The organism is Leptolyngbya sp. Heron Island J (assembly GCF_000482245.1).
Classification (GTDB): Bacteria; Cyanobacteriota; Cyanobacteriia; order Phormidesmidales; family Phormidesmidaceae; genus Leptothoe.
Window position 1 is genome coordinate 115343 of sequence record NZ_AWNH01000008.1, and the last position, 57671, is coordinate 173013.

At 47.0% G+C, this 57671-nt stretch carries 42 protein-coding genes (1 of these 42 cut by a window edge); 25 read left to right on the forward strand and 17 right to left on the reverse strand.

Annotation, left to right across the window (positions count from 1 at the left end):
• From N836_RS41570 to N836_RS0136825, 6 genes are all read left to right on the forward strand, one after another.
• A protein-coding gene (locus N836_RS41570) for a CIS tube protein (protein ID WP_023070432.1) crosses the window boundary here: on the forward strand, nt 1-123 show its end. Its footprint begins 402 nt before the window's first position; the window shows 123 of its 525 coding nt (coding positions 403-525); its start codon lies off the left edge, out of view; its stop codon occupies nt 121-123.
• Nucleotides 124-180: 57 nt separating this feature from the next.
• Entirely contained in the window at nt 181-1884 is a 1704-nt protein-coding gene (locus N836_RS41575) for a VgrG-related protein (RefSeq protein WP_023070433.1), read from the forward strand.
• 58 nt (nt 1885-1942) lie between these two features.
• Entirely contained in the window at nt 1943-2398 is a 456-nt protein-coding gene (locus N836_RS76885) for a PAAR domain-containing protein (protein WP_023070434.1), read from the forward strand.
• A 14-nt stretch (nt 2399-2412) separates the two neighbouring features.
• A complete protein-coding gene (locus tag N836_RS41585) occupies nt 2413-2838 on the forward strand; it encodes a GPW/gp25 family protein (protein WP_023070435.1) in 426 nt (141 codons plus the stop codon).
• A gap of 19 nt (nt 2839-2857) precedes the next feature.
• Nucleotides 2858-5218 carry a putative baseplate assembly protein gene (locus tag N836_RS41590; protein ID WP_023070436.1) on the forward strand — a complete coding sequence of 787 codons (2361 nt, stop codon included), beginning with the start codon at nt 2858-2860 and terminating at the stop codon, nt 5216-5218.
• A 186-nt stretch (nt 5219-5404) separates the two neighbouring features.
• Complete coding sequence (locus N836_RS0136825; RefSeq protein ID WP_023070437.1) at nt 5405-6583, forward strand: phage tail protein; 1179 nt, start codon at nt 5405-5407, stop codon at nt 6581-6583.
• Here the strand turns inward: N836_RS0136825 and N836_RS78015 are convergent.
• From N836_RS78015 to N836_RS41600, 3 genes are read right to left on the reverse strand one after another with little or no spacing between them, the layout of a single operon-like run.
• Nucleotides 6547-6696: a DUF6760 family protein gene (locus tag N836_RS78015; protein ID WP_327058679.1), complete on the reverse strand. Its 150-nt coding sequence runs from the start codon at nt 6694-6696 to the stop codon at nt 6547-6549. The two genes, N836_RS0136825 and N836_RS78015, sit on opposite strands and share 37 nt — an antisense overlap.
• Nucleotides 6697-6710: 14 nt before the next feature.
• Entirely contained in the window at nt 6711-7085 is a 375-nt protein-coding gene (locus tag N836_RS41595) for a hypothetical protein (protein ID WP_023070438.1), read from the reverse strand.
• On the reverse strand, nt 7082-9187 hold the full coding sequence (locus N836_RS41600; protein ID WP_161634918.1) for a tetratricopeptide repeat protein: 2106 nt from the start codon (nt 9185-9187) through the stop codon (nt 7082-7084). The genes N836_RS41595 and N836_RS41600 overlap by 4 nt, the downstream gene beginning before the upstream one ends.
• Nucleotides 9188-9199: 12 nt before the next feature.
• On the opposite strand from N836_RS41600, the gene N836_RS41605 reads away from it, so the two are divergent.
• The 5 genes from N836_RS41605 (at nt 9200) to N836_RS41620 (ending at nt 16427) form a co-directional block, all read left to right on the forward strand.
• Nucleotides 9200-10525 carry a DUF4255 domain-containing protein gene (locus tag N836_RS41605; protein ID WP_023070441.1) on the forward strand — a complete coding sequence of 442 codons (1326 nt, stop codon included), beginning with the start codon at nt 9200-9202 and terminating at the stop codon, nt 10523-10525.
• On the forward strand, nt 10522-12501 hold the full coding sequence (locus N836_RS41610; RefSeq protein WP_023070442.1) for an ATP-binding protein: 1980 nt from the start codon (nt 10522-10524) through the stop codon (nt 12499-12501). Before N836_RS41605 ends, N836_RS41610 begins: the two co-directional genes overlap by 4 nt.
• Before the next feature lie 225 nt (nt 12502-12726).
• Nucleotides 12727-14472, forward strand: coding sequence for an eCIS core domain-containing protein (locus tag N836_RS72730; protein WP_023070443.1), 1746 nt, complete (start codon nt 12727-12729; stop codon nt 14470-14472).
• 234 nt (nt 14473-14706) lie between these two features.
• A complete protein-coding gene (locus tag N836_RS41615; protein ID WP_023070445.1) occupies nt 14707-15270 on the forward strand; it encodes a Uma2 family endonuclease in 564 nt (187 codons plus the stop codon).
• Nucleotides 15271-15371: 101 nt separating this feature from the next.
• Complete coding sequence (locus tag N836_RS41620; protein WP_023070446.1) at nt 15372-16427, forward strand: hypothetical protein; 1056 nt, start codon at nt 15372-15374, stop codon at nt 16425-16427.
• A 193-nt stretch (nt 16428-16620) separates the two neighbouring features.
• Here N836_RS41620 and N836_RS0136835 read toward each other — a convergent pair whose 3' ends face one another.
• Together N836_RS0136835 and N836_RS41625 are read right to left on the reverse strand one after the other, a co-directional pair.
• Entirely contained in the window at nt 16621-17151 is a 531-nt protein-coding gene (locus tag N836_RS0136835; RefSeq protein WP_023070447.1) for a type IV pilin protein, read from the reverse strand.
• A 146-nt stretch (nt 17152-17297) separates the two neighbouring features.
• Entirely contained in the window at nt 17298-17885 is a 588-nt protein-coding gene (locus tag N836_RS41625) for a sigma-70 family RNA polymerase sigma factor (protein WP_152532025.1), read from the reverse strand.
• 667 nt (nt 17886-18552) lie between these two features.
• Here N836_RS41625 and N836_RS41630 point away from each other — a divergent pair.
• Nucleotides 18553-19788: an AAA-like domain-containing protein gene (locus tag N836_RS41630; RefSeq protein ID WP_023070449.1), complete on the forward strand. Its 1236-nt coding sequence runs from the start codon at nt 18553-18555 to the stop codon at nt 19786-19788.
• Nucleotides 19785-21929 carry an AAA-like domain-containing protein gene (locus N836_RS72735; protein ID WP_023070450.1) on the forward strand — a complete coding sequence of 715 codons (2145 nt, stop codon included), beginning with the start codon at nt 19785-19787 and terminating at the stop codon, nt 21927-21929. The genes N836_RS41630 and N836_RS72735 overlap by 4 nt, the downstream gene beginning before the upstream one ends.
• 108 nt (nt 21930-22037) lie before the next feature.
• Here N836_RS72735 and N836_RS41635 read toward each other — a convergent pair whose 3' ends face one another.
• The 7 genes from N836_RS41635 to N836_RS41660 all read right to left on the reverse strand — a co-directional run bounded on the left by N836_RS41635 (nt 22038) and on the right by N836_RS41660 (nt 31799).
• A complete protein-coding gene (locus N836_RS41635; RefSeq protein WP_023070451.1) occupies nt 22038-24890 on the reverse strand; it encodes a COG1470 family protein in 2853 nt (950 codons plus the stop codon).
• Between the two features lie 33 nt (nt 24891-24923).
• On the reverse strand, nt 24924-27218 hold the full coding sequence (locus N836_RS41640) for a WD40 repeat domain-containing protein (RefSeq protein WP_023070452.1): 2295 nt from the start codon (nt 27216-27218) through the stop codon (nt 24924-24926).
• A 6-nt stretch (nt 27219-27224) separates the two neighbouring features.
• Nucleotides 27225-28376: a hypothetical protein gene (locus tag N836_RS72740; RefSeq protein WP_152532026.1), complete on the reverse strand. Its 1152-nt coding sequence runs from the start codon at nt 28374-28376 to the stop codon at nt 27225-27227.
• Nucleotides 28377-28380: 4 nt separating this feature from the next.
• Nucleotides 28381-29709, reverse strand: a complete 1329-nt coding sequence (locus N836_RS41645) for a pentapeptide repeat-containing protein (RefSeq protein WP_036052102.1) — start codon at nt 29707-29709, stop codon at nt 28381-28383.
• 219 nt (nt 29710-29928) lie between these two features.
• Nucleotides 29929-30528 carry a GrpB family protein gene (locus N836_RS41650; RefSeq protein WP_023070455.1) on the reverse strand — a complete coding sequence of 200 codons (600 nt, stop codon included), beginning with the start codon at nt 30526-30528 and terminating at the stop codon, nt 29929-29931.
• Nucleotides 30529-30549: 21 nt separating this feature from the next.
• Nucleotides 30550-31161 (reverse strand): glutathione S-transferase family protein, encoded by a 612-nt coding sequence (locus N836_RS41655; protein WP_023070456.1) that lies wholly within the window; start codon nt 31159-31161, stop codon nt 30550-30552.
• 53 nt (nt 31162-31214) lie between these two features.
• Nucleotides 31215-31799 carry a DJ-1/PfpI family protein gene (locus N836_RS41660; RefSeq protein ID WP_023070457.1) on the reverse strand — a complete coding sequence of 195 codons (585 nt, stop codon included), beginning with the start codon at nt 31797-31799 and terminating at the stop codon, nt 31215-31217.
• 165 nt (nt 31800-31964) lie between these two features.
• Here N836_RS41660 and N836_RS41665 point away from each other — a divergent pair, with 165 nt between their 5' ends.
• Together N836_RS41665 and nrtS are read left to right on the forward strand one after the other, a co-directional pair.
• Nucleotides 31965-32870, forward strand: coding sequence for a LysR family transcriptional regulator (locus N836_RS41665; RefSeq protein ID WP_023070458.1), 906 nt, complete (start codon nt 31965-31967; stop codon nt 32868-32870).
• Between the two features lie 116 nt (nt 32871-32986).
• Entirely contained in the window at nt 32987-33214 is a 228-nt protein-coding gene (gene nrtS / locus N836_RS41670) for a nitrate/nitrite transporter NrtS (protein ID WP_023070459.1), read from the forward strand.
• A 70-nt stretch (nt 33215-33284) separates the two neighbouring features.
• Here the strand turns inward: nrtS and mfd are convergent, their stop codons facing one another.
• Nucleotides 33285-36788 carry a transcription-repair coupling factor gene (mfd, locus tag N836_RS41675; protein WP_023070460.1) on the reverse strand — a complete coding sequence of 1168 codons (3504 nt, stop codon included), beginning with the start codon at nt 36786-36788 and terminating at the stop codon, nt 33285-33287.
• A gap of 205 nt (nt 36789-36993) precedes the next feature.
• A complete protein-coding gene (locus tag N836_RS41680; RefSeq protein ID WP_023070461.1) occupies nt 36994-38580 on the reverse strand; it encodes a glucose-6-phosphate isomerase in 1587 nt (528 codons plus the stop codon).
• Nucleotides 38581-38900: 320 nt separating this feature from the next.
• Here N836_RS41680 and ccsB point away from each other — a divergent pair, with 320 nt between their 5' ends.
• Nucleotides 38901-39881 (forward strand): c-type cytochrome biogenesis protein CcsB, encoded by a 981-nt coding sequence (gene ccsB, locus N836_RS41685; RefSeq protein WP_023070462.1) that lies wholly within the window; start codon nt 38901-38903, stop codon nt 39879-39881.
• A gap of 61 nt (nt 39882-39942) precedes the next feature.
• On the opposite strand, the gene N836_RS41690 is transcribed toward ccsB, so the two are convergent.
• Nucleotides 39943-40605, reverse strand: coding sequence for an SDR family oxidoreductase (locus N836_RS41690; RefSeq protein ID WP_023070463.1), 663 nt, complete (start codon nt 40603-40605; stop codon nt 39943-39945).
• A gap of 388 nt (nt 40606-40993) precedes the next feature.
• Between N836_RS41690 and N836_RS41695 the strand changes: the two genes are divergently transcribed.
• Nucleotides 40994-41758, forward strand: coding sequence for a DUF1997 domain-containing protein (locus N836_RS41695; RefSeq protein ID WP_023070464.1), 765 nt, complete (start codon nt 40994-40996; stop codon nt 41756-41758).
• Here N836_RS41695 and N836_RS41700 read toward each other — a convergent pair.
• Entirely contained in the window at nt 41755-42573 is an 819-nt protein-coding gene (locus N836_RS41700; RefSeq protein WP_023070465.1) for a DUF362 domain-containing protein, read from the reverse strand. The genes N836_RS41695 and N836_RS41700 overlap by 4 nt on opposite strands.
• Between N836_RS41700 and folP the strand changes: the two genes are divergently transcribed.
• Both folP and N836_RS0136855 read left to right on the forward strand, forming a co-directional pair.
• Entirely contained in the window at nt 42572-43687 is a 1116-nt protein-coding gene (gene folP / locus N836_RS41705) for a dihydropteroate synthase (protein ID WP_023070466.1), read from the forward strand. The genes N836_RS41700 and folP overlap by 2 nt on opposite strands.
• A 308-nt stretch (nt 43688-43995) precedes the next feature.
• On the forward strand, nt 43996-45900 hold the full coding sequence (locus N836_RS0136855; protein ID WP_023070467.1) for a ShlB/FhaC/HecB family hemolysin secretion/activation protein: 1905 nt from the start codon (nt 43996-43998) through the stop codon (nt 45898-45900).
• Here N836_RS0136855 and N836_RS41710 read toward each other — a convergent pair.
• On the reverse strand, nt 45897-47621 hold the full coding sequence (locus N836_RS41710) for an EAL domain-containing response regulator (protein ID WP_023070468.1): 1725 nt from the start codon (nt 47619-47621) through the stop codon (nt 45897-45899). The genes N836_RS0136855 and N836_RS41710 overlap by 4 nt on opposite strands.
• 648 nt (nt 47622-48269) lie before the next feature.
• Here N836_RS41710 and N836_RS41720 point away from each other — a divergent pair.
• From N836_RS41720 to N836_RS41740, 6 genes are all read left to right on the forward strand, one after another.
• On the forward strand, nt 48270-49460 hold the full coding sequence (locus tag N836_RS41720; RefSeq protein ID WP_023070470.1) for a glycosyltransferase family 4 protein: 1191 nt from the start codon (nt 48270-48272) through the stop codon (nt 49458-49460).
• A 328-nt stretch (nt 49461-49788) separates the two neighbouring features.
• The gene (locus N836_RS0136860) at nt 49789-50982 is read left to right on the forward strand and encodes an SLBB domain-containing protein (protein ID WP_023070471.1); all 1194 of its coding nucleotides are present in this window, start codon (nt 49789-49791) and stop codon (nt 50980-50982) included.
• An 82-nt stretch (nt 50983-51064) separates the two neighbouring features.
• Nucleotides 51065-52555 carry a GumC family protein gene (locus tag N836_RS41725; protein WP_023070472.1) on the forward strand — a complete coding sequence of 497 codons (1491 nt, stop codon included), beginning with the start codon at nt 51065-51067 and terminating at the stop codon, nt 52553-52555.
• 234 nt (nt 52556-52789) lie between these two features.
• Nucleotides 52790-54265 (forward strand): O-antigen ligase family protein, encoded by a 1476-nt coding sequence (locus N836_RS41730; protein ID WP_023070473.1) that lies wholly within the window; start codon nt 52790-52792, stop codon nt 54263-54265.
• Between the two features lie 42 nt (nt 54266-54307).
• Entirely contained in the window at nt 54308-55618 is a 1311-nt protein-coding gene (locus N836_RS41735) for an oligosaccharide flippase family protein (RefSeq protein ID WP_023070474.1), read from the forward strand.
• Between the two features lie 130 nt (nt 55619-55748).
• Complete coding sequence (locus tag N836_RS41740; protein WP_152532027.1) at nt 55749-57233, forward strand: hypothetical protein; 1485 nt, start codon at nt 55749-55751, stop codon at nt 57231-57233.
• Nucleotides 57234-57671 lie beyond the last annotated feature (438 nt).

The following is a 57671-nucleotide window of genomic DNA, read 5'->3' on the forward strand; positions in this document are numbered from 1 at the left end:
GGCACCCCTGTGCGGGCTGTGATTGAAAGCCTGGGATTAAAAGAGACCGAAAAACCCTCAGATAGTAAATCAGCCACGAATAGACAACCTGATCCTGGAGATACTCGCCAAAGCCGCTCATGATTGTTTTGCCCCTATTGTCAATGACGTAGTGTCAATCACCCAGCTTTTCCATACTTTATGCCAGTTAGTAATCGCTCTCTACCCAGTATTAAAATTGACAATGAGGATGTCGCCAAGGACATCCTTGAAAATATTCTGCAGGTGATTATTGAAGAGAGCCTCCATCGCCCCAGTCTGCTGACCCTGGTCATCCGTAATGATTACCAGCCCGGCGTTTCTAACGATGATCCCTGGGAGCGACAAAAACCATTTCAGATTGGCAAAACAATTCAAATTGGGTTTAGTCCTAGCATCCCCAACGCTGAAGCTAAAAAAGAATCATCAGAAGAGATTCCCTACCTCTTCCATGGAGAAATTACCGGGTTAGAGACCCAATTTACCGAACAAACCCAGGCTCCGATTATTATCCGCGCCTATGACCATTCCCATCGGCTTCATCGCGGTTATCATAATCGATCCTTTCAGAATATGACCGACAGCGACGTCGTTGAAAAAATTGCCGATGAGGTAGGTATTAAAATCGACCAGCTTGACAACAGCGGTGAACCCCACGACTATATCTTCCAGGAAAATCAAACCAATATGGCCTTTTTACGCCAACGGGCTGCTCGCATTGGGTTTGAGCTGTTTATGTATGATGGCAAACTCAATTTTCGCCAACCCAAGTCTGAAGAAACCCTGGAACTGACCTGGTTAGATGATGTGCGCAGTTTCCATGTTCAACTCACTAGTGCAGAGCAGGTCAAGTCTGTAGAGGTACGCGGCTGGGATTACACCACCAAGGAACCAATTGTTGCCACTGCCGATCAAGAAAATCTGCTTACCCAGATTGAGAGTGAAGAAGAGTCTGGCACTAAAGCTAGCCAGGCCTTTGACAAACTGCAAGATCCTAAAAGAATTGTGGTCGACCAGCCTGTCTTTAAACGCAAAGAAGCTGATGCGATCGCACAGGCCCTATGCGACGAAATTAGCGGACAATTCGTCATGGGTGACGCCATGGCCGCAGGCAACCCAGAGATTCGTCCCGGTCGTATGGTCAAACTGCAAGCGCTAGGCCCCTATACCGGTGAATATTATATTACTGAGACCCGGCACGTTTACATCAATCGCGTTTACGACACCGAATTTAGCGTGCGCGGCTTACGGGGAGGAGACTTTGCCGAGCGGCTCACATCGGCACCTCCCTTAAAGCCAGGACAGACTCTCCTGGTAGGCATTGTCACTGATAACGAAGACCCTGACGAGCTGGGTCGGGTCAAAGTCAAGTTCCCCACCCTGACCGAAGACCACAACAGCAACTGGGCACGAGTTGTGAGCATGGGCGCAGGCAACAGTCGCGGTTTTGACTGTCTTCCTGAGATTGACGATGAGGTTTTAGTCGCCTTTGAACATGGGGACATTCATCGACCCTATGTATTAGGCGGTGTCTGGAATGGCGCAGACGCACCGCCCAATACCGTTAGCAAAAATGTACAGGATGGCAAAGTCCGTCTAAGAACAATCCAAACCCGCACGGGGCACAAAATTCAGTTTGTCGAAGAAGATCAGGATACAAAAGCAGGGGTGTATGTGGAAACCAAAGCGGGACACAAACTACAGATGAATGACAGCGAACAGTTTATGGAATTAATTACCAAGGGGGGACACCGACTATGTTTAAGTGACAAGGATAAAAGTATTGTTATGGATTCCAAAGGAACAATTGAAATTAAAGCGGCTGGGAATATTTCTGTCAACGGCGCAACGATTATGTTGAATTAAACGATCAGCAACATTTAATTAAATTCTGATTGATTATTTACTAGAGGAGCCTTGAAACATGCCAGGTCTACCTGCAGCTAGATTGGGTGATGCGACAGCCCATGGCGATCCCCTAAAACCTGGACCCTGCAGCTCTAACGTTTTTATCGGTGGCCAAAAAGCCTGGCGTGCCCTGAGTCCAGCCATGGTAAAGGCACTGTTAGATCAAGCTGAAAAAGCCGCAAAAAGCACCGCTGCAGCAGGTGCAGCTACAACAGAGGCAGAAAGGGCCAAGCATATGGATGATTTAGCAGATGCGGCAGAAGCAATGGCTAAGATTATGGCATCTACAGATCAACATGCCTGCACCGTTATAAAACTCCTTATTCCAGACGGCAATGGAGTTGTCACTAAAGGTAGCTCCAGCGTTCTTATCAATGGGCTACCTGCTTGTCGTGTAAATGATCCGATTCAAGAAATAACCAGTATTAATAGCATCGTCGCCGGAGACCCTACTGTCTTAATTGGAGGCTAACAGGAGATATAACAATGGCGCTCACCAACGACTTCTCACCTCCTCATATTGGCGCGGGTCTTGCCTGTCCCATTCATACCAATGCCCAGGGCAGCTTTCAGCTGAGCCAGGGCACCCGCAACCTGGAAGAAGCCATTAGCATCATCCTCAGAACACGGTTAGGCGAGCGCGTATACCGCCCCAATTTTGGGTCTCGGCTATCAGAACTGGCCTTTGAACCCATGAACACCGAAACCCTCTCGCTGATTCGCCTGTATGTGCGAGAAGCCATCGAACTCTGGGAACCCCGCATTGACCTGATCGACATCCTGACAGAGCCCGACCCCAGCACTGGCCAAGTCAATATCACCATTTTGTATCAACCCAAAGGCAGTTACGATACCCGCAGCATGGTCTATCCCTTCTACCTGATGCCTCCCGAATCCCTCACCAACCTCTAGCCCTCCCGCCTCTATCCCCATGTCCCCCGAGTCCCTCACTACCACCGACTACCTGCCCGATCTCCCCAAGGCTAACTTGGATGATCGCACCTTTGACGAACTGGTAGAAGAATGTTTGCTCCGCATTCCTCGCTACTGCCCTGAGTGGACAAACTACAATGCGGGCGATCCGGGTGTCACCCTGATAGAGCTATTTGCCTGGCTGGTGCACCAAATGCTCTACCGCTTTAACCAGGTGCCCACCCGTCACTATGTTGCCTTTTTAGAATTGTTAGGGATTCGTCTGCAGCCGCCAGTACCTGCCCGCACCAAGGTAACCTTTTATCTAACCAAGGCCCAAGCGACGACAAAAGTCATACCAGCGGGTACCGAAATCGCTACAGTGAGGACCGAAAATCAGCCTGCGATTGTATTTACTACGGACCAGCCTCTGGTGATTGGTACACCCCGGATCAAACATTTGCTGTTAGGCCTAGAACCCTTGTCATGCCCTACTGATGGAGAACTCGATAATGTCCTCCGCAGCAATCAAGATTCAGCTAATCTGGAAGTCTCATTACAGTTATTTAAGGCTTGTGATGTTGGTAACTGCGCGTACTTTGTCCTAGATGTCGATATACCTGACCAGAGTGAGACTAATATCAGTAATCCTGGTGTTGCTGACTCCGAAACTACTGGCTCAGAGACTGTTAACCAAATCGCAGGGAATGTGCTCGCCTTTAACTTTAATGGCCCAGCTGCTGTTACCACCGGTATCGACCCCAACAATCCTCCCCTGAGCTGGCAATATTGGGATGGTAGCGATTGGCAGGATGGTATTCTACGGGAACAAACCGATGACAAAACCAAGGGCTTTAGCTTTGATAAGCTGAGCCAGGGGGGACCAAACCCTGAGGAAGAGGGAGCCGATGTCATCCTACACTTGCCCCGGCAATGGGCCGAAACTACCTTTGGCAACTACACAGGTCACTGGATTCGATGTGTCTATACTGCCCCAAGAAGTACTCTTAATCAGAGCAACATTCAGCAGTTTAACTACCAGCGTTCACCCGAAATTACTGGAGTAGCCGTTCGCGCTATTGGTGGTGTCACCCTGGCCAGTGAATGTGTCAAACTTAAAACAGAGCTTTTGGGAGTGAGTACCGGCAAGCCAGGACAGGTATTTGAACTTAGCAAACGTCCGGTTTTACAACGTCAGCCCGCAACAGAATATATCGAAGTTCACCCCCTTAATGCCCCCTCGGAATCGTGGCAAGAAGTTAAACATTTTGGTGCATCCGGAGCCGATGATCCCCACTACCTGATTGATAATGCCAGCGGGACGGTGCAATTTGGCCCCTTGATCCGGGAGCCCAACCAGCTACAGAAAAAGATTTACGAACGAGCCGCCATTCAATCCTGGGGGCGGCCTAGCCGTATCCGTCAGTCAGTGACATCGCTGGCTGAATCAGACTATATGCCAGCGGTTTTAGAACCTATAGATCGCTTAAACGAACGTCAGTATGGCAAAGTTCCTCCCATTGGTGCAGAGATTTATATGACCACCTATCGTGTGGGCGGCGGCAGCGGTGGCAATGTCTGTGCCGGGGCCTTAAGGGTTTTAAAGTCCTCTATCCCCTATGTCAAACAGGTGGTCAACTATGAACCAGCCGAGGGTGGTCGTGATGCTGAATCCCTGAACCAGGCCATGATTCGGGTTCCTGAAATTCTCCGCACCCGAGAAACAGCCATTAGCCCCGAAGATTTTGAACGCACCGCCCAACAGTTTGACTTAGGCCGCGCTGTTTACTTTGCCCACTGTGTCCGGGCTCCTCATCTCACCACCCCCGGTGTGATCCGTTTGTTAATTATTCCCCAGATCAAAATAGAATCATTTGACCAGGGGCTTCATCCCGACCAGCTGCAGCTCCACGATACCTTCAAACAGTCTCTTCAAGACCATCTCAATTTACATCGAGCGTTGGGCATTCGAGCCACCGTTGAGCCGCCTAACTATGTGGGTATTCAGGTATCCGCCGAGATCTATCTGCAGCCCCAATATCAGCAGTCAGCAGATTTGGGATATCTCCAACAAACCTTTATTAAGCAGCTGTATGAGTTTCTTAACCCGATTACCGGCGGCTTTGATAAACAGGGTTGGCCGTTAGGACGGGCGGTGCAGGCCTCTGATGTGATTGCCCTTTTACAAGATTATCCTGAAGTCCGCTCCGTCGGTCAGGTACAGCTATTTTGCTGGCGACGCTACCATCATCAAGACACTGTCGGCTGGATGCGAATTCCTACTGCTATGGTTACTGTGCCCCTGGGAGAATTGGAAATGGCTACCTCATGGCAGGATGATACCAATCCGGGGCACGCCATTACGTTTATGTCGTTGTGATTGGTGGTATGTGCCGAGGTGGGACTTCGGCGTGAGGCTTCGACGGTGAGGCTTCGACGGTGAGCGCAGCCGAACCCACAAGGCGCAGCCCCGAAAGGTTTTTCTATCAGTCTTCTCACTCTCAGTTTCTCCTACCCCTTCACCTCTACTAACAGTCTCTCCCTACACTGCTTTACAAACTAGCCGATGGTTTCCTTGCCGCAGCCCAATGTTGACCTCACCGTAGCGACGCCTTCCCCAATTGATTGGAAGAGTGGCTTAAATGGGGCTGCGGCACCCGCGCCAGGGGAAGTGTTGCTTATACCCGGTAAACTAACAGAAGTCACGGCCAGGGTTAAAAATAATAGTCAACAGGCGCTATGGGTGAGTGTGGGGGTCCAGGGTGATTTCCCAGAGAGTTGGTTTACGCCTGAGCTACCCCCTGGGCAGCCGCGAAATGAAGAGCCTCGACATGGGATCTGGCGTGAGAATGTTGAACTTTCTAGGCAGCAGTCACTCAGGTTTGGCACCGATTATTTTGCACTACAACCCCGAGAAACGGTTTCTATCAACCTGGGGTTTACGCTACCGAGTCGTTTTTTTGAAGATCCTGAGGCGTTGCGAACTGAGCAGTCGGCTATGCGATCGCACCCCACCTTAAGCTACGGCAGTGAAATCTTTCTCCACCAGACCGATGATCCCGAGCAGAGTTCAGCCGTCCAGCTGATCGCCTACAAAACCCTGCAGCTCTACCCCCGTCCTGAGCGCATCTATCAAAAATTTCTGCCCGAATTTTACCAAGAGTCAGACTTTCTCGGACGTTTTCTCAACATTACCGAACAATCCTTTGAACCCGTCTACGAGACTACCGAAACCTTTTGGGCCTATTTAGACCCGCTACTCACCCCTAAAGCGCTAGTCCCCTTTTTAGCCCACTGGGTCGCCTGGCCCATGAACCCCAGCTTAACCCTGAGCCAGCAGCGACGGCTGATCCGCCATGCCGTAGAGATTTACCAATGGCGAGGCACCGCCCGTGGTCTCAAGCTGTGTCTGCATTTGTGTACAGGGCTAGAGCAGCAACAAATCGAAGTGCTTGAACCCGATGAACGCGAGTTTGCCATCGGCGAGATCACCCTGGGTGACCAACCCAGCCTGGGCGGCGGCAAAGCCTATCATTTTGTCGTCATACTCAACCCTGACAGTCAGGAACAGTTAGCCAGCCTGGACGAAACCGCTATTCGTACCCTGATTGAACAAGAAAAACCCGCCTTCTGCACCTACACCCTGGAGATTTCACCCCTAATCACCCCAGCCGATCCAACCGCCACCTCAACATCTCCCACCCCCCATCACCCCATCACCCCATCACCCCCATCCCGCCGATGAATCCCCATAGCCGACTGACACCACCGCCGCCGACTCACATGGTTAAGCGCCAAAATACTCTCCAAGGACCAATGAAAGTGATACGCAATACAGGCTACCTCCTCTCGCAGCATTTCTGAGGGGTAGCTCAGAGCTTTCCCGACGGGGTTAGCTCCACATTAAAACGATGCTGACACTGGGGACACTGGGCCGTCAGCTCCGGTGTAGCCCCCTGGTGCACCTGTTCATAAAACAGCTTTAAATATTGAAAATCCGGTCTAAACAGATTTTCCAATAGTTCCGGTGTAATCGTCTCTAGGTCACCCAGTTGTTCAATCACCTGGGATAGCATCACGAAGGTACTGTAGCTTGGATCAGATTGTACGATCGGGTGCTGCCCACAAACAATTTCATCCTTGGCCGTCGCCAGACGCATTCGTCCCTGTCGATGGAGATTGCCCTGATTGTCAATCAGTCCCTTGGGCAGAACAAATTTAAAGCTGACAGGAAACAAACTGGTCATGGCAGGATGGGGAGAGAAGCAGGTAGAGGAGAAGAAGGGGGAGGAGTTGGGGCAGGCGGAAAAAGCTGAGTACACTGGCTAACATCGACGGTGGAGGCACTGACAAATGGTGCCCCTTCGGTGCTAAGCGTAGCCATTAGATTCCTGTGACGTTCAGCTACCAGAGTGTTGTCTGGGGCAGCATTCAGTAATAGCTCATAGTACTGTAGAGCCGTTTGGGAACAGCCTGCACGGTCTAATACCTCTCCCTGTCTAATGGCGATGTCAATATTGTCGGGGGTTACCATGGCAGCACGCTGTAAAGCTTCCCAGGCAATGGGCAGCTGATATCCCCTCAGCGCATCGTCCCCCAGTTTGTACCATGCCGAAGCTAAGTCCGGTTGTTCAGGGTCCAGCTCATTAGCCTGGGTAAGCGCATCTAGAGCATAGCCATAGTTACCTACGGCGCTCTGGATTAGACCTGAGTTATACCAGATCTCATAGGACTCGGGTGCAAACTGAGTGGCGCGTTCTGCATAGTCGCCAGCTTGCCAGAAGCGGCCGCGATCGCCAGTGGCATGGAGTGCGATCGCAAAGTTAGACCACAGCCTGGCCAAAAAATCATCACTGACTAGCTGTCCCCCCACCAGCTGCGGTTGCCAGTCCGCCAACACCGCTTCCGCCCGCTGGTAGGCCTCAACAGCGGCTGTATGGGCACCCAGATCCAACAAAATTGAACCCTGATTAAACGCCGTAAACACCCGTCGCCTGTGAAATAAAATTGGCGACTCCTGATAGGAGCGATCAAAGGTTTCTGTTGCTAACGTTTCTAAAATATCTTTCTCTTTGCTGTACGCCGTAGTAATCGCCACGGTGGCCTCATGCAGTTGTTCCAAATGCCAGAGACTCACCGCTCGATTGTTCCAGCCCCCTGGATAGTCTGGCAGTAGCGCTACCGCTCGGTCAGCAGACGCCAGCGCCCCTTCATAATCCCCTGCCCCCACCTGAGCCGCACTGCGCTGGCTCCAGGCATAGCCCGGCCCCAATCGATCCCATTTGCCATTACCGGCTAAGGCCGCATCACAGGCCGCTAGGGCCGTTTCAAAGTCTTCTAGCTGATTGAGCACACCACACTGATGGGCCAGGGCCAGGGAATAATCTTCTACCAGGGTAATGGCTTGTTCGTAGGAGGTCAGCGCCTGGGCATAGCGCCCCAGTTGTTCTAACGCTAATCCCTGTTGAAACCAGAGAGTTTCAGTATCAGGCTGTTGGGCCAGAGCCTGCTCATAGGCAACAACAGATTCTCCTAGGGTACAGCCCCGATAGCTATTGCCCGCGCCGCCACTATACCCCAGCTCAGCCGCCACAGCACACTGGCCCGCCCGCGCCATCACATTCTCTGGATCGACCCTAAGGGCACGGCCATAGGACCCCAGTGCTGTTTCTAACCGCCCCATGGTTTGCAGTGCCAGACCATGATAGTACCAGGCCAGAGCTGGAGAATCAGTGCCCCAGCTACCATTGATCGCTAAGGCTTGTTCACAGGTGGCGATCGCATCGTCCAAGCGGGATAGCTGCACATAGGACGCACACTGATAGGCCAGTGCCACCGACTCACGTGGAGCCACCTCCAACACTCGATTGTAAGAGCCAATGGCATCCACATATTGCCCCAGCTCAAATAGAGCCCGACTGCGGGCCGACCACAGTTCTAAATTATCTCGCTTACGTTTAAGACCAATGGCGGTCTCACAAGCTTCCAGGGTTTTCTCATAGTCCGTATCCTGACTTAACAGCAAACACTGCTCAGCCCAAAAGTCAAAATCTTCTAACTCAAACTCGGCATCCTGTGCCCAAACGGGCGTTCCCAAAACTGTTAACACCCACAGCGGAGTTAGCCAACGGAACCAACGGCTACCCATAGGAGATTTGTACCAATTATTCTCACCAATCCTAAAGTAATTGTCTATGATTAGCCACAAATCTAAAGCTATGTATGGATTTTCTCGACAGCTGCGAAAGTGGGTCGGTTTCACCGTTGTAACTAGAGTTGGGTCAGGGGCATGCCTTGTGGGTGCCCTGACAATGGCGATCGCAAAGGGAGACAAGGCGGATGGAGACAAGGGAGGGTGCCTATGAGTAATCATCTTGCGATCGCAACGGTGACAGCCGTACTCAACAAGCTATTGCAAGAAGGCATTTCTCAGGATGTGCCCGGTGCTCAAATTACCACCCAGCGACCCGATGCACCCGGTGGCAATGTTGCTGGTGCCCGGATCAATGCATTTCTTTACCATGCTACCCCCAACACCGCCTGGCGCAATGCCGATATTAGAACCCGACGTCCCAAAGGAGACTTAGTTAAACACGGTCAGGCCAGCCTGGACCTCCACTATATTCTCACCTTCTATGGTAATGAACAGCGGTTGGAGCCTCAGCGACTAATGGGCAGCTCCATCCAAACCCTGGTGGATAGTCCCTTAATTACCCAAGAGATGATTCGTGAAACAGTCTCTAGCTCAACTATCCAGGAACTAGAAGGCTCCACTCTGGCAGAACAGGTGCAGCTGGTAAAGTTTTTCCCCAGCGACATTACCACTGAAGAACTATCGCGGGTATGGTCCGTCTTTTTTCAAATTCCCTATTCTTTATCCTTTGCCTATCAGGCAACCGCCGTCGTCATTCAAGGTCGAAAGCCAGGCAAATCGCCGTTACCCGTACGCAGTCGCCGTTTCTTTACCTCTCCTGTGCGGCCTGTGTTGACTAAGGTGAGCACCCCTGGCAGTCTCAATACCCCCATCACCTTAGACAGTCATTTGTTTTTGCAAGGACGACAGCTGCAAAGTGGACAAACCAGTAATCAAGACAATATTAAAGTGCAAGTGCAGCTGGGACAGGCGCGACTCACCCCTCAACACGTGAGCAAACAACAAGTAGAAATCACGCTACCTACCCTGTCATCAGCTGAAAAAACGCAGCTACGAGCTGGTGCCCAGGGTATTCGCGTTGCCCATGTGGAAACCGTTAGCGACAATGGTAACCACAGCCAAGACTTTTCAATTTTGTCGAACCTGGTACCAATCATTCTGTGCCCCACAATTCTCTCGGCAGTCGAAAATGAACCCCCATTTGCCTTAGATTTGACGGAAATTGATGATGGCGTTTATGACGGACAGCTAAGTTTAAGGGTTGATATTACCGTAGCTGCCCATCAGAGTACCTATCTGTTATTAAACGATCAAGAGCGCGACACTCAAGTGTATGTGGGCAAGGGAGAACGTCGAACAACCGATACCAACTGCCTCACCTTTCCCTTAAAAGAAATACGCACAGGCACCTATCTAGTCAGAGTCCAAATTGACGGGGCAGAAAGCCCTCTAGAGGTAGATTCACCTGAGTCTGAAAATCCTATGGTACAGCGCTATATTGGCCCAACGGTAACAATTGGGGCAGCCATATGAGTAGCGCTAGAAGTCAATGGCTAAACGAAAATCAACAGTATCTGAGTGCGGCTATCACCATAGTAAAAGCTCGCCTGGTCGAGCGGTTGCGACAGGCCTCCATGGAGCTGTCTATGTTGTCTCATATCCCGTCTGTAGATGTCGCTCTACAACAGTTTGAGACTTTAGAGATACCTCAACACCCACCTGCTTTTGAGCAATTATGTAATCTCTGTCAGCTATCGTCTTTTGAGCAAGGGGTCTTGCTACTCTGCGCGGGCATGGAGCTAGACGCCACTTTTGCCCCTATTTTTGCGGCACTCCATGGAGATGCTCAACGCAATTATCCCACCTTTAGTCTGGCCCTGGGAAATCTGCCAGAGCCCAGCTGGAGCGCATTATCGACAGATGCACCCCTGCGTCACTGGCAGCTTGTGGAGGTAGGTCCAGGTCGCGCGTTGACCTTAAGCCCATTACGGATTGATGAGCGGGTAATACACTTTCTCACGGGTAGTAATCCTTTAGATGAGCAACTGGTAGGAATCGTCAAACCGCTGGCTGATGCAGGTGAACTGGTGATATCTCATCAGCGACTGGCTGACAGGCTGGTGCAGACTTGGAGAAGAACTCATCCTGTATTACAGCTGTGGGGCGGAGAGGGGTGCGATCGCGCCGCCATTGCCCAAACCGCCGCCACCCAACTGGGGCTAACGTTGCATCGTCTAATTGCCGAGAGCTTACCCACAGCAGCCCTCGACCTCAATCGATTAGCCCGTCGCTGGCAGCGAGAAGCCATCTTTAGCCAAAGCGGACTGCTACTGGAGTGGACAGGTAATCCTGAGCAGACGAACACCATCAGCTGTTTTATCGAAGACGTGTCGGGGCTGATGATCCTCTCTAGCCCCACCAGACAACAACTCACTCAGCCCACGGTCACCTTTGAAGTAGACCTACCCACCCCAGCTGAGCAACAGCATCTGTGGCAAGTAAATCTGGGCACTGCAGCTGTAGAACTCAATGGTCACCTGCAGCAGATCACCAGCCAATTTAATCTCAATGCTCCCATGATTGCGTCCGCCTATGGAGAGGCGCTGGGCCAGATCGATAACCAGGCAGATAATCAAACCAGCCTTCTGCCCCATCATCTCTGGCAAGCCTGTCGCAATCAGGCTCGCCCTCGCTTGGAGTCTTTGGCCCAGCGCATCCATGCCAGGGCCACCTGGGAGGATTTAGTATTACCTGAGGCTCAAATCGTTAAGTTACGAGAGCTAGAATCTCATCTGCGCCAGCGGGTTAAGGTGTACCAAACGTGGGGATTTGCCGGGCAAAATGGACGGGGCTTAGGGATGACAGCCTTGTTTGCTGGGTCCAGTGGGACAGGTAAAACCCTGGCAGCTGAGGTGCTGGCAAATATGCTGGATCTAGATCTCTACAAGATTGATCTGAGTGCGGTGATTAGTAAATACATTGGCGAGACCGAAAAGAATCTCAGCCGGGTCTTTGATGCCGCTGAGACAGGCGGCGCAATTTTACTATTTGACGAAGCTGATGCCCTGTTTGGTAAACGCAACGAGGTAAAAGACAGCCATGATCGCTATGCCAATATTGAGGTGAGTTATCTCCTGCAGCGGATGGAATCTTATCGGGGGCTGGCAATTCTCACTACGAATTTACCGGATGCTATCGATCGGGCGTTTATGCGACGGATTCGGTTTATGGCGCAGTTTCCCTTTCCAGACTGGTCTGAACGCACCGCCATTTGGCAGCGGATGTTTCCGGTTCAGACACCGACAGATGGCCTAGACTTTAGAAAGTTGGCTCGTCTGAATGTGGCAGGGGGCAATATTCGTAATATTGCACTGAATGCAGCATTTTTAGCGGCTGATGATGATGAGCCTGTGCAGATGCACCATTTGTTGCAGGCGGCTCAGCGGGAGTATGGAAAGCTTGAACGGTCGATTACGGATGCAGAGGTGAAGGGATGGGTGAGAAGTTAGTTTGGCCTGTTTTAGAGACTGTAATACCAGTGGTTCCCCTTGGCAAGGGGAACCGTCAGGGAGGGGTTTCGGTGTTTAGCGCTAGCAGTCGAGACCTCTCCGCCTACGGCACCTCCCTTTGGTAAGGGGAGGACGTTATCCACCTAGTTTTTCATTGATTAATTACCCAATTTATTTTGATTTTCAAGTTGTTTTGAATCGATTTTTCTAGTCGGAGTTTATCCCATGGCTTTTACTCCTAGTACTGCAAAGTCTAAATCAGCTCCTGTGAGCAACGCCAATGTACAAAAGCAAACGCTTCGAGGTTTTGGTGATCAGGCTCTTGATGAGGCTCAAGAGCCTGATGTACAAACGCAGTTAGACCATGCGATGCAGTTTGGCCATGGGGTGTCGCAGCCAATTCAACAACAGGCGGAACCAAGTTTAGAAGAAGACGAGGAGACATTGCAGCGGCAGGCTGAACCTGGTTTAGAAGAAGAGGAAGAAGAATTACCGGTGCAGGCAAAGCTTACAATTGGCCATCCGGGGGATAAGTATGAACAAGAAGCCGACCAGATGGCTGCCAAAGTGATGGCTATGCCTGACTCAGCTGTACAGCGGGAGGCAATGCCAGAAGAGGAAAAGGAAAATCTCCAGATGAAGCCTACCCTACAACGGCAGGCAGTGTCAGAAGAAGATGAAGAGACGCTACAGGCAAAGCCTCAGGTGCAGGCAAAGGGGGGCACTCCGGCGGCACCTGAAAATTTTGAGGGGCAGTTGGCCAGTCATAGAGGTGGTGGACAACCGCTATCAGATCAGACACGGGCGTTTATGGAGCCACGTTTTGGGGCGGATTTTAGTGATGTGAGGGTGCATGAGACCGCGGATTTGGCCAATGTGATTCAGGCGCAAGCGTTTACTCATGGGCAGGATGTTTATTTTAATTCGGGAAAGTATAATCCGGGGTCGAGTGGGGGAAAGGAGTTGTTGGCGCATGAGTTGACTCATGTGGTGCAGCAGCAAGCGATAAGAGCTTCGTATGTACAGAGGCAAGCGAAGCATCAATCAAGTCCATATGTTGTGATCGATTGCGAATCTTGGCATGTACGTAAAGAGCCTAATCGATACAGCTCTAATAAACCAATTCAAACCTTAAAGCGTGGACAAAGAAAAAAGTTGACTCCTGACTGGGGGACCCATGAGCATAGAGCAAAATGGTTTAAAGTCTTACACTTAGGTAAAGAAGCTTACATTTACAAGAAGCCATGGATAAAAGTTGTAAATGCTGAAGATAGTAAAGGTCCTTGCGAAGATAGAGTATGTAAACGGAAAAATGGTTGGTATGGTCATCCACTTCAACTCTTGTATGAAACTCCTGAACAAAAGTCAGAGCAGGGTATTAGTGTATTTGGAGCTACTCCAGAAGAGCTAAGTTCTATCAGTGATACGCTATCCTTGTTGCCTTCTTCTAATTACAGTTCTATTCCTAGAATAGTAGTTACAGAAGCTCTGAACGGTGGGAAAAAGACTGGAGGTGGGACGATAACAAAGAGTGACGCAGAAAGGCTTATGAGGAAAAAAGGCACTTTTCGTCAATTAAGTGAAGAAACAGGATGGAAGCAACTACCTAGGATTGAGCTAACACGAGATAGCTTTAGAAAAGCCCAGAAGAGAGCGAATAATCGTGATAAATTAGACTTAAAAGTTGGAAGAACTCCTGTTCCTGGAAAAATTTGGGATACGCTACTTCATGAGACTGGTCATGCTGTGGAAAAAGTATACGATATTAAAAAGCACATCAGGATTGATAATTTTCCGAACACATGCTATGGGGGCACGAATAAGTCTTCAAGATGTGGCAAGGAAAGAGAACGTTTTGCCGATGCGTACATGAAGTACTTTACTAAAAAGCACAGCCTGAAAAGTCCTGAAAAAGAAACGATTGAAGAAGTCTTAAAGGATGTTGAGGAGCAATATGGTTCTTCTCGATGAAAATGCAATTGCTATCTTGTTAGACTAACGCACCGCCTTCACAGCTTTTGGGAAACCCCATAAAACTGAAATCACACTTGCCAAAAATCCGAGCAGACAGCTCTCCGATCAGGGACAGCACTACCAACAGAACAATGTTTAACATACGTGGTGATGTTAGGCATTGCCCACCAATGCTTGTGATTCTAGCTTAGCCCTATAATAAAGCCATAGCCATGCGTCCAGGTAAACCCAATGGTACAAGCACCTTCCAAACCAATAACATTGGAAGAGTTTCTGCAGTTACCAGAAACCAAACCCGCCAGTGAATACATTAATGGCAACATCATTCAAAAGCCCATACCCAAGGGACGCCACAGCCGCTTGCAAAGAAAACTATGCACCACCATCAATCAAGTCGCAGAAGACAATAAAATTGCCTACGCCTTTCCAGAATTAAGATGCACATTTGGTGACCGGTCCATCATTCCTGACATAGCCATCTTTCAATGGGAGCGTATCCCCTTTACAGCAGACGGTGATGTGCCAGACAACTTCGACCTGGCACCCGATTGGACGATTGAAATTCTATCCCCTGACCAACGTCCCAATAAAGTATTGGGAAATATTCTTCATTGTCTAGAGCACGGCAGTCATCTAGGCTGGTTTGTTGATCCAGATGACTTAAGCATTCTAATATTTCGCCCCCAGCAACAACCTTTTCTGGGTCAGGACAATCAAGAACTTCCTGTCTTTCCCAATCTAGATCTCAGCCTTACTATCCAACAAGTATTCGGCTGGCTAAACATGAACAGATAACACTTACGTTGCGATCGTGAAGCTGTTACTCTTTGACACGGAATCACTTCTGATCTTGACAATAACATTACAACAGGTGTGCTGACTCTGTTTTGATTACGATGTTCAACAACATTTTCCAAGCAACACTTACCTGCTCATCCATAATCACCTATCTGGCCAGTCTCGTTCTTCTGTTTAACACCTCTCCACTCACAGAACAGATAGAAGTTTTATTCTTTGGTCATAGCCCTAACGAGCAACCTCTGGCATTATTCATCAGTATTATCGCCCTACTAATTCTGCCAGATTTTTTAGCCATCGTCTCCTATGGCAGCAGCAGAAAAAATAACCCTGAAATGGACCAACAACCTTCTGCTGGTTTTCGTATACTCGTTGATATTATTCTTATTATCCTAATTGTATGGTTCTCATACACCGATCTCTTTACTGTAGTTCAAGGCCAGCAAAGCTATTTATCCAACCCTCAATCAACTAATATTCAACTCTGTATGGGGGCAGCTTTGTTCGTAGCCTTTGCTTCCCTGGCAATATTTCAGCCACTTAAATTCTTAAGACATATCCGCTCTGAAGAAGAAACCCACGAATACTTCAAATCTTTGCTGGACAAACCACCTTACATCAATTTTCATGTTCATGCCTATCACTACGAATGGCGAACTCGCTGGGTAACAGAAACCTACACAGACTCACAAGGAAGAACAGCAACAAGAACTCGCCCTGAAACCTATCGAGAACAAGTAACAACGCTTCGACTGTCAATACCTTACGCAATTCCCTCCTGGCAAGATGCTACCGACCTGCAAACACTGCTGGAACCCCAGGAATTTCCCATTGTAAAAATCAAGATTTCCACTGTTATCAAGCCAGTAGATGCGAGTGCCCAACAGCATTACCATCAAGCATGGTCCGATTTTCGTGATAAATATAAAACCACCGACACGCTAGTTGATTTCTCAACTAGTAAAGGCATTAGTGGCATGGGGCCTACGCTTTTATTGTCTTTTCTCAATCTTGAAGAACGATCTATTTTTCTAAATGCTGCCTTTTGCTCCCTGATCTGCCTAACCTCCTTTACATGGGGTTACAGCCTCTGGCTTGACCAAATGTCCTCTATTAGCGAGAAAACAGTATGCAAAGAATACTCTTTGTCTTAAAAAATAAGATAGTAGCTCAGTCAAGTTATCTCAGCTCAGTCTAACCAAACACCATAGGTTCAGTTGTCTAGGTTAATCGGACATACTTCCATCTGATTGCATCCAGAAGACTGTCTATTCTTACAGACAAACTAAAGGTTGGACTGAGATCGGCATAAATTACCCTATCCTTATCCTTCAAATCAGCCCAAACTTAAGCAGTGCAATACTGTTCGTAATCTTCCACAACCCTTGAGACAAAACGCATAATTTCGAATATAGAATCTTCAAAGCTGATATCCATAGAAAAGAAACTACACTCTGCTAATTGGTTACCTTCCAGATATACAACTGAAGCATAGGAATCTATCTCTTTTCTTTTTGACATTGCTATATGGACCATTCCATCGAGATTTCCATCAGTCTGGGCTAAATAAATATAGTTTTCAGTCTCAGTCTCATAAAAGTCGAGTTCTTGTAAATCATCTGAGAAACTGTTGTTCTCCAGATAGAACATGTACTGACTCTTTTTGAGAAAGTTAACTGCAATTTGAGCTTCAGTTTCTCTTGCATTATTTACTTGTTTCATAAAGACTGGCAATGATATGGCTGATAAGATTCCTACAATCACAATCGCAATAAGAGTTTCAAGTATGGTAAAACCGTATGTATTTTTAGACTTAAGCTTTCCAGACCGCATAGATTTCTTGAAGCTATAGAAAGCCTTTCCAGTAAAGATGAGCATGGCTACAACAACTATGTCTTAGTTTTAGTAATCCTCTGTATCCAGGGAATTATGACTTTTGGCTTTTGCCAAATCGCTGTTAAGGCAGAAGCTATCCAACAATAATCTGATTGTGTTATGCTTGTTTAAAGATAGTCCTAGTCAGCCTAACTGTCTAAATATCCATGAACCCTTCCCCAGTCTCGTAAAAAAGGGTTACAGTAGCGGCTATACCATTGTGCTATGTAAGTTTTATCAGCACCTAATTCAGCAGCTATATCGGTCCAAGACTGTTCTCTGGGAGGTAATCGACGTAATAGCAGAACTTGAGCATTGATTTTTGGATACTTTGCACACACCCGATTGCGGAGAATTTGATCGGGGTCTTCGTTAACCCAATTCAACAGGTGGGTAAGCATATCAAGGGCAAATTGAGAATCTGGTGGAGCTATTAAATTATCAATTGGGTCAAGAGTTTGGCCAGTATCGAACTGGATCGCAAAGGCATATCTATTTAGCTGGCGGCGACTTCTATCACGATAGCGTCGAAGGATTTTTTTCAGACGATTATCTAACCAAGTGGTGACTCTACACACATCAGGCTTATAACCGTTTTCAGGATCGTCAAGCTTTAGGAAGCAGTACTCCCACATTTCTTGTAGTGCATCAGCGTAGTAAGGACTGGATTCCCTCCAAAGCTTCTTGGATTGCATCACCAGTCGAAAAATCTCACTGAAGACTGACTGTCGTTCCACGCTTCCAACAGGAAAACTACAAGCCTCTGTAACCAGACAGCGTAATCTTATATCCAGTTGATGGTCAAAATCCTTAGTTGTCAAACGTTGTTTAGAAACCGATATATTAACCACATCAAACACCCAAGCGAACCAGTAGCTTACTAAACTGATACCTCTTACATTGTTACGTCTGTAGGTAAATACTCATGCAGTAAAAAGACTGTTTGGTAAAGAAGATGAAACAGAAGTTAACTTTGTTTACCTAGTGGATTGTCAAACTTAAAAATTGGGATCGATGGTTTCTGAAACTTTTGAAGTATAAAACTTCCAGAATTTATGCATCCCAAAATTTAGTCTTGACGAGCCACTGGTTACATACGATTTGCCTTTTCAAAGTAAATCTATGTAACTAGTAGCAATGTGACTTTAGATTTCAGGCAGTCGTAGTACATATAATTGATGAAATTGCATTACAAAACTTGAGTAAGTCAATTCAAAAATTACTGTCCAAAGCATAGCAGCAACACTACAGTTGCGATAGTCAAGTACTGATCACCTTTATGATCACTTACGTGATCAGTAATACCTGAGGAGCGAGAAATGCATTTCTAGATCTGGTTTTCAGAAATAGTATGTCAACTGCACTAAAAACTCCTTACCCCTCTACCTCTACTACATTATCTATATGGGAATCCAAGCATCTGAAGATGGCCTGCTAATCGTCGATCAGGCTAGACGAGCCAAGGGATGGACTAAGTCTGATAGAGTCTGGTGTGATGCTGCCTATGTTGCTCAACCAACCCTTAGACGGTTCTGGAAAAGGGAGAAAATTCAAGCAGAAAACTTTAAAGCAATCTGCCGTGCTGTTGGTTGTGATTGGCAAGATATTACAGAGCGTAATCTTGATAGGCAAGGTATCTGCTATGTGAAACGACCTCCCATTGAAACCCAATGTCATGCAGAAATTAGAACTGATGGCTCACTGATTCGAATTAAGGCATCTGCTGGAATGGGTAAGACAGCTCTAATTTCAGAAATTAGTGATGCTGCCAGCAGGTTAGACTACCAGGTACTGCGGTTGAATATGCTGCGAATTGATGATGTAGTGCTCGATCAGCCCGATAAAGTTCTCAAGTGGTTTTGTCGTAATATATATCGCCAACTTAACTTATGCACCTGCAAACGAGTAGAAGAGTTTTGGGATGATGAAGATGGCAGTAATGATAACTGTACAGCCTATCTTGAGGAACAAGTTCTCTCTCATGTACATACCCCAGTTGTGTTGCTGATTGATAATTTAGATCGCATCTTTCCTTTTCACCAGACAGCAGTCAACTTGTTAAGTCTTCTACGTTCTTGGTATGAAGAGGCAAGATGCTCACCATTGTGGAGAAAGTTGCGTATTGTTTTAGCACACTCTACTGATCTATATCTTAATCTTAGCGTAGTCAGCTCTCCTTTTAATGTTGGAAAGCCTATCAGTCTACCTGAGTTCAACCAAGAACAAGTTCAAAATATGTTAGCTTGGCATGAAGTTCTATGGACTGAAGCAGAAGTACAGGAATTAATGAATATCATCGGTGGTCATCCTGAACTTATCTCCAATGCAATTCATTATGCCAAGATTCGTCCAGAACTAACTTTTCAAATGTTTGTAGAGATTATTGCAACGCCGAATGGCCCCTATCGAAATCATCTGCAAGACTTAACGTCAAAGTTACAAAACCAGGAGAATATACTGGCAAGAATGAAGTCATTATTAGCGTCAAGTAGCTTTGTTCCAATTCCTTCTAATGATGCATTTTACCTTGATAGCTTAGGACTCATCATCTTACGTCAAAATTCCGCTAGGATAAGGAATATGCTGTATCGCCAATATTTTCAACAACAGATCAGCGCAGAAACTAGTATGTCGGTATGACTTTTAGTTACCGTTATCAGGGTGGCTCTTTAACTAGAGATGATCCTACTTATGTTGAGCGTCAAGCAGATTCTGTTTTACATAGAGAGCTGCTGGCTGGTAACTTTTGCTATGTTCTGACATCTAGACAAATGGGTAAATCTAGTCTACGGATCAGGACACAAGCTAAACTCCAAAACGATAATGTTAAATGCATCAGTATAGATTTATCATCCATTGGCAATCAATCTGAAGATAGATGGTTTCGGGGGATTACCTATCGCTTGCTCAAAAAAATTGACCTACCTAAAGATTTGTCTTGGAAAGAATGGTGGGCTGAGCATGATTTTTTAGCTCCATCACAGCTTCTTAGAGAGCTTATAGATGAAATTTTGCTTGCCTCAGAAGAACAAAATATTATTCTTTTTTTCGACGAGATTGACGCTGTTTTGGGTTTAAGCTTTAATACGGATAATTTTTTTGCAATAATACGCTCTTTCTATAATAGTCGCGTTGATAATCCTAAGTATCAACGGTTGACATTCTGTTTACTTGGAGTCAGTTCTCCTAATGAACTTATTAAGGATCAATACTGTACACCTTTTAATATCGGTGTAGCAATTACTCTCAATGGATTTCGTCTCGAAGAAGCAAAGACATCTTTACTGAAAGGGCTAGAGAATAACGTTGAAGATGCAGAACAAACGTTAGCTGAAATTATCCACTGGACGGGTGGACAACCCTATTTAACACAAAAAATTTGTCACATAGTGGTGAATCATATTCACGACAACAGTGCATCAGAAAGTTATACTGTAGAAAACTTAATTAGAACATTTATTATTCAAGATTGGGAAGCTAATGATAATCCGCCTCATCTTAGGCCAATTATCTCAAAGCTTATTGGTCAAAATGAAAAAACAATTAGACTACTCAACCTATACAGAGACATCCTTCTTCATAGAAAAGTAAAGCCTAAACATAATTCCTGTGCAGCTGAGTTGATCCTTTCAGGATTAATTATCCAAGCACAAGATTCTCTCCAAATTAATAATCTCATTTATCAAGAAGTTTTTAACTTAGAGTGGGCAGAAAAAACACTTGAAGATGTTTGGCAGTCATTGCAAGCATCAGGCAAAGCCGATTCTATTTCTGTAGTGTCACCACAGTTTAGGGGGGTGGCCTATGTATTACTTGCCTGTATTGTTATATTTATTGTGAGTTTTCTATCTCTTTGGAGTTCATATTATTGGTTTACAAGCGAGCCTTGGTTGCAGGCTTTTGATTGGAAAGGATATGGGGCAAATATTGAGCTGGTTCGTAGTGCTTTTTTCGCGATAGGGTCTTTTTACTTTATTGGACTTATTTGGAGGAAAGAAGCTGTTGAACTTGCACGGGGAACTCAAGCTATTGTAAAACGCTGGCGACGTACTTTCTTTAGTGTAGGAATTACTGTTTTTAGTTTATCCCTTTATTATCATCTGTGGTTAGGTCCTTTAACGTTAAGTACAAAAAATTATAGTGTTACCAACCAGGTTTTTAGACAGTGCTTTCTTCCTTATTTATTGTATTTACCTTATACGCTCGTCAATTATAATATTTTAGCTCTTTCATGGGTGGCTGTGAGTTCCTATGGTGCGATTAAAGATCTAAACAAAAATCTAATCAGAACTTACCAGTTTAGTGAAAAGCTTATTTATCTGGAGGAAATACAAGAGAACCAGCAATATGAAAATTCTGATTTTGTTGTTAAAACTGTCGAAAAAGAGTTTGCTAAATTCTCTACTAATTTGATTACCCTTATCAGTCGTTACACAGTATTGCTCTTAGCCCTTTGTATCATGGCTATCTTTGAGACTTTGTGGGGAGCAAATACCTTAGCGGATAGTGCACAACATTTCATGATACTGACCTACACCCTTAGCACTTTGGCCTTAATGCTCATTTTTTGGGTTTTCTACCATTATCATGTGACTTTTCGGAGAGCGTCTATTTTTCTATTTAATCATAATTATAACTATAACGCTTTTGAAGTCAAAAATAGTTTCGCAAGCCTAATAAAACGAATTTTAATATCGCACCTAAACCTATATTCTTTTGCTTTTCTAAGTGTTGTATTTGGTCTGATTTGTTTGGTTAGATATCTGGTTAACTTTCTTTAAAGATCTCATAAAGACTGATTGAAAATCCTTATTCATTCTTCTGTCTGTATTCATTCTTCCGTCTCTATGCTTCCGTTCTTTTCTGTAAGGGGTGTAAAACATTACTGCTTAGTTGGCTCGGGGCGGTGTTCTGATGGGGGCAATTTCTGCTGGGACGGGTAGGACGGTCGTTGGCGGTGGTGGCAGTGGTGGTAGCCCTTCTGCAGAGTCTGGGGCATTGGTGCGTGATGAGGGTCTTGACGATTGAATGGGGATAGGTTGTGCACCGCTTTCAAACGCTACTTTTTCGATAATGACAGACTGGGTGATTTCTTCTTCCAGTTCGTTCACACCACGTAGTGTAATCGTTTCTGTACCGGGAGCCGCACTCAGGGTGTAGGTCATCTTGTCTACATTATCTAAAACTTCACCTGGTGCTGGCAAAAGTTCAACCTGTTCTGCATATTTCACATCCCAGCTCAATGTAATGTCAATCTGACCTCGGGCCGGGTTTAATACATACACGTGCCGGGGCATCTGATCCACGCTCTCTCCGTTAACGGCAAAATCAACAATAGCGGGTTCAGGCGGTTTCACACTGATGGTTGGTGTGGTTTGTAGGATAGGTGAGGCTTCATTGCCATCCATGGTTACGACTGTCAGATAAAATACATATTCTCCAACGTCACTTGCCTGGGTCGGAACGTTGTTGCACTGTAATACCTGTGCCCCGGTTTCGGGGTTGGCGGGCAAAAACGAACAATACTCCTCAAGTGCTAGTATCTCGGGTAAGGCTGAAGGATTCTCTTTATCATGGAGAAAAGGATAGATGATGGCTTTAGTATTCTCAGCACCGTCGGGGGATAAACTTGTTAATCGGAGTTCTCGGATATCCGCTGGATTGTTAATCTGCCAGCCTAATTTAACGGGTATTAGCTGTGGATCAAGGTCTGCTTGAGGATTCTCTGATGAGTCAGTATTAAGGTCATTACTCAACTCTTCGGTCGCTAAATTTTGAAAACGGTTGTTCGCTGGTGTCGATCGGGTATCATCAGGGTCTGACAAATCCGACAGCATCGTTAGTAGGCTGACTGTCCGGTATTCTGACTGCGTAGCCTGAAACTCTAAAATTGCTGGGGGATCTGCAGCGGCTACCGTAACGTTTTCTAGAATCGCTTTGTCCGCTAGCTGCTGTGTTCTGGGTGCTCCCAACCCAAGAATACGTTTGAGAGAGGCAAATCTACCCTCAGAGGCGCTAGTAGCCTGATTGGTGGTTTCACCGCCTGGACCGGCAAACACCTGCAGCTTAAACTCATGGCTACCTTCTTTTGGTCGGCGTTGGGCAGCGGTTGCATTGTCTGAGGCTCCCAGTTCTTCAGTGAGAAAATCAGCGGGTACAATTGTTCGGCACTTTAGATATTGTGGGTTAGCGGGCAGGTTTCTGGCTCGTCGATACACCCTGAGTAAAACTTGGAGAGGAGATGGGTTGTCGATTCTGGTTTCCAGACTACAGTTTCCGCTTTCAATTAAGGGTGGATATAAGAAGTCATCTACACTTGTTTCGTCAAACTGTTCGGGTAAAAAGTTTTCGTCGATATCGACAAAAATGCGAGATAGCTGGAAAACTTCTGCACCATCTTGGGTCAGGATAATCTGCTTGATCTTTTTAGGATTGGTAATCTCCCAACTAAAGCCAATGGGTTCAGGTTTGCCTTCTTGATAAGATTCTTGAGTTGTGGTGAAATTGGCAATTTTGGGTGCCAGACTGGGTCGCCAAACAAACATATGCCAGGCTAGTGCTAACAACCCTAACACTGCAGTGGTGGCAGTCGATAAAACCAGCAACCAAAAAAGCCAGCGACGGCGTGCTTTGAGGTTAACAGAACCTACGGGTAGGGGCTGAGGTAAGGCTGGGGCGTACTCAGGGCTGCTGCTGGCGTTTTCTACCAGGATGTCGAATTCAACGGTGCGATCGCGCAATCGCCATATTTTCTGCCACCAGTGTCGCGGGTTTACATACAATTGCAGATTGGTTTCTTCTCCAGGCACAAGCTGGAGATCAGCTGGCTGCAACCGATAGTGCAAAAGCCGATCCGCATCCCATCCTTGAAAGACCAGCTGTCTTTCAAGGTTGCCTTGATTGTGTACGGCAACTTCAAAATATCGATTGCCCAAAGGAATCGACAATGTTTTAGGTATCAATTCAATGGTAAGATGCTCATCTGCTTCTAACGTAAAGTAGACAATCTTGAGCAAGATAATTTCAGGTCGGGCTCTGGAAGTGAGCCGCAGGGTTGGATAGTAACTACCGGCTGGAGAATAGTGAGGTGGATGGATAGTCATGGTGATTTGACCACTTTCCCGTGGATTTAGCTGTAGTCCATCGGTAAATGTAACCACCCCTGGCACCGTTGCATCGCTCTCAGGATATTGAATGGTAAACCAGTCGAAGGGCAGATTATCACAATGTAAAAAGAACCGATCGGTACGTCTGGAGGGATTCTCAACGGTCAGGCTTAAGTCTAAAGTCGTGCCTGACTTGAGTACATGGGGATGTTCTGAATCGGTTACTGGGGTGACGGTCAGGAGAGGTTCGCTACGTAACCGAGCTTCTTGATCCGAAGGAAGAATATGTAGCTGTTGATTACGCCGGACGTCTTCGCCTGGATATTGGGAAGATCGCATGCAGATGTCATACCCGTAAAATCCAGCTTCAGCCTGCAGGGGAACCGTAATGGTGAGGGTGACATCCAGGCTTTGATGGGGATCTAATGTGAGATCGGATTCTGATTTGTCAAAGGTGACCCACTGGACAATGCCAGCGGAGTGTTGATCGGCTGGCTCCACCCATAGCTCTAAATAGGCGGCTCGATCACCACGATTATGTAGCGTGACAATGCGATGAATCGGATTTTCACCGGGTTTAGTGCCTTGATTATCCCCTTGGATATCTAAAAACAGATGTTGTAATGTCGATACCATGGCTAGCGTATGGGCAGAGGGTACAGAATCGGTCTACTGACAGCGATTGGGAGATAACGCTTTGCGATATAGCTGCACCCGATGATTGGCGGTGTCGGCAGCAACGAGCACAATGTCATTTCTATTGGGACGTTCACCATCGTTGGTGGTCAGATGAATATCCACGGTATTTAGGGAGCGTTTAGGAATATGGGCGAGATTAAAAGGTCTGAGTTGGTTGTTGTTATCGATCTGCCAGAGATCAATATGGCCGTTGTCGCCTGTACCGGCAACATAGCAGCCATTGGCGGTGATCGCTACATCTCGAACAGCCTGCCCGTTGGTGTTTTGAGGCCACTGCTGGAGCTTAGCTATCTCACAGTCAGCTAATAAGAGCTGGTGGGAGTTTTCCTCAGTTTTGTCCGCTAATGGGGAACGTTGGGTGGCTGCTCTAGCACATTGAATCAAGCTGTTAACATCCCAAAGGGTAATAAAGCCAACACTATCAGCGGTGACCATACGAGTGCCGCCGTCGGCTACATCTAGCCCTGTCAGATAGCTGTTGCTGCTGATGACTGGTGGGATGGCGGGGGCATTTTCATGGTTGCCTTCAGGCCAGGTATAACGAATATCATAGGCACGTTCCTGTTGCCAGTCCCAAAGCACTAGGCGATTGAATTGGGCTGCGATCGCAACCCAACTTTCCCCCGGTACAGGTTCAATCACATCCAACGCTGAAACCACTGTGGCCCCTAAGTACAGAGGTTTACCTCGTTTCTCCTGACGTTGCATATCCCATTGATATACTTGCCCACTGCCGTGGCCACTAAACAAATATCGAGAATTTTGAGTAAAGGCCAGGTCAAAGACCTTATCTAATCCGGTGATGCCATCGAGAAATGAAGGCTTATACTCGGGTGGGTCCACGTTCCACAGCTGAATGTCGCCATTTTCTAACCCCACGGCAATCTGTTTATTATTCGCCGGTAGTGGCTCAATCACCCGAATAGCCGATCGAAAACGATGGTCCTGGGTCTCAATTTTGGTGCGAAACTTGAGGCGACGCACATTGGGCAGCCAGGCTCCATGGGACACCTGCCAACGTCGCAGAGTTTGATCGCGGGAACCACTGGCTACAGTATCGCCATTGGACATCAGGGCGATGCTATTCACCGGCTCTGTATGTAAGGGGCGGGGTGACAACAACCACAGCCAGCCCAGACCTAAACACCCAAGTAACAGCAATAGTAGCTGAACCCACCAGGGGATAACCGGACGTAACTTCAGCGTCAACAACTGGCTGGCGGGTTGTACATTCACATTGGCCAGTGGCTCAGCCGAATCCCTATAGGTCAGCTGGGGCCATACTTCAACCAGCTGGGTTTGCCTCCAGCCGATTAGAGGGCGACGGGCAGTGATGGCAAAATCATGGTCAACCGCTGCTGCCGCCGCCACGGTCACTGGGCTGGAAGCCACACTAGCGTCCGTCTGTTTAGGCTGTAGCACAATGGTTTGGGAAACATTGCTACGATTCTGAATCTGAAAGAGATAGTGAGCGATTTGCTGTCGTTGCAGCGACCAGCGAGACGTCGTTGCCGGTAACACTTGTTCAGCCTCATCAACCGTCACTGCGGTATAGCCAAAGGGCAAAATCTCTAATTTGTTGCCAATGCTGGCACTGTTGCCCTCATCATCAGTAGCCTCAATGGTAAATGGGCGTACCTGTTGTAGATTGATGGGAATGGCCGCTGGCGCACACCAAAATTCTGTTTCTGCTGAGCTACCCGCTTCGATCCAAAGGGACTGCTCAAAGGTTTCGGGTAGCCAATCTAGCTCCAGCCCCTGTAGCCGCACCGTCACATTGCGCGGGGTGGGGTTGAGATTATAGACCAGAACTGGAATCCGCAGGCGGCTACCTGGCGTTACCTGAAGATCCTGGAGTGGCACATAAACTCTCAGGGTTTTGGACGGACGTAGAATCTGAATATAGAGCGGCTGACTGACGTCCACATTAGAGAGTTCTGCCGAGAAAACGGTGAGCTTGGCTGGAATGGTTGTGCCATAGGCTGGAATCGGTGGTTTTGTTAGCCTGATATAAAAGGTGGTGCGATCGCCTGGGGGCTTTTTGGCTCCCACATTGGGTTCAACCTTATACCACTCACCCGTATCATTGGGATTTTGGCCTTCAACATGCAAGGCCACCTGAAAACTGGCAAATACCTGGCTAAGATTGGTCACTGTCACAGCCACATCAGGGACCGTACTGACAATCTCATCCCCGTCATCGCTAGGAGTAAACACGATGTGATGGGTAGAGGCCTCAACTTTAATGGGAGTGGTCACAATCATGATTACCTACCGTAAAAGCTTACGAATGTGGCTGTTGTACCAGATGTAATATAAAAGATTAATGCCGAATTCATGCCAGGTTCGAATCGCCTGGCGAGACTGTTCTTGACCTTGCCAATGCTCAAACAGGGATGGGGAAACAATCACGATGCGATCATCCACCCATAAGCCATTGTCTTTCGAAAGTTTAGGCAGTTGACCAAACAAAAAAGGATGTCGGGTAATCAAATGGGGAGACACTACCCGGCGCAGTTCCAGATGACGCTGCAGCCGTTTAATGCTTTCCTGGAGAACGCGATCAACTCCTTCAGCAACAATTAGCAGTCCCCCTGGATAGTCCTTTAAAGACTGGAAGAGTCTTGTGTGTCCAGGTGTATCAGACCGTTGCCATTCGATGAGAGAAGTGCCGCTTATACACAGGGCATCTAGAGCTGCATCGGCCTGGGTAACTGTTTGTAGCTGGCCGTGTAGGCCAGGGTAGAGTACCTGCATTCCCTGGAATAAGCCCATTAGGCCCCTCTGATAGCGTGGTTGGTTAGGGAATAGGCCCAGGGTAAATGAGCGTTGCGATCGCAGTTGAGCAAACCGACGCTGGGTCAAATCTAACTGACCCAGCTCAGGCGTTAATCCCTGGGTTGGCATCGCTAAAATATCTTGATCAGCCGAAATTCGAATGCGACACAGTTCAATATCTTTCGGTCTCAGGTGATTGATGCGTTGATCAAAGCGAAACTGTTCTTGCAGGCGATCGGTGGAATTGGGGAGCTCTAGCTGTTTAGGATCAACATGGTTAACAACAATATAGAGCGTCTGAATACCCCTGTCGGTTAACGGTGGAATGGTAATAGGATAGGTGCGATCGCGCTCTTCAGAAATCACAATGGGATTCCCTTCACCGTCAATGGCAAACCCTGGCTGGACTTCAATCCAGCTTTTAGTCTGAAACTGCGGCGCGGTTCCAGGGGGGGGAGCTATTAACTTTACCCCTAACCCATAGACAATTCCTGGCTGCCAGAGTGCCTGATAGTGAACATTTTGCCGTTGTTGATGATAATGATGGGCCAGCTGCCAACGCTCAGCATTGATTCGCAAATTATCTTGCACATTGAGCTGGGTCAGCGGCGTCAGCGCAGGCAGTGGAAAAACATCTGACGACATAGGCTCACTCATTTACTTGAAAACAATCCCTGGGCTGAGCGGCTCTAAACTCAGCCAAATTGACCGGTCGATCGCCGGGACGCTCCGCTCCCGCTAAGTTGGTATAGGCGATGGTGATATCTTCTAAGGTGGCCAGATGCAAGGTGGCATTTTCTAGATTGGCCTGGGTCCAGTCTGCATGGTTAAACTCACCATAGTTTAAGTTTGCGCCTGCCAACGAGGCCCTACGAAAATTGCCATGGTGCAACACCGCTGACTGTAAGTTGGCTCCAGTCAAATTGGCTTGCTCAAAGTTCGCCCCCGTAGTTTCATCCGTATTAGCATCGGCAAAACAGACTCGGCTCAGGTTGGCCCCCTCCAGGTTGGCTCGCTCAAAGTTGGCATTGGCCAGGGAGACAACCTGACTGAAATCTACCCGGCTTAGGTCGCTGCGGCTAAAATTAACATGGGCTCCCCCTGGACCGGCAAAGGTGGTCTGTCGTAAATCAATCCGAGCCAGAACCGCTTCGTCTAACATTGCCCCGGACAGATCGGCCTGGATTAACTGCGCCTGCCTCAAGTTAGCTCCCACCAGACTGGCATTGGTCAAATCCGCTGTGTTTAAGTTTGTCTGTTCTAGATTTGCCCCAGTTAAATCGGTGGCTGCCAGGGTAGCAAAGCTCAAATCTGCCCGCCTGAGTTCAGCTTCTGTCAGTATTGCTCCCGATAGATCGGCGGCTACCAAGCGACTCTCTTCAAGATTGGCCCCCGCTAACTGAGTTCCCGCCAGTTTCGCGTTGCTAAAGTCGCTGCGGCTCAAGTCAAAGTCCGAGAAGGTTAATCCACTGAGATTGCTGTGGCTCAAGTTGGCCCCAGACAGTCCGGTTGCGATCGCTACGGCATCTTCAGCCCCACTAACATTGGCCAACGCCAACAGGCCTGGATCACGCTGAACATCCTCAGGGGCATTAACCAACCGCCAGGCCAGCTGCCACTGGGGGTCTAAATCAGCCGCCGCAATATCATTGCCAAAATTGGTCTCGGCCAGGTTAGCCCCTGCTAAATCAGCCCCCTCTAAAACCGCTCCCCGTAGATCGGCCCCGCGCAAATCAGCATTGAGTAAATTCGCGTCAACTAAATTGGCCCCGCGCAGGTTGGCCCGACGCAGATCTGCGCCTTCCAGGTTGGCTCCTTGTAAATTGGCTCCCTGTAAATAAGCCCTTTGTAAGCTGGCCTGACGGAGATTACAGCCTCGACAGATACGGGTCTCCCGCAGCTGTCTGACCGCTGATGATTCTTGGGCCAGGGCCACTGGACTTGTTAGTGCGATCGCACTAAACAGCCAGATGCCCATCAGATCAGTGACCCAAAAATAAGGCCGCAGTCTATAAAATTGAGAGGTTTCACAAAATATACTCACCAATACATTGACGCGATAGGGATGTCTATCCTTCTACAACGTCAAAATCGTCTGAGTTTCGCAGTAGATTTACGCAACGATACTAAAGGAATAAAGATTTATGAGGTTCTACTTTTGGACCTACAGGCGTTCCATGAAACGCCTGTAGGTTAATTAATGTTTGCCATCGGCCCGACCCATAATCTCTTGCACCACAGCCGACTTGGCATCTGCATAATTCTGGATATATTTCCAAGTCTGTTGAGAGAGTTCGCGTTTTGTTGTCTCGTAAAGCGTTTTGTCGTCAGGGTGGTGGCGCAACCAATCACGAAAAGCGAGCCTCCGCCCAATCTCTTTGCAGCCAGCGCTAAACACATGCAAATTGACTTTTGGTTCGGGCAGCTTGAAGACACGATGCTCATACCAGTCAGGTTCTCGAATGGTGAGTTTGTAGCCCAATGTTTCCAACTGTGGGACATAGGCCGATTCATCGGCTGATGCTGCCACTGCCAGGACCATATCAATAATGGGTTTTGCCGCTAGCCCCGGCACCGAGGTTGACCCCACATGTTCCAGTAAACCGGCGCTATCTCCTAAAACACCCCGGATTTCCTGGGCTAATTGCATAAATATCACCGGCCAGTCCGGATCATACTCTGCTAGATAAACCGTACTGTTTAACAGTTCTGGGGTACCTATGGTGACAGCCAGAATATCTGCCTCAGTCGCAGGGGTCACCGATGTTTTGATGGGTTTGGCGGTTGGTTCTTTCATCACTCACCAATGCTGAGAGTACTACGCATTTTCCCGCGCCATTTTGATATAGCCAGGAATGGTTTCAAAGTCTCTAAACCATCGCTGAATATGAGTATATGCCGACAAATCAAAACCACCTTCATCCGCTACATGGGTATAGGCATACAAACTAATATCTGCGATGGTTGCCTGGGTGCCCAAAAAGAATTGATTGTCCGCCAGATGTTTATCCATGACGCCTAAGGCTTGATACCCCCCTGCCTGCTTGCCGTGATATTCTGCCAATCGCTCTTTAGGCAGACCTAAATACTTGTTAATGTATCTGGCCGTCGCAATGTAAGGCTCATGGCTGTACTGTTCAAAAAACTGCCACTGCAGCACCTTGGCCCGTTGATACTTGTCCTGTGGTAGGAAGGTAGTTCCGTCTGCGAAGTAGTTTAAAATGGCGTTCGATTCCCACAGATATTGGTCGTCACCCAGGGCAACAACTGGGATTCTGGCATTGGGATTCATCTGCTGAAAGTCCTCTGTGTGGGTTTCATTAGCCAGAATATCCACATGTACCCACCTGTGGGGAATATCTAAAAACTGCACCAGCAATTTGACTTTATAACAGTTTCCTGACAGCATATCGCCAAAAACCGTATACATTTTGGTTTTCTCTCTAATTCAACAACATTAGTATCGAGGCAATAAACCTGTCATTATGATGCACCTGTCCAGTCAAACTCCATTTGTTTGGCTGTTTGTTCAGCCAGGGCTTGCCCCCCCAATCTACTCACCAAATACAGACTCATATCGATCCCAGCAGAAATACCACCGGACGTTATCACCCGGCCAGCATCCACCCAACGAATATTTTCTCTCACATTTAGATTAGGATACTGCTGACGGAGATCGGCAATATCTTCCCAATGAGTGGTCACCGATTCGGTGGTGATCACCTGAGCCGCTGCTAGTAAAAAGGCTCCCGTACAAACAGAAGCCATCAGTTTAGCTGTGTTAGCCTGCTCTGTAATCCAGTTAACAACTGGGGGCTTGAGCATTTCTGCAATATGAACACCGCCGACGATAATAGGCACATCAATCAACGGATGATTGTGAAATCCATAATCAGGAATGACTTTATAGCCTCCCCGAGCAGTAACAGTTTCGCCGGTTTGGCTAACTAAAAAAGGGGTAAAGGGTGTGCCGTCAGTGCAAATTCTAGCAGCGGTGCTAAACACTTCAAACGGTCCTGAAAAGTCGAGAACTTCTGCTTGATCGTAGATGTAGATCCCAATATTCATGCAAAAATCCCTAAAATCTACCGTTTATTCCCCTGCAATGGGTATTGTCACCCGCAGTCGATGTGAGCACCAAAGCATAGCATGCATAAAATGGATGCATGCTATCGATACCTCGAATTGAGAAAGGTGAGATAGATTTAGAGGAAATGCTTCCAGGTCTACGGCATGAACCTTTCCAGACTCAAGCTCTCCCAGTTACGTGCGTTGGTAGCCATTGCCGATTGTGGCAATTTTAGTGAGGCGGCATTACAACTTGGGGTGAATCAGTCCACGGTTAGCCACGCGATCGCAACCCTGGAAGAGCAGCTAGGTGTGGTCTTGCTTAACCGCGGTCGCTATGGGGCCAAACTCACCCCTGTCGGTGAACAGATTACCGATAAGGCTAACCAGGTACTGAAGCTGCTAGACGACATGGCCCAGAATGCCCAGCAGGCTAGAGGGCTACAGGGAGGAACGGTAAGGATCGCCGCCTTTAGAAGTGTGGCTACCCATCTGCTGCCAGCTGCGATCGCCCGTCTACACCATCGCTATCCTGAGATTCAGGTGACCATTACCGAGGACAACGATATTGACCACCTGAAACAACGCTTGACTCAAGGAGACGTCGATATTTGCGTGGCCGAAGTGCTGAAAGGCAAAGAATTCGAATCATTCCTAATTTTTGAAGATGAATATGTGGCCCTGCTCCCGTCTCAGCTAGGGCTGCGAGATGCTCAACTAACCTACAGTGAGCTGCAGGCGCATCCACTGATTAGTCCCAGTCACGGTACTTGTTTCTCTCGGTTAGATGATTATCTCAAACACCATCAAATTGCTCTAAAAATAGCCTATTACATCCGCCATGATTCATCGATGGTAAGTATGGTCAGACAGGGGTTGGGCATCGCCCTGATGCCAGAGTTGGCAGCCGCACCGATTCCAGAGGGGGTCCAGATCTGTCGATTGCCCTTTACCCTCACGCGCCCCATTGGTGCGGCTCTGCTCAAAGAGGGACTCCATACGCCAGCAGTCTATGCATTTTTAGAGGCCCTACGAGAAACAGGGGACTTTTCAATCCCCCAAGCTGTTTAGAGTGTCGCGATCGACTCCTATCTTTGCCATAAAAACTGTTTGATTCGATACATCTCATGATATTTCATATTAATTTGATATGCTTAACATCAATAGGCTTATTATTCGCTGCTGTTATGAAAGACTATTTGTCCTCGCTGATTGACCGTGAGCTGGCCCCCGGTGCCGCTAAAGTCTCCATTGTCGTTGGCACCCTCCTTTTTTCTCTTAACCATGGCCCTGCCCTGGTCAACAACAAAATGACTCCCACCCGCTGGCTGGCTGGATTGCTAACCTATGCGGTGCCCTACTCTGTCAATATCCATGGACAGTATGCCTACCGAAAGCGGCAGTCAGCTTCTTAATAACCGGAACAGGTGCAGCCAAGGGGAGACGCATCTGAAAGCTCCCAGAGTTGAAGCATTGGGATCAACATTACGAAACTCCACTGCCAGCCAAGGCGGGCTCATTCAACGCTCCCCTCATATAGCCCAACCACTCGATCAAATTCTCCAGCTGTTTGTCTGGCTTCATTACCCCCAGCCCCCGTACCGTCACCTTACCTGAGGCATACACAAACCGCGACTTCAGGTGTCCGGGCACCTTATCATGCAGCAGTTTCCAGGCCGGTGCTTCCATCGGTGTTTCCATGACGACATGTTGCTTACCCTCTGGTTTGATCTTCGCAAAGCCCAAAGGTTTGGCAATTTGCTTGAGTTCTAGCATTTTCACCAGCTGTTCTACTGCGGCTGGAATCGGCCCAAATCGGTCGTTTAGGTCTGTCACAATCTGCATCAGCTCTCTTTTAGTATCTGCAGCCACCAACGAACGATAAATGCTCATCTTTTGATCGGTGTCGCTAATATAGTTGTTGGGAATAAAGGCGGTGAGTTTCAGGTCAATTTGAGTCTCATCCACCTGGGGAATCTCCTGGCCACGAATCTCGGCAATGGCTTCCTGGAGCATATCCATATAGAGGTCAAAGCCAATCACCTCCATCTGACCCGACTGTTGCACCCCCAGCAGATTACCAATACCGCGAATTTCCATATCGCGCATGGCTAGCTGATAGCCGGAGCCCAGTTGGGTGAATTCTTGAATGGCTCGCAGCCGCTTCCGGGCCTTATCCGAGAGTTTGTCCTGACGAGGATAAAATAACCAGGCGTGGGCTTGAATCCCGGAACGTCCAACCCGACCCCGTAACTGATAGAGCTGGGAAAGTCCGAATTTCTGGGAGTCTTCAATCAAAATGGTGTTAACCCGTGGAATGTCTAGCCCTGATTCGATAATGGTGGTACACACCATCAGGTCGGCTTCGCCACTGCTAAAGGCTAACATCGTGGCTTCTAATTCTCCTTCGGGCATCTGACCGTGAGCCACTGCTAGCCGAATCGATGGAATCATTTCACGAATGCGGGCTGCAATCTCTTCAATACCTTCCACCCGGGGGACAACGTAAAAAACCTGCCCGCCTCGGTCTAGCTCCTGACGAATCGCTGCTCGGACTTTTTCCGGGTCGTAGGGGGCCAGGTGGGTCATAATCGGACGCCGGGCTGGGGGCGGTGTCGTAATCAGGCTCATCTCTCGTACACCCGAGAGAGACATATACAATGTGCGCGGGATCGGTGTGGCACTCAGGGTCAGCACATCCACCTGGGTTTTCATGGCTTTGATTTTCTCTTTTTGGTTGACCCCAAATCGCTGTTCTTCATCGACCACTAGCAGTCCCAGGTCGTTAAATTTGACGGCTTTGCCCAGCAATTGGTGAGTACCCACAACAACATCTAACTCGCCAGTTGTTAGGCGTTGAACAATCTCTTTGCGTTCAGTCGCCGTGCGAAAACGATTTAACAATCCTACCTGAATCGGGTAAGGGGCAAATCTCTCTTTAATCGTGTGGTAGTGTTGCTGGGTGAGAATTGTGGTTGGAGCCAGCATCGCCACCTGTTTGCCAGCAATGATGGCCTTAAAGATGGAGCGAATGGCCACCTCGGTTTTACCAAAGCCCACATCGCCACACACCAGGCGGTCCATCGGTCGGGGGCTTTCCATGTCCCGTTTGACATCCTGGGTAGCCTTAAGCTGGTCTGGGGTGGGCTGATAGGGGAAGGAATCTTCTAGTTCTTGCTGCCAGGGCATATCTACGGGATAGGCGAAGCCTTCTAGCTGCGATCGCTGTGCATACAGCTTGAGTAAATCCACCGCCACTTTTTGGATCGCTTTTTTGGCGCGGGTTTTGGTTTTTTCCCAAGCCTTGCCGGTCATTTTGTTCAGTGCAGGCCGTTTCTCCGCCGAGGCTCGGAACCGTGACAGAGATCCCATCTGGTCTGCCGCGACCCGCAATAGGCCGTCGGCATATTTGATCACCAAATATTCCCGAGTTTCGGCATCAAGGGTGAGGCTTTCTAGCTTGAGAAACTGACCAATCCCATGGTTACGGTGGACCACATAGTCATTGGGACGCAGCTTGTTCGGGTCAACTTTTTTAGAGGCGGCGCGACGGCGTTTGCGCACGTAGCTGGGGGTGGCCAGGGTGTGCTGACCAAAAAACTCACGGTCGGTGACAATGCCAATGCGAAATGTTGGCAGAATAAAGCCTTCAAGTTCTGCTAGCCCCGAGTATTTGACACCAACGGGCACATATTGGCCATGGAGTTTTGCGATCGCCGGATAGTCTTTGGGATTGGGAATAAACTGGGCCGGGCAGTCGTGTTCCTGCAGCAGGGCCACTGACCGGGTAGGCTGGGCTGAAACTAGCCAGATTTGATGCTTGCGATCGCACTCTCCCCTCACTGTCTCCGCTAGCTTGCCAAACTGGTGAGGAATCGCTGGGACCGGACGACTAGCCAAATTCAGCCCCTCACCATCCTCAGCAATTTCCGACAGCAGCACCTGGGAAAATAACGATAGCTCTTCTAGCGCCTCATCAAATGGCCGGTGTAGCTGCGGCACCTCTGACCCCGGTAGTTGAATCTCATCACTATTCCCCAAGGTCTGATTGACTTCATGCCAGTAATCATCCACCTGCTCATACCAGCGACCGCTGTGGGCGCGACACTGATCCGGTTCATCAATCGCAATCAGCGTATCCTCCGCCAGGTAATCCAGCAGCGACGCTGGCTGGTCAAAGGCAATGCCTAAAAAGCGGCGCAGCCCCTCCACCCGCTGGCCATTTTCATAGGCTTCTTGAACATCTGGGGGCATCAAATCCATTAGCACCCCATGCTCATCTAACTTCGCCGCAATCAGCGGACTAAAGTCCGTCGTTGTTAGTAACAGGGTAGAAACCTTATCTAGGGAGCGCTGGTTGGCCGGGTCAAATTCCCGCAGTCGTTCTAGCTCATCCCCAAACAGCTCCAACCGCACCGGCAGCTCTGCCGAGACCGGAAATACATCAATAATGTCCCCTCGCTGACTCCACTGACCCTCAGTTTCCACCGTTGGCACCTTTTCGTAGCCCAGGGTGGCCAGTGTGCGAGACAGCTCCTTCAGGTTGAGTTCCATCCCCTGCTCCAGCTGCAGACAGTAGGGCTTAAATGCTTCCACTGGGGGCAAGTGGGGCTGTAATGCCCGCTCCGTTGCCACAATCACGCTTGGTTTATCTGAGTCCTTTAACAAATCCGCCAGCACCTGCAGCTGTCCCCAGGTCATCTCCGATTCCTGGTCAAACGGATCGTAAGGGGAGGCTTCAGAGGTAGGGTATAGCGACACCCTAGGCCAACCCATGGCTTCTAGCTGCGCCGTCCAACGACCGGCTTCTTCCAGCGTTGCCGTTATCACCAGCATGGGTTGCTCCTGGGCCAGTGCCGATGCCACTAACCCCTTAGGCAAACGAGGCAACCCATTGAGCACGAGCCGCTGCTGTTTATCTAGCTTAGTGAGCAGTTCTTGGGCTAACGCAGTCTTACTAAGGGCACGAACAACGGACGAAAAAGCCATGAAAGCAGTTGAAATGGGTTACAGCATCTATAGATTGTAGAGCCTGATTTGTGGAACATACCCCCTGATATGACCTCCGCAGTTGTAGGTAAGGACAGAAGTACAAAAAAAGAGGCTTGAAAGGGTGCCCTTTCAAGCCTCTAAATTCTTCTAATCCATTTTGCACCTGCCATGGCTGACACCCTGCAGCCCGAGACCACAGGTTTTATCGAGCCATCACTTTCATCGTGGCAGGATTACCGGCATTGCCATCAATGGCTACCAGCCGACCGTTGGCATCCAGGTGCCGCACGATTTTATAGATATCTTCCGCAGCATCGGGGCGACCCACTTTGGCAGCCACTTCCGCCAGACTCAACGACCCCCCAGTTTTACTCAGCACATCCACCACCATATTCTGCAGATTGAGAACGCTGGCAGCCGCTTTTTTACCCGCTTCTACCCCAGGCTGATGATAGGCGTTAATGTTCACCACAGCGGCATACAGGCTGACTGCCCGCTCATATAAAGCAATCAGGGCACCTACTATCGTCGGAGTGACTTCAGGAATGGTAATGGTGATGGACTGTCGGTTGTTTTCAAACAAAGCCTTGCGCGTCCCTTGCAAAAAGCCTGAGAGATAATCCCCAGCGGTCACACCTGGGTCTATCTCCGTAGAGGTGCCCTCGCGATCTTTGAGGACTTCAATCAGTGTTACAAAGAAATTATTGACGCCTTCTCGTAGCTGCTGTACGTAGGCATGCTGGTCTGTGGAGCCTTTGTTGCCGTAAACCGCGATTCCCTGACAGACTCGATTGCCGTCTAGGTCGGTTTCTTTACCCAGAGATTCCATAATCAGCTGCTGTAGATAGCGACTAAACAGCAGCAGACTGTCCTTGTAGGGCAAAATCACCATGTCTTTTTCACCCTGACCGTTGCCGGTGCGATACCAGGCTAAAGCCATCAAGGCAGCGGGATTTTTGCGGAGATCAGGCAGCCGGGTGGCGGCATCCATCTGCTTGGCCCCAGCTAAAATGGCACGAATATCGATACCCTGCAGGGCAGCTGGCAATAGGCCCACCGAAGATAGTTCAGAGGTGCGTCCACCAACCCAGTCCTGCATAGGAAACATGGCTAGCCATCCTTCAGACTTAGCGACTTTGTCGAGTTTGCTATCTCGGCCTGTGGTGGCAACGGCATATTTAGAAAAATCCAAACCTCGCTTTTGATAAGCGGCTTTGACTTCTAACATGCCGTTGCGGGTTTCTGGTGTTCCGCCAGATTTGGAAATGACTAATACTAATGTCGTTTTTAAGCGATCCCCTAGCTTGGCCAGGGTTTTGTCGATCCCGGCAGGGTCTGTATTATCAATAAAGCTAATGTTTAGAGGTGGGTTTATCGGTCCTAGAGCTTCCGCGACAAATTCTGGTCCCAGGGCTGACCCGCCAATTCCAATAGACAAAATATCGGTAAACCGTTCCTCATTGGGGGGTGTAATTATGGCGCTATGAATCTGTTGGGTAAAATTTTCTATATCCCGTAGAGTATCGACGATTTCACTACGCAATTCTCCATTGGGAGCCAGGTCTGGGTCTCGCAACCAGTAGTGACCAACCATGCGGTCTTCATCTGGGTTTGCGATCGCGCCTTTTTCCAACGCCTCTACTGCTGCAAATGCCTTCGCAAACCGAGGTGTCATCTCCGCTACAAAGGCATCATCAAATGTTACACGGCTGACATCCAAGTAGAGCCCTAACTCCTCATTGTAATAAAGCCAGTCTTGATATCGCTGCCACAACGCAGTTGCATCCATAGTTACCTCTCTAGGACTGCCAATTTTTTTGTCACTAAACTATATTCACATTCAGGGCTGTAGTTTTTCGTATTAGAAAACTCAGAGTTAATAGCTTGAATGTGGTTTGGGTCAGATCACCTTATGTACCGACTGTCAGTTTAGTGATCATTCCTCCTGCAGCTTCCAAAATTCTTGAAGGATTTCACGATTCGTTGTGGAAACCATAAATAAGGCGACACTTGAGGTTACCTTTTACCCACATTTCTTTAGTAAAATTGTAATGGTTGTCACACCAATGACCATTGCATACCGAAACCTAGGGCTCCAAATCACTCCTAATGGATCTAGTCACGCTTCAAGGACTGCTCGACAACGTTTCCTTTGCCGTCCTGTTTATCACCATGCTCCTCTACTGGAGTAGCCTTGCCTTTGCCGGCATTCCCTGGCTAAAGACGTTAGGGACTACGGGCATGGCCATTGCCAATCTTTGTATTGCAGCGCTATTAGTCGCTCGGTGGATTGAAGGCGGTTACTTTCCCCTAAGTAATCTTTACGAATCTCTTTTCTTTATAGCCTGGGGCATTACTGCAATGCACTTTGTGGCTGAGCGCATGAGCAACAGCCTTTGGGTTGGGGCAATGACGGCTCCAGCGGCCATGGGCATCACCGCATTTGCCACACTGACCCTACCTGGCAATATGCAAGTGTCGGAGCCGTTAGTACCAGCTCTGAAGTCTAACTGGCTGATGATGCATGTGAGCGTCATGTTGCTGAGCTATTCAGCTCTGATGGTCGGAGCGCTGCTTGCAATCGCATTTCTGATCATCACTCGGGGTCAGGCCGTTGAACTCAAGGGTAGCTCGGTGGGTACTGGTGGGTTTCGCGATCGCAAATACATCCTTAAACGCGCTGCCGCAGTCACCGAACCCGTGATGGCCAGTGCCGGCGGTACCGCTGTTTTAGAAAAGCCAACTAAGCAAGCCCTATCCATGCAGCGCCTGACCCTGGCCGACACCCTGGACAACATCAGCTATCGCATCATTGGTCTGGGGTTTCCCCTGCTCACCATTGGCATCATCTCCGGCGGTGTCTGGGCCAATGAAGCCTGGGGCTCTTACTGGAGCTGGGACCCCAAAGAAACCTGGGCACTGATTACCTGGCTCGTCTTTGCCGCCTATCTCCATGCCCGTATTACCAAGGGCTGGCAAGGCCGTAAGCCTGCGTTTATCGCTGCTTCAGGCTTTGTAGTCGTTTGGATTTGCTATCTAGGCGTAAACCTCCTGGGTAAAGGGTTACACAGCTACGGCTGGTTTTTCTAAGGCGATGGGTGATTTGGAAGGTAGGCATCACCTGTCCTCCAAATCACCCCCAGGGGAGTCCCTAACCGGCCACCCCTGCAAACAAATTCTCAAACGACTGCTCCGACGCTTCAGGACGGGTCACAATCTCCACAATCTTATTCTCAGCTGTGGGCTCACCCAGAGCCGCAATACATACCTGGGCCACCTTCTGCCGGGCAATGCCGCCATCAAACAGGGTATCCGCCGCAGACATGACAATGGCCTCTCCAGCATCCTCACTCCGCAGCCCGCCAGGCCTGACAATGGTATAGGTCAAGCCACTTTTAACGATGTACTGCTCTGCCTGCTGCTTCCAAAACAGCACTAACCAAAACAGATTGAGGGGATGGAAAAATTTAGAAACGCAGAGCGAGGACACGATCACAAACCGTTGAATGCCCTCTGCCTTGGCGACATCTACCAAGTTCTTGGTACCCACAAAGTCCACCTGGTAAGGGCCCGTAAAATCAAAACTGGGGGCTGCCCCGGTGGCACAAATAATCGCGTCGCATCCGGTCATTGCTGCCTGTAGGGTTTCTGGTTTCAGCACATCGCCAACGACTACCTCAACCGTGTCAGCAAAATCAGCTTTAGCACGGTCCCGCACCAGTGCCCGCACTGTTTTTCCCGTACCATCAGTGCTGAGCTGCTCCGTCACATGCCGCCCCGTTTTTCCCGTTGCACCCACAACTAATACCTTCATTCGTTTCTTCCCCTGCAGTCGCTACGGTCTTACTAACTCGATCAAACCACCAAACTGTAACGTTGACTGCACTGCGAAGAGCAACGCTTTGCTAATAATGACCAGGTAGCTGGATTGACCGCTGTTTATCTCAAACTTACATTTACCTGTCCGTATCTTTGAAAATCGTTAAGCCGCCACCGAAAAAATCGTGCTCCCTAGAAAATCGACTAAACTTAATGAATCACAATGGAACTTAAGTAAGGCGGCTAAAATAGTCGCATATGTTAGCTTGCGTTCGTAAATACATATCCGTAGTTTGCCAATGGTAGTTTGTTTTTTTAACTCAGTACCCTGGGAATCATAGCGATATGCCTTTGGCTAATCAGATTAGCTGTCTATCATAGGGGTGGTTAACGTTGCTATCCAACCGTTAGAAACCATCACCTTGTATCTTGATATTTCATCTGTAGGTTATCTTCGGAAATTTCTCAGTTTTATGGACGTGTCTTCTACACAGTATCCTCAATCTAGAGTTTGTGATGCTTTACAGACGTCTATCGACCCACAGCAACCATTGAAGGGAGATAGTGATGATCTACAGACGCCCGACATCGTTGTTTTTGAAGGATATTACGTCGGCAACATGGAAATGTTTGCCGATGTTGACACCGTTGCCGATTACTTAGACTCCCATCAAGGCTGGTTTACTCGCTGCGCTCAGCCGATGGATGTCAAACCGATTGGCCATAATGGCTATGCCATTTCCCTGGGGCGTTTTGGTAGTCTCAATTTTCAAGTTCAACCTAAAATTGGTCTCCACCTGTTACCTCAGAATAAGGGCGTTTATCGAATTGAAACGATTCCAGTGCCGGGCCATAAACCTGAAGGGTATGACGTCGATTTCCAGGCTGCCATGTCCCTAGCTGAGAAAACACAGAACGAGTTGCCTGTTCCCCAAGCAACCCATGTGGCATGGGAACTCAACTTACAAACTAAAGTACAGCTACCAAAGTTTATCCAGGCGCTGCCCCAGTCTTTGGTGAAGGCATCTGGCGATAAGTTGCTGAACCAGATCGTGCGGCAAATTTCAAAACGGCTGACTCGTAAGGTTCAGGAAGATTTTCATACAATGATGAATCTGCCACTACCCGGCCATAAAAGTCGGCATTAGCCAGCTTGTCTGAGCTGCTCAATGGGGTCTAGATAGTTCGCTACAGGCTCTTGAGCTAGCTGACAAGCACGACGGTCAATGGCCAACAGGTCATGTCCCCAAACCACATGGCCAATCTCAACGCCTGTGCCCACGTCCGGTCGCCAGTCTTTACTGATAAACTTTTGGCTGCAGTCGGCGACACCACCATCAAATAGGTGGCCAATGGAAAAATAAATATCTTGCAAAATCTGCGGCACCGAAGGCCGATGGAGTTGTCCTCTAGAATGAGCACTTCGGGCCTTGTATTTTGCCCTGGGAAATAACCCATAGAGGTTCTTGAGCGTGGCTGACACTAAAGGCTGCTTCTTTAAGCTGGTGATTTTGAAAGCGCTCACCGAAATACGGCAGTCTACTTCCTGCAGCAGCTTAGGTGCCCACATTTCTGAATACCGCACAGGTTGGGGTGAGAGGTTAGGATACGCCACACAGGGCAGCGTATCAGCATCCAGCACTACCATGCCTTTGTCCAAAATGTCGTAAAGGCCATTTTTCCCGGCAATATCAGCCAGGGACAGCTTGGAACAGACCCCTTCTACGACTAAAATCTCAGCCTGGGGACTGGCCTGGCGTAAACCTTGTAATACTTGTGATAACACTGACATGCCCACCGTCACAGGTGGACCCTTGGGGTAGCCCAAATTAGGCTTGACTAAAATTCTCGTTGCCCCTTGGGCTGACCCTGGCGGACTATAGATAAAGTCTGCCACCGCAGCTGTGTGTGGCGCAGCATCAATGTCAACCGGTTTTATACTCTGATTAGTCTGAACAGCCATGACCTTTACGGTAGTAACCCGCGGTTTTAAGCAGGAATTTGAACGATGGACCGACGCACTCGAAACCGCGAATGGTCTGAAACCACAGCTAAAAAGCTGGTTTATTGACATCCGTATCTTTGATGGCAAAGATCTGGTGTGGATGTATAGCAAGCTGCGCGCCCATCCAGAGTACATTGGTCCTGGCACCTATGATCGGCTGGCAAGGTTATTTATGGCTGAGGGCAGGAAGAAAGCCGCCAGCCGTCAATCTTGGCATATTCGTGGCCATCAGTTTAACTGGGGTGAACGGACGTATCTTATGGGAGTGATTAACGTAACCCCCGATAGCTTTAGTGATGGTGGCCAGTTTAACTCGGTGGCAGCCGCACTCCAACAGGCACAAGCGTTTCTAGAGGCTAAAATTGACATTCTAGATATTGGAGGTCAGTCTACTCGTCCAGGAGCAGAACAGATTTCCCTGGGGGAAGAACTTAATCGAGTTATCCCTGTGATTGAAGCGATCCGTCAGGCGGATGATGATGGATTAAAGCAAGCAGTAATTTCAGTGGATACCACTCGTGCTACGGTGGCTCGGGCTGCTGTCGAAGCTGGAGCAGATATTATTAACGATATCTCAGGCGCTATCTATGAGCCCGAGATCCTTAACGTTGCGGCTGAGAAAGAAGTACCCATTATTCTGATGCATATGCGGGGTACCCCAGAAACAATGCAACAGATGACAGATTATGATGACCTGATGGGTGAAATTACGGAATTCCTGCGTCAACAAATCGATCGGGCCCTGGCTGTTGGTGTGCCGATTCAAAATATCTGTATTGATCCTGGCATTGGCTTTGCTAAAACCTATGCTCAAAATCTAGAGATTTTACGGCAGCTATCAGACTTTACAGAATTGGGCTGCCCCATCTTAGTTGGGGTATCCCGTAAGAGTTTTATTGGTTGGATTTTGGATCAACCTGACCCTAAGCAGCGTGAATGGGGAACGGCGGCCGCCTGCACAGCAGCTATTGCTGGAGGTACTGATATTTTGCGGGTACATAATGGTTTGGCCATGGTGGATGTTACTTGTGTGGCAGATGCCATCTGGCGCAAGGCTGAACCAAAATCATAGAGAGCCTAACGTTTAGTCACAAAACGTGAGTCTCTGGGCACTCTAATTCATGGATGTTGATATTGAAATCGCTAAAAGTTACCGGAAATCTGGGTAAAACTCGGTAGGGAATAGGTTGTAAAACCCTGTCAACGAAATCTAGGAGTAGTTAGGTCTACGTCCAGGATTACCAACCTTTAATTTAAGGCCATTTGCTGTGATACAGTCAGCACGGGGAACGTAAGGTTTATAACAGAGACTACCTAACCAAGCAACTTGCCCAGCAGCTGGTAACAGTGCAACTATCTGGTGGAGAAAAGAGGAGACCCATGCAACAGAAACTAACAACGCTGATGTTGTTGAGCACCGTGTTCGGTATCGGCATAGGAACCTCTGGAGAAGCCAATAGCGCTTTGTTAGTAGATCTACCGGTACAAGATGTATTCGATACCACTCTACCCACATCAGCTGAGGCCAAGGTAACTGATAAAAGGAAGACTCCTATCAGTGATAACTCGTTGTCTGTTTTTTCTCCCCTCCAGCAGTTAGAAGAGATTAACGGGACACGTTTCCCTGTTCTTACCGCTCCTGAAGAAATTGATGGTTTTCACCAACGTCAATCAGGGACAGTCATCAGCCAGACCGTGCCGACAACGCCTCCCCCCGCTGATACTTTTCCAGAGCCCCTGCCAGATCCAGAGCCGGAACCCGAACCTGAACCAGTTTTGCCGCCAGCGACTCCTCCTGACACTTCGGTCCCACCTCCGGAAACAGGCCCCACAGTGACAGTGCAGGAGTTTGAAGTATTGGGTAGTACTGTATTTGATAAGTCAGAGTTTGACGCCGTACTATCATCTTTTATTGGTCGGTCATTAGGTATTGATGAGTTGCGACAAGCGGCCGATGCAATTACCCAGCTTTACCTGAATGAGGGGTTTATTACCTCTCGGGCCGTTCTGCCCAATCAGCCAATTACAGATGGAATTGTTAAGCTCCAAATTATTGAGGGCAGTTTAGAGGAAATTCGCATAGAGGCAGCTGATCGGCTAGCTAACTATGTGCGATCTCGAGTCAACCTAGGAGCCAAAACGCCTCTTAACCAGTTTGCCCTTGAAGATCAGCTGCGGCTATTACGTGCCGATCCATTAATTGACAACATCGAAGCCAGTTTACGAGCCGGGACAGGACTGGGACAAAGTATTTTAGTTGTACGTATTGATGAAGCCGATCCGCTAGAGGCCCATCTGACCCTTGATACCGATTCACCGATAAGCGTTGGTGTTGTCCGTACTGGTGCTAACGTTACCTATCGTAATCCCTTTGGCATTGGCGATCGAATACAGGCCGCCGCTTACCGAGCAACAACGGGTGGCTCTCATCTTTACGAGCTAAGTTACAGTGCCCCCATTAATCCCATGAATGGCACACTATCAGCACGATTTTTACCCAGTGAGTTTGAGATTATCTCTCCTCGAGAGCTGGCTGCATTTGATATCGAGGGGGATGCTCAAGTCTATGAATTAACCTATCGTCAGCCGCTGGTTCGCACACCTCGTGAAGAGTTTGCCCTTTCCCTTGGGTTTCGTCACCGCGATGGTGATACTCGCATTGCTTCTACAGACTTTTCTAGCAACAGCGCCAGCGTCATCCAATTTGGTCAAGATTATCTACGCCGTGATCCCCAGGGAGCTTGGGCATTGCGCTCTCAATTTAGCCTGGGTGTTGATTGGCTAAATGCGACAAATTTATCATCGCCTCAGCCAGACAGTCAGTTTGTCGGATGGCTAGGACAGGTGCAACGCGCCCAAGTTCTCAATCAGGATCATTTGCTAATTGTGCAAGGCGATCTCCAGCTAGCTAATGACACCTTACTAGGATCAGAACAATTTGTGGTTGGCGGTCGTCAATCTGTGCGCGGTTACAGCCAAAATGCTCGATTTGGTGACAATGGTCTGCGGTTGTCCGTTGAAGATCGCATTACGCTGCAGCGAGATGAATCCGGTGCCCCCATTATGTTACTGAGTCCATTTTTAGACATGGCAGCCGTATGGAATACCAAATCCGGTACTACTGTTAATAATGATCGCTTTCTCCTGGGCACAGGCGTAGGCTTTACTTATCGTCCGATTGAAGGACTCGATCTACACTTGGACCTCGGTATACCGCTGGTGGATATCGATGACAGTGCTCCCCAAGACTTGTTCATCTATTTGGACTTTGACTTCGAAATTTAATGGATTTTAACCGCAGCATGTAAGGATGATCTGTGCTCTAAACAGTTTTTAGATTGAGCTTTGGACGGTTCCAATAAAAGTTTTTTAAAGTCTTGAGCTGTCAGGGCCGGGCTAAATAAGTAGCCTTGAATACTATGACATTTGAGTTGTTTAAGAATTGATAGTTCTCTGGCTGTTTCTACACCGTTAGCAATTGTAGAAATATTGAGACCCCGAGCCATTTCTATAATTGCTCTCACAATTACCTGATTACTTCTATTGCTATATAGATTACGCACAAAGCACTTATCCAGCTTAAGAATGTTAACGGGTAAATACTGTAAATGACTGAGCGATCCCGAACCAAAATCATCAATTGCTGTACTAAATCCTCGCTGTTGCAGCTCAGTCAACAGATATTTAGCCTGGCTCAAGTCCTCCATAATCATCCTTTCTGGAAGCTCTAGATCAATCATCACTGGGCTGACTTGGGCCGCATTAACCAGGGCCATCAGTCGCTCTAGAAAATGGAAACTGCGTAGCTGATACACCGATAAGTTAATGGCAATGCTAATGCCCGGCAGTCGTATTTTTTGCCAATGGGCTAGTTGCTGGAGGGCTGTTTCTAGAATCCATTCGCCCAGGGGTAATATTAATCCATGTTCCTCTGCGGCTGGAATAAACTGCGCCGGTAGTATGGGAGATTTGCCAGGTATCATCCAGCGTACAAGGACTTCTGCCCCAATGATCTGACCACTATTTAAATCGACTTGGGGCTGAAAGTGTAGCTGTAACTCATCTTGTTGCATCGCTCGCCGTAGCCGCGCCGCCAGGGACAGTTGGTTAATCCCTGAGTCTGAATTTGTCGAACGATTGAGTGTTGTTTCTAGCATGCTGATCGTAGCGAGTTGAGCACAGCTAATACACTCAATATAGATGTCTGGTATTAGACGGTGATTATTGATCACCATGGGGTGTTGCAACTCTGTTTTAAGCTGAGTAGTCACTCGGACATAGCTAGGTTGGTCAGGAGTCTTGGAGGCACTTAAAAAGATCACAAATCGATTGCCACCCAAATACGCTAGGGTATTGATGGTCAAGAACGACTCGTTCGACTGTTCTTGCCATTGGTATAGTTTTTGGCCTAGGGACTGGACTGCAAGTTGACTAAATACATGACCATATCCCCTTTGCAGCATCTCATAGTCATTTAGATAGACGACCCATAGACTTGACCAGGGTTGTTGTTTGATAGTTGTGAACTGGTCTTTGAGGTCTGCTAACGTAACAGCGGTTATTACCTGTTTGTACGTTGGTTTAGCAGATATGGTTGTCAAACACTGTGTCAATTTTTCATGCTTGGTCAGCTGGGTTTGCACTGACCGCAACACGGTTTGTAAGTCTGGCGATTTAACCACATAGTCGTCGGCTCCCTGCTCCATACTACGGCGAAATGTAGTGTAGTCATTATCACTAGTCAACATGATAAATGGGGTGGAGAAAATGGTATGGTGCGATCGCACGCTAGCCAACAGATCATAGCCACTTATATCCGGTAATGCTATGTCACAGACAATCAGTTGTGGATGATGCAGCTGTGCCAGTTGGATACCGTCTTGCCCCGTAGTTGCCCTCAGTGTTGCAAAGCCATTAAAACTCAGCAAGTTGCAAAACATCGCTGCTAAATCGGTATCAGCATCAATCACTAAAATAGTTGCAGCTACAGCAGTTTGCTTAGACATCAACTTAGACATCCTCATAGATTTAGGGCGATGTATACTCGCGCAAAACTTGCGACAACATGACATATCGTCATCGATAGAATACCCATCCCTACCCCTGGGTGTCTTAAATCATTGAGCCAGAAGCCATTGTTAAATCTACTGACTTTTCTCAGTAATCTTTCTGGCTTTTCCCATAGCCTCAAGGTATGGATTATCCAAGATGGTTTAATAAGTGTTTTCAGAACATCCTCTTCATCACCCTTTTGTAGAATGAATAAGTGCATCTACTGAGTTACTTAAGAACAGTAAAGAGTCTGTAAAGACTGTGCAAAGATTACAACAGTTACAGGGAAGAAAAAATCTTTCTCGTAAAAATTTAGTATGGGCTGAAAAGGAACCTATATCGGCTCACTTCGGCATTCATAGCGCCAAATATTGGCATAACTCCAACATTGCATCATGGTTGAATACTACTGACAATACTGATATAACCCAATGAGTTGCAAAACGTTGCTGATGTAGAAGATGAACCAATCTGTTGAAAACGGCAGATATCAGCATCTTGCGGCTAAAAGCATCGTTCGAATCAGCAACGCTGTTCCAAAAAGTGTTGAGCCTTTTGTCATTGTTCCTATAGTTAGCGGCTGAAATAACTATCTACCTTCTATGGATTTACAGCACCTGCGTTTACTCTCGGTTCAAACAACTGAGCCCTATCGAGATGGCATGGAGACTGGTAATTTGAGTGCTGAGCAGTTGACTGTGCTAGAAGGATTAACAACCTGGAGATTTCAACTACAAGAAGTCGGAATCCTGGGTTGCACATCAGAAACCTCCTACGATGATGTCTTAGATACTGGAGTACGCGTTATTAGCAGTGGTGTATCTGAAATCCATGAGAGTCTTTACAGACGACTAGCAGATTTTTGCCCTACCCACTTGGTGATAGATGTTCCCGAGCCTGGTCTGTTTCGTTGGGCAATTCGCAATCGGGTTCGATGTATCGCCATGTTCCAGACTTCTCCGGCAGAGCCAGGCTTCAAACAGCGATGGGAGAACTATCAACTATCTAAAGTACTCAATCATAGGGGAGTTGATTGGGTTGGAGGTTTTGGCCTCGATAATTGTAAGTCCTTAGCCCAAATGGGAGTCCTCCGCGACAAGCTAATTCCATGGAGCTGGCCGCCATTAAATCGTGCTGAAACCTTTGAACCCAAAGTATTGCGATCGCGCCCCGATCCATTACAGCTCATTTACGTCGGTCCCATTTTTGCCACTAGAGGTATCGGTGATTTACTCATAGCCGTAGCTCAGCTCAAGACTCAAGGATGGAATATTCAACTTAATCTGGTAGGGCAAGGCGATATCAATCGATTTGAGCTGCAGGCAAAACGACTGCAGCTAGACAATATCAAATTTATTGAAAATGTTCCGGACCATAACCTAGTTCATCTGATTCGCCAAGCCGATATTTTTCTTATGCCAAGTCGGCATGAGTCTCCAGAAAGCTCTAACGCCATCCTTAATCACTGCTTGCAGGCTCATACACCCATTGTGGCATCCGATCATCCAATATTTGCAAGCAGCCTAACCCATAAAGTCAACGCCATGATTTTCCCTGCCGGTAATGCCCGTGCTCTGTCTCAGGGTATTGATTACCTGCTGAATCACCCAGAAACCTATACCAGGCTGTCTACGGCTCTCCAAACAACCTGGCAATCTTGGCAACTACCTGTGCATTGGATCTCACTCTTGGACAACTGGCTACAAGCCACCCACTCAACACACCAGTGGCTGCAACAGCACTCGCTTACGGCTCCACTCTATCAGCATCAATCAAGATTACAACTTATTTGACTTTGAGTTCACAGCGATCCCAGCCATCTGTATGAGCAATTATTAACTTCACCCCAACGGTGGCACAGAGGTGAAATGCCCATCAAGCTAAACCGTAAATTCACGAAGCCTCTTTAAATTAAAAGCTTTAGAACAAATAGTCGGAGCAAACACGGGCATGCTGTATCAGTAGGATAATACATAGAAATATCAGGTAACTTTTCCGTCTTCTGCTCCAGTTAAAACCAAAAAAGATTGAAACTTTATCGCCTGTAGGTCAGTCCTATACCCCAGTCAACGCTAACCAGCCTGCAATTTTCATTTGCCTACACTTCCCTAGAGATGAGTCATGGAAATCGTTCAATTCCCAACTGTTAAGCCTTCACCCAGGCATCGCTTGAGCCTATCATTATTTCTATTCTGGGGACAAAAAACTAGTCAGCTTCAGCTCTCTAAGTTTATAAGGACATTATTTATCAGTAGCTTTTTTATTAGCCTTGTAGCATCCCCAAGCTTTGCTCAGTTACCTCCTCTAGAGCCCACAAATAATACTCCTCAACAAAGAGAGCGCAGAACAACGGCTGATGAGTCAACAGTTGCTCTGGAAACTTACAATCTGGGGCCTGGAGACGAGCTCAGAATTGATGTATTAGCTGCCCATGAGCTGTTTGCAGACCCCATCGATCAAATTGTCCTATTAGATGGCTCGATCACCTTACCTTGGGTTGGCAAAGTTAATGTTGCTGGTCTTAATCCACTTGAAGCCGAGACAAGGGTGATTGAAGCTTATAGCCTTTATATTAATAAGCCGCAAGTAACATTCCAGTTACTACAACCACGCCCAATCAGAGTAGGTATTGTTGGTGAAATCAAACGTCCTGGCGGTTACACACTACAGATCAACTCAGACGCAGCTACACAACCTGGGGCGAATGAAAGCCGTACCCGTTTCTGGCCAAGTGTGACCCAGGCTATCAGTACCGCAGGCGGAATTACACGCGCTGCAGATGTTCGTACTGTACAGATTAAACGCCAGGGTGTACCTGAACTGATTCAGGTCAATCTTTGGGATTTAGTAGACAGTGGCAATCTGCGTCAAGATGTATTACTGCGGGATGGCGATCAAATTTTTGTTCCCACTGCCCTAGACATCAACAATTCAGAAGTTATTGCCTTAGCCAATACTACGTTTGCCCCCGCCACTATCACAGTAAACGTTGTTGGCGAGGTCAAGGCTCCTGGAAGTCTTGTGGTTTCACCAGATACTCTTCTCAATCAAGCTATTCTGACGGCTGGCGGATTCAATGATAGTCGGGCCCGTGCCAGTCGCGTAACGCTCATTCGTCTAAACCCTAACGGCACTGTGTCTCAAAACAGAGTTCAAGTTGATCTTGCTCAAGATGTTAATGATGAGCAAAATCCTATTCTTCAAGAGGGAGATACTATTATCGTCGGTCGTTCAAGTCTTGCTGCTGCTTCAGATACGGCTGGTCTACTTTTCTCACCCTTAACCAGATTAATCCTAGGGCTCTTCGGTATTTAATCGCTAATAAGAATTTTGTCTGTAAGTCTCTATCTAACGTTTCTATCTTGTTAATACTTTCAGATGGCAGCCTAACTTAACTATGAACTTTATTCGTAACGTTATTGATCTCAATATTCAGTATCTATGGGCAGCAACTCGTCGTGGCATAGTGCCTGCAACGTCAGCATTTGTTCTAACAGTTTTAGGTGCTGGTGCAGTTGCCAGCATGACGGTACCAACCTATTTAGCTGAAGGAAAGCTTCTGTTTAAGAGGGATAGAGCCGCTACACTTGCTGGTGTAGAAAATCCAAACGAAGGTCCCCTGACAACTGTCAGTTTTGGTTCCGTGTTGAACTCTGAGATTCAGGTCATCACTGCAAAACCACTGATCCAAGAGGTTATTGATACACTCCAACTAAAGGATGACGAGGGTGAGCCCTTAAAAGTTGAGGATGTTCTGCTCAATCTTCAAGTAAATATTGTATTTCAAACAGACGTTTTATCCTTCTCTTACCTGGATCCAGATCCAGTAAAAGCTGCCGATGTTATCAATACTCTGATGGAGCTGTATCGGTCAGAGAGACTTACGAGTAATCAGGAAGATACCGAAAACGCAGGGGAATTCTTAGACCGCCAGCTGCCTGTAAATGCTGAAAAAGTTAGAGAGGCAGAATATGAACTAAGAATTTTCCGAGAAACCTATAATATTATTGACTTATCCCAAGAGCAAGGTACTGTAGTTGCAGCTCTAAATGATTTTCGTATAGAACTTGATACAATACAGGCAAATCTGAGGGCAATGTATGCTGTACAAGCAAATCTGAGTAGTGAGCTTGGCCTTAGTGTATCTGAAGCCATTAGATCAAATACGCTTAGCCAATCTGGTCAGATTCAAGATATTCTAGCAGAGCTGAATGCTGTTCGTCGTCAGATAGCTGTACAACAAGTGGAGTTCACTGAAGAGAGTCCGGTTCTGCAGCGTTTGCGGGCTCAAGAAACTTCTCTAACTAACCTCTTAAATGAAAGTGTGCGGACCTTAGGGGGGACATCTGTTCAAGAATCATTACTCCAAGTGGCTGGTCCAGAGGGTTCTGTCCGTGTAAGTGCAGCGGATAGTGCTAGTGGAGAATCGTTTCTTCAAACAAGTTCTATCCGAGAACTGCTAATTGAAGAGTATGTGACAAATCAGCTCGGAATAATCTCTTTAGAAGGGCAACTAGAGGCTGTTGAAGCCAACGCTCAACAATATCAAAATCGTGTAAACCTCCTTCCAGAGCTAGAACAACGCCAGCGAGACTTGGAGCGTAATTTGCAAGCTGCACAAGAAACCTATCAGGAACTCTTAACTAGACGTCAAAGTTTAAGGGTCAAAGAAAATCAGCTGACGAACTTTATCCAGATTATTGAACCAGCTATTCCTCCTGCAGAACCATCTTCTCAAGTAACTACAAAGATTCTAGCCATGGGGGCTGTCGCCGGATTTGCTCTTGCAATATCGATTATTGTTCTCATCGACTTCTATATCGTAGATGTTAAAGGCACTGGTAAAGTTTATGATCCTGATACACAGGATGTACCTGCAGGGCTTTAGTTGAAAGATGTCTAACATGTTGTTTTTATTATCATTGTGTATAAGCAATAGAGCTGTTGTGAAATGAGGTGAAAACACAACTCAAGTCCTTAATAGTAATAGACTTAGGGTTTTGGTAGAAAATTGCCTCATGTCTTTTGATGTCAACATGCTGAGTTTAATCAAGATCCTGTTTCACAATGACTTAATAGGTTTTCCGTCGCTTGCAAGAGTCTTCAACATATTGTCTCTATTATGGTTTTCCAAAAAACTTCAGAAAGCGAATTAGTTCCTAATAAGGTGGTTGTTAAAAATCCACCTTTATTGTCATCTTTGCAGGCAGCCATATCTGCATCTATCAAGGGATTTATAAAATTCTTTCGTGAGGAGGCGTTAGAGAAACTTGAGTATGCCTTTGCATTCTTTACTTTCTTTCTCTACACAGATGCGATAACAATGGTTGTCCTCAGTAACGGAGCTAGTGAAGGAGATGGCTTTTCCTACGACACAATCAACTTTATTCCTGTCCAACTACTCCGCGCCATCACGTATTTGGTTACGCTGATTTTTATATCTTTTAGATATAAAAGAACAATCTATATTCTTCTGAGTAATCCAATATTTGTTGCTACTAACATTTTTATTGGCCTTTCTCATCTATGGTCTGTTGCTCCCGAGGTATCAAAGGGTGCCGGGATGTTTATGGTGTTGAATGCCTTGTTTGGAGTTTATACAGCAGGCAGATTTACCTTAAAACAACAGGTTACCATATTCAGCTATGTGATGCTGTCTATAGCTATACTTAATATTGTATTTATCTTTTTTCTTCCGCAATATGGGCTTATGGGGCCACCAGTTCATGCGGGGGCTTGGCGAGGTGTTTTTACCCATAAAAATGGGGCTGGAAAAATGATGGTACTGGCCTGTGCCGTTTTGTTTACCATGTTCAATGAGTCCAAAGACAAACCTCGAAAATGGATGTACGGCATTGGTATATATCTCTCACTATTGATGATTAAATATACCGGTTCTGAAAGTGCGCTACTAAACTCTATCTTTGTAATGAGTCTCATCGTAGCCGTTCAGATATTTAAGGCAAAACCTCGTAATCTCTTTCTCGGACTGGTTGTTGTCTCTTCAATAGCTACCATTATCACCATAGGCTATAACGAAATCATGACGTTCACGCTTGTTCTCCTTGGCAAGGATCCAACACTTTCGGGACGTACAGAGATTTGGGAGTTTGTTGGCGACATGATTCGTCTCCGTCCAGTTCTGGGATATGGTGTTTCCGCTTTTTGGCATGGGTTAGATGGGGATGGGTCGCGATATATCATTGAGCGAGCTGGTTGGCTGGTGCCAGACTCACACCAGGGATTTCTTGACATGATTTTGCAAATTGGCTATCTGGGGGCAGCTATGGTAGCACTGTCGCTGTGGCAGACGTTCAACAGGGGACTTTCTAGAGTTCGTTTGTTTAAAACATGGGCAAGTGGTTGGCCTGCTGTAGGTGTACTGTATATGGTGTTCGCTAATTTATCAGAGTCCTCATTGTTGGCCCCCAACAGCATTTTTTGGATTTTGGTCAGCACACTTAATTTCACGATGTCATTTGAGGCAAAGTACTTACTTGATTTTGATAGATTTGGCTTAATAGATAAAGATAAAGACATACAAAAGAAAATTATGAACAAACTCGAGTCATCAGCAGACGTTCATACAAATGTTTAATTTCTATTTTTTAGATTTGCCCTGTACGAATGAATAAATGAGGTGGAAAAGATTATTTCTAAAATCAAGGGAATCCTGGGTGGTTCTCTAGTTAAAGACAGCATGTGGATGTTGTCTTCTCAAATACTTGGTATTTTTATTCAAGGTGCCTATTTCATCATTCTTGCTAGGGTCCTAGGAGCTGAAGCGTACGGAATCTTCGTTGGTATTGCGGCATTTGTTAAACTGTTGTTCCCATTTGTTGGTTGTGGTAGCTCTGACATTTTTGTTAAGAATGTTGCCAGAGATTCAAAGGTTTTCAGAGGCTATTGGGGAACTGCGTTACTAACTTCTCTTATCTTTATCTTAGGAATAGTCCCGATAGTATTAGGACTAGTAAAGGTAATTTTCACACCTGATACTCCGCTGCTGCTTGTTCTATTCATCTTATTAGCAGATCTGTTAGGCGGGAAAATGTCGATTTTAGCCTCAGGGGCATTCCTGGCCTGTGATCAAGTAAAATTAAATGCCCAAAATAGACTCCTATACGGTGTAGGCAAACTTATTGCTGCCATTGCTTTACTAGTGTTTTTCGAAGATGGTAATGTTGTCGCTTGGGGAGGGCTATATTGTTTAGGTTCAATTCTGCCAGCAACTGTGTCACTTCTAACAGTTAATAGGTTGTTTGGTAATCCTGTATTTAATCTCAAAAAGTATCCACCTGAATTCGCTGAAGGGTTTTTCTTTGCTATTGCACAATCTGCGGAAACAGTAAACGGGCAGATTGATAGAACCATGTTGGTTACTCTAGCCACTGCAGATGCAGCCGGTATTTATGCTGCAGGCTATCGATTTATTGATGTTGGATACATCGTTATCATTGCAGTCATGAGTGCCACCTACACTAGATTTCTACGTCACGGTGCTGCTGGAATTAAGGTAGGACTCCAATTTGCTTCGAAATTAATTCCTGTTGCCGTAGGATATGGAATTATTTCAGCAATTGCCTTGCTCAGCATTGCTCCATTTACAGCAAATATTTTGGGTGCGGAGTATGCACAGTCTGCTGACGTACTGAGATGGCTTGCACCTATTCATTTGATTGCCACATTGCAATTCATTGCAGCTGATACTTTAACAGGTGCAGGTTTCCATAAAGCTAGAAGTGTATTGCAAGTAACTGCTGCTTGTATCAACTTTGGAGCGAATTTATATCTAATTCCTCGTTTTTCTTGGTACGGCGCGGCCTGGGCAACCCTAACCTCTGAAACATTTAAGCTAGTAACGTTATGGCTATTAGTACTTTTCTACAGTAAACAAGCAAATAATCAAGAGCAATTAGCTAACACTAGAACTAATCTTGAAACTGACTAATTTTAGCCTTGACTAAACTGAATAAGAAGCAATTCTACAGTTTTCGCAAACATAGCTTTATCCATGCAGAATTTATCAAAAATGAAAATCAATATTTAGATTTTCACTATCTAAAGGAGCAACTAAACGAATGCTTTCAGCTATCTCATCAAGATCATCCTTAAAATCAAGTTTTCTATTTTCCTCTGCAGTCACGATATCTGTCATTTACTGCACTCTAGTTACACGATTAGGACTCTTTAAATATCATGAAACAATAGTTAATAATGTCCTTGCGATTGAGATACCAGATTATGATTCTATCCTGAATCGATTTGCAATCAATTTGCTTTACTTTCTATTAACTTGTATCTATGCAATTTGGCTATTAAAAACACTAAAAAAATCAGGAGTCTCTGAATCTCGAACAGCTGGCTTTAAATCGGTTATTAAAGTAGCTTTACCGTTTTTATTAGTTGCACTAATAACCTATCCATTTAGTCGAGATATCTATTTGTATCTTCACTATGGCTTGATGGCTGTGAAGGGAATTAACCCTTTTCTCGTTATAGTGAGTGCATTTGATTCAGGTCTAAATCCACTCCATAATTGGATTAGCGAAGATGTAACAACAGCTTATGGTCCAATAGGTATTATGCTATTTATGCCTGCTGCTGTGTTTATAAAGTTAAGTCCAGTGCTAGCAGTATATGCCTTTAAGGCTCTGTGCTTGCTCTGTCATATTTGCAATTCCTATTTTATTTGGCGATTACTCTATGAGTCTCGCTATCGTCAAGTTCTAACCTTTGCATATTTGGTTAATCCATTAATCCTAATTGAGCATGTAGCCGATGCTCATATCGATGTTTTTATCTCCTTAAGCCTTATTGCTTTTGCAGGCTTCTTGTATAGAAAGAATTATGTCTTATCAATATTGGCTGCTTTTGTAGGTTTCCTAGTTAAGACCTTACCCTTGCTATGTATCCCTCTGGCAATCTGTTTCTTATTGGGCAAACGTCGATATCTTGATATTTTTATAAGTCTTATTTTGTCGCTGGTAATTATTGCAGTCTTTTATATAACTATTTTGCCAACTCCTGATACTTGGTTGAGTTTTGTCTCCCCTGATTTGGGAGGTGTTGCAAATTCAATTCATCATTTTCTGGATCTGATCTTGGTTTATGTGCCAATTGTTTCACCTTCGGCGCGAGCCTCGATTATATCTGTCTTTACCTTAGCTACAACCCTTGGGTTCCTTGCTTATTATGCGTGGCAATGTCTCAAACTTTGGTTTAGCTCAACAGTAACCGAACGGGATGTAGTTCTAAGCTTTGCTTGGTCTGTGTTCTTGTTAATACTATTTGCCAGGGCTTGGGTTATGCCCTGGTATGTTACAAATCTGCTAAGCATCACTGCAATATGTTTTGATGCGTCCTTGTTTGTGCTCACAACCCTGACTTATTCCCTATCAATCCGACTGATTTTTACTGAAGGAGCAGGTCGAGGATTACTTAGCTTAGTAACAACTTTAAGCAGACTCTTACCCCCTATGTATGTTTTAAGCTTGGGTCATGCTCGAAGCGAAATGATTATGGGTAAATTCCTTGGAAAAAAGACAATGAGTAGACCAAGCTAAAACTACTGTTATAGTGCTGTAGCTTAAAGATTTGAGGATTGTTAAAGTTACTTTATGAGTGCTGCAAAAACTGTTTCCAGCAGTGCCATTAAAAAACGCAATGCTAGTTTAGCGCCTATCTCATAAAGATCCCTAAGTCTTCAGCTATCTAAGTCTATTCATTACTGATTTAGAGGATGAATCGCTCTGTTAGAAGCATCATATATCAGCATCTTTTAGCTCAATCCAGACCGGGGATCAGCAACCCATAAGTCTAGTGAACGAGAGCATATTATTCTCTGGTTCAAGGAATAAGATCGAGCTGTTGATTCAGATAAGCGCATCGTAACGACAGTATCTGAGGAAGTATTTTTATGTTACACTGGAGCTCTGTTAGTTATAGTTAAGTATCAATCTATTGGACCAACAAATTAACCGAGTCGGAGCCAATGGGTAAGC

Coding starts and splice junctions, on each gene's coding strand:
- N836_RS41575 (WP_023070433.1), top strand. CDS start 181: ATGCCAGTTAGTAATCGCTCTCTACCCAGTATTAAAATTGACAATGAG.
- N836_RS76885 (WP_023070434.1), top strand. CDS start 1,943: ATGCCAGGTCTACCTGCAGCTAGATTGGGTGATGCGACAGCCCATGGC.
- N836_RS41585 (WP_023070435.1), top strand. CDS start 2,413: ATGGCGCTCACCAACGACTTCTCACCTCCTCATATTGGCGCGGGTCTT.
- N836_RS41590 (WP_023070436.1), top strand. CDS start 2,858: ATGTCCCCCGAGTCCCTCACTACCACCGACTACCTGCCCGATCTCCCC.
- N836_RS0136825 (WP_023070437.1), top strand. CDS start 5,405: ATGGTTTCCTTGCCGCAGCCCAATGTTGACCTCACCGTAGCGACGCCT.
- N836_RS78015 (WP_327058679.1), bottom strand. CDS start 6,696: ATGCTGCGAGAGGAGGTAGCCTGTATTGCGTATCACTTTCATTGGTCC.
- N836_RS41595 (WP_023070438.1), bottom strand. CDS start 7,085: ATGACCAGTTTGTTTCCTGTCAGCTTTAAATTTGTTCTGCCCAAGGGA.
- N836_RS41605 (WP_023070441.1), top strand. CDS start 9,200: ATGAGTAATCATCTTGCGATCGCAACGGTGACAGCCGTACTCAACAAG.
- N836_RS41610 (WP_023070442.1), top strand. CDS start 10,522: ATGAGTAGCGCTAGAAGTCAATGGCTAAACGAAAATCAACAGTATCTG.
- N836_RS72730 (WP_023070443.1), top strand. CDS start 12,727: ATGGCTTTTACTCCTAGTACTGCAAAGTCTAAATCAGCTCCTGTGAGC.
- N836_RS41615 (WP_023070445.1), top strand. CDS start 14,707: ATGGTACAAGCACCTTCCAAACCAATAACATTGGAAGAGTTTCTGCAG.
- N836_RS41620 (WP_023070446.1), top strand. CDS start 15,372: ATGTTCAACAACATTTTCCAAGCAACACTTACCTGCTCATCCATAATC.
- N836_RS0136835 (WP_023070447.1), bottom strand. CDS start 17,151: ATGCTCATCTTTACTGGAAAGGCTTTCTATAGCTTCAAGAAATCTATG.
- N836_RS41630 (WP_023070449.1), top strand. CDS start 18,553: ATGGGAATCCAAGCATCTGAAGATGGCCTGCTAATCGTCGATCAGGCT.
- N836_RS72735 (WP_023070450.1), top strand. CDS start 19,785: ATGACTTTTAGTTACCGTTATCAGGGTGGCTCTTTAACTAGAGATGAT.
- N836_RS41635 (WP_023070451.1), bottom strand. CDS start 24,890: ATGGTATCGACATTACAACATCTGTTTTTAGATATCCAAGGGGATAAT.
- N836_RS41640 (WP_023070452.1), bottom strand. CDS start 27,218: ATGATTGTGACCACTCCCATTAAAGTTGAGGCCTCTACCCATCACATC.
- N836_RS72740 (WP_152532026.1), bottom strand. CDS start 28,376: ATGTCGTCAGATGTTTTTCCACTGCCTGCGCTGACGCCGCTGACCCAG.
- N836_RS41645 (WP_036052102.1), bottom strand. CDS start 29,709: ATGGGCATCTGGCTGTTTAGTGCGATCGCACTAACAAGTCCAGTGGCC.
- N836_RS41650 (WP_023070455.1), bottom strand. CDS start 30,528: ATGAAAGAACCAACCGCCAAACCCATCAAAACATCGGTGACCCCTGCG.
- N836_RS41655 (WP_023070456.1), bottom strand. CDS start 31,161: ATGTATACGGTTTTTGGCGATATGCTGTCAGGAAACTGTTATAAAGTC.
- N836_RS41660 (WP_023070457.1), bottom strand. CDS start 31,799: ATGAATATTGGGATCTACATCTACGATCAAGCAGAAGTTCTCGACTTT.
- N836_RS41665 (WP_023070458.1), top strand. CDS start 31,965: ATGAACCTTTCCAGACTCAAGCTCTCCCAGTTACGTGCGTTGGTAGCC.
- nrtS (WP_023070459.1), top strand. CDS start 32,987: ATGAAAGACTATTTGTCCTCGCTGATTGACCGTGAGCTGGCCCCCGGT.
- mfd (WP_023070460.1), bottom strand. CDS start 36,788: ATGGCTTTTTCGTCCGTTGTTCGTGCCCTTAGTAAGACTGCGTTAGCC.
- N836_RS41680 (WP_023070461.1), bottom strand. CDS start 38,580: ATGGATGCAACTGCGTTGTGGCAGCGATATCAAGACTGGCTTTATTAC.
- ccsB (WP_023070462.1), top strand. CDS start 38,901: ATGGATCTAGTCACGCTTCAAGGACTGCTCGACAACGTTTCCTTTGCC.
- N836_RS41690 (WP_023070463.1), bottom strand. CDS start 40,605: ATGAAGGTATTAGTTGTGGGTGCAACGGGAAAAACGGGGCGGCATGTG.
- folP (WP_023070466.1), top strand. CDS start 42,572: ATGACCTTTACGGTAGTAACCCGCGGTTTTAAGCAGGAATTTGAACGA.
- N836_RS41700 (WP_023070465.1), bottom strand. CDS start 42,573: ATGGCTGTTCAGACTAATCAGAGTATAAAACCGGTTGACATTGATGCT.
- N836_RS0136855 (WP_023070467.1), top strand. CDS start 43,996: ATGCAACAGAAACTAACAACGCTGATGTTGTTGAGCACCGTGTTCGGT.
- N836_RS41710 (WP_023070468.1), bottom strand. CDS start 47,621: ATGTCTAAGCAAACTGCTGTAGCTGCAACTATTTTAGTGATTGATGCT.
- N836_RS41720 (WP_023070470.1), top strand. CDS start 48,270: ATGGATTTACAGCACCTGCGTTTACTCTCGGTTCAAACAACTGAGCCC.
- N836_RS0136860 (WP_023070471.1), top strand. CDS start 49,789: ATGGAAATCGTTCAATTCCCAACTGTTAAGCCTTCACCCAGGCATCGC.
- N836_RS41725 (WP_023070472.1), top strand. CDS start 51,065: ATGAACTTTATTCGTAACGTTATTGATCTCAATATTCAGTATCTATGG.
- N836_RS41730 (WP_023070473.1), top strand. CDS start 52,790: ATGGTTTTCCAAAAAACTTCAGAAAGCGAATTAGTTCCTAATAAGGTG.
- N836_RS41740 (WP_152532027.1), top strand. CDS start 55,749: ATGCTTTCAGCTATCTCATCAAGATCATCCTTAAAATCAAGTTTTCTA.